This is a genomic window from Vibrio sp. 10N.286.51.E5 (assembly GCF_041469125.1).
Classification (GTDB): Bacteria; Pseudomonadota; Gammaproteobacteria; order Enterobacterales; family Vibrionaceae; genus Vibrio; species Vibrio crassostreae_C.
In genome coordinates this window covers 113,979-163,313 of sequence record NZ_JBFRJZ010000012.1, presented here as the reverse complement: position 1 = coordinate 163,313, position 49,335 = coordinate 113,979, and the positions used below count along the sequence as shown (strand labels likewise).

The 49,335-nt window shown below is 44.4% G+C and carries 48 protein-coding genes (1 of these 48 cut by a window edge); 27 read left to right on the top strand and 21 right to left on the bottom strand.

Annotation, left to right across the window (positions count from 1 at the left end):
- The first annotated feature begins 18 nt into the window (after positions 1-18).
- From AB4161_RS04635 to AB4161_RS04615, 5 genes are all read left to right on the top strand, one after another.
- Positions 19-294 carry a zinc ribbon domain-containing protein YjdM gene (locus tag AB4161_RS04635; RefSeq protein ID WP_372082886.1) on the top strand — a complete coding sequence of 92 codons (276 nt, stop codon included), beginning with the start codon at positions 19-21 and terminating at the stop codon, positions 292-294.
- A 99-nt stretch (positions 295-393) separates the two neighbouring features.
- Positions 394-816, top strand: coding sequence for an N-acetyltransferase (locus AB4161_RS04630; protein ID WP_017067098.1), 423 nt, complete (start codon positions 394-396; stop codon positions 814-816).
- Between the two features lie 46 nt (positions 817-862).
- Positions 863-1,315: a GNAT family N-acetyltransferase gene (locus AB4161_RS04625; RefSeq protein ID WP_372082883.1), complete on the top strand. Its 453-nt coding sequence runs from the start codon at positions 863-865 to the stop codon at positions 1,313-1,315.
- A 140-nt stretch (positions 1,316-1,455) separates the two neighbouring features.
- On the top strand, positions 1,456-2,817 hold the full coding sequence (locus AB4161_RS04620) for a DUF1800 family protein (RefSeq protein ID WP_372082882.1): 1,362 nt from the start codon (positions 1,456-1,458) through the stop codon (positions 2,815-2,817).
- A gap of 8 nt (positions 2,818-2,825) precedes the next feature.
- Positions 2,826-4,013, top strand: a complete 1,188-nt coding sequence (locus tag AB4161_RS04615; RefSeq protein WP_102333476.1) for a DUF1501 domain-containing protein — start codon at positions 2,826-2,828, stop codon at positions 4,011-4,013.
- A gap of 68 nt (positions 4,014-4,081) precedes the next feature.
- On the opposite strand, the gene AB4161_RS04610 is transcribed toward AB4161_RS04615, so the two are convergent.
- On the bottom strand, positions 4,082-4,693 hold the full coding sequence (locus AB4161_RS04610) for a LysE family translocator (protein ID WP_372082881.1): 612 nt from the start codon (positions 4,691-4,693) through the stop codon (positions 4,082-4,084).
- A gap of 102 nt (positions 4,694-4,795) precedes the next feature.
- Here AB4161_RS04610 and AB4161_RS04605 point away from each other — a divergent pair, with 102 nt between their 5' ends.
- Positions 4,796-5,677 (top strand): LysR substrate-binding domain-containing protein, encoded by an 882-nt coding sequence (locus AB4161_RS04605; RefSeq protein WP_017062668.1) that lies wholly within the window; start codon positions 4,796-4,798, stop codon positions 5,675-5,677.
- A gap of 63 nt (positions 5,678-5,740) precedes the next feature.
- Here the strand turns inward: AB4161_RS04605 and AB4161_RS04600 are convergent, their stop codons facing one another.
- The 6 genes from AB4161_RS04600 to AB4161_RS04575 all read right to left on the bottom strand — a co-directional run bounded on the left by AB4161_RS04600 (position 5,741) and on the right by AB4161_RS04575 (position 11,695).
- Complete coding sequence (locus AB4161_RS04600) at positions 5,741-6,685, bottom strand: ADP-ribosylglycohydrolase family protein (RefSeq protein WP_372082880.1); 945 nt, start codon at positions 6,683-6,685, stop codon at positions 5,741-5,743.
- Between the two features lie 218 nt (positions 6,686-6,903).
- Positions 6,904-7,827, bottom strand: a complete 924-nt coding sequence (locus AB4161_RS04595) for an amino acid ABC transporter permease (protein WP_372082879.1) — start codon at positions 7,825-7,827, stop codon at positions 6,904-6,906.
- 128 nt (positions 7,828-7,955) lie between these two features.
- A complete protein-coding gene (locus tag AB4161_RS04590) occupies positions 7,956-8,765 on the bottom strand; it encodes a transporter substrate-binding domain-containing protein (protein ID WP_017067595.1) in 810 nt (269 codons plus the stop codon).
- Positions 8,766-8,777: 12 nt separating this feature from the next.
- Positions 8,778-9,575 carry an amino acid ABC transporter permease gene (locus AB4161_RS04585; RefSeq protein ID WP_102320751.1) on the bottom strand — a complete coding sequence of 266 codons (798 nt, stop codon included), beginning with the start codon at positions 9,573-9,575 and terminating at the stop codon, positions 8,778-8,780.
- Positions 9,575-10,321 (bottom strand): amino acid ABC transporter ATP-binding protein, encoded by a 747-nt coding sequence (locus AB4161_RS04580; RefSeq protein WP_065583924.1) that lies wholly within the window; start codon positions 10,319-10,321, stop codon positions 9,575-9,577. Before AB4161_RS04580 ends, AB4161_RS04585 begins: the two co-directional genes overlap by 1 nt.
- A gap of 225 nt (positions 10,322-10,546) precedes the next feature.
- Positions 10,547-11,695 carry an iron-containing alcohol dehydrogenase gene (locus AB4161_RS04575; RefSeq protein ID WP_017062662.1) on the bottom strand — a complete coding sequence of 383 codons (1,149 nt, stop codon included), beginning with the start codon at positions 11,693-11,695 and terminating at the stop codon, positions 10,547-10,549.
- Positions 11,696-11,888: 193 nt separating this feature from the next.
- Here AB4161_RS04575 and AB4161_RS04570 point away from each other — a divergent pair, with 193 nt between their 5' ends.
- The 6 genes from AB4161_RS04570 to AB4161_RS04545 all read left to right on the top strand — a co-directional run bounded on the left by AB4161_RS04570 (position 11,889) and on the right by AB4161_RS04545 (position 16,599).
- On the top strand, positions 11,889-12,773 hold the full coding sequence (locus AB4161_RS04570; RefSeq protein ID WP_017067592.1) for an AraC family transcriptional regulator: 885 nt from the start codon (positions 11,889-11,891) through the stop codon (positions 12,771-12,773).
- 569 nt (positions 12,774-13,342) lie between these two features.
- Positions 13,343-14,590, top strand: a complete 1,248-nt coding sequence (locus AB4161_RS04565) for a RidA family protein (protein WP_136981896.1) — start codon at positions 13,343-13,345, stop codon at positions 14,588-14,590.
- Between the two features lie 237 nt (positions 14,591-14,827).
- Complete coding sequence (locus tag AB4161_RS04560; RefSeq protein ID WP_102534947.1) at positions 14,828-15,184, top strand: hypothetical protein; 357 nt, start codon at positions 14,828-14,830, stop codon at positions 15,182-15,184.
- Positions 15,185-15,278: 94 nt separating this feature from the next.
- A complete protein-coding gene (locus AB4161_RS04555) occupies positions 15,279-15,428 on the top strand; it encodes a hypothetical protein (protein ID WP_372082878.1) in 150 nt (49 codons plus the stop codon).
- A 118-nt stretch (positions 15,429-15,546) separates the two neighbouring features.
- Entirely contained in the window at positions 15,547-16,011 is a 465-nt protein-coding gene (locus AB4161_RS04550; protein WP_017062657.1) for an acyltransferase, read from the top strand.
- A gap of 69 nt (positions 16,012-16,080) precedes the next feature.
- Positions 16,081-16,599 (top strand): GNAT family N-acetyltransferase, encoded by a 519-nt coding sequence (locus AB4161_RS04545; protein WP_102333488.1) that lies wholly within the window; start codon positions 16,081-16,083, stop codon positions 16,597-16,599.
- A gap of 116 nt (positions 16,600-16,715) precedes the next feature.
- Here the strand turns inward: AB4161_RS04545 and AB4161_RS04540 are convergent, their stop codons facing one another.
- Complete coding sequence (locus AB4161_RS04540; protein ID WP_017108085.1) at positions 16,716-17,162, bottom strand: DUF417 family protein; 447 nt, start codon at positions 17,160-17,162, stop codon at positions 16,716-16,718.
- A gap of 287 nt (positions 17,163-17,449) precedes the next feature.
- Here AB4161_RS04540 and AB4161_RS04535 point away from each other — a divergent pair, with 287 nt between their 5' ends.
- Positions 17,450-17,806 carry a RidA family protein gene (locus AB4161_RS04535; RefSeq protein WP_372082885.1) on the top strand — a complete coding sequence of 119 codons (357 nt, stop codon included), beginning with the start codon at positions 17,450-17,452 and terminating at the stop codon, positions 17,804-17,806.
- A gap of 128 nt (positions 17,807-17,934) precedes the next feature.
- Here the strand turns inward: AB4161_RS04535 and AB4161_RS04530 are convergent, their stop codons facing one another.
- Complete coding sequence (locus AB4161_RS04530; protein ID WP_017072212.1) at positions 17,935-19,521, bottom strand: BCCT family transporter; 1,587 nt, start codon at positions 19,519-19,521, stop codon at positions 17,935-17,937.
- 476 nt (positions 19,522-19,997) lie between these two features.
- On the opposite strand from AB4161_RS04530, the gene AB4161_RS04525 reads away from it, so the two are divergent.
- Positions 19,998-23,165, top strand: a complete 3,168-nt coding sequence (locus AB4161_RS04525; RefSeq protein WP_372082877.1) for a chitinase C-terminal domain-containing protein — start codon at positions 19,998-20,000, stop codon at positions 23,163-23,165.
- A 273-nt stretch (positions 23,166-23,438) separates the two neighbouring features.
- Positions 23,439-24,902: a diguanylate cyclase domain-containing protein gene (locus AB4161_RS04520; RefSeq protein ID WP_372082876.1), complete on the top strand. Its 1,464-nt coding sequence runs from the start codon at positions 23,439-23,441 to the stop codon at positions 24,900-24,902.
- Positions 24,903-25,037: 135 nt separating this feature from the next.
- On the opposite strand, the gene AB4161_RS04515 is transcribed toward AB4161_RS04520, so the two are convergent.
- Positions 25,038-25,292, bottom strand: a complete 255-nt coding sequence (locus tag AB4161_RS04515; protein WP_017068159.1) for a YgjV family protein — start codon at positions 25,290-25,292, stop codon at positions 25,038-25,040.
- Between the two features lie 268 nt (positions 25,293-25,560).
- On the opposite strand from AB4161_RS04515, the gene AB4161_RS04510 reads away from it, so the two are divergent.
- From AB4161_RS04510 to AB4161_RS04500, 3 genes are all read left to right on the top strand, one after another.
- Positions 25,561-26,148: a DUF4136 domain-containing protein gene (locus AB4161_RS04510; protein ID WP_017064475.1), complete on the top strand. Its 588-nt coding sequence runs from the start codon at positions 25,561-25,563 to the stop codon at positions 26,146-26,148.
- A 178-nt stretch (positions 26,149-26,326) separates the two neighbouring features.
- On the top strand, positions 26,327-27,511 hold the full coding sequence (locus tag AB4161_RS04505) for a D-alanyl-D-alanine carboxypeptidase family protein (RefSeq protein WP_048606313.1): 1,185 nt from the start codon (positions 26,327-26,329) through the stop codon (positions 27,509-27,511).
- A gap of 175 nt (positions 27,512-27,686) precedes the next feature.
- Positions 27,687-27,980, top strand: a complete 294-nt coding sequence (locus AB4161_RS04500; protein WP_080967419.1) for a YkgJ family cysteine cluster protein — start codon at positions 27,687-27,689, stop codon at positions 27,978-27,980.
- A gap of 166 nt (positions 27,981-28,146) precedes the next feature.
- On the opposite strand, the gene AB4161_RS04495 is transcribed toward AB4161_RS04500, so the two are convergent.
- From AB4161_RS04495 to AB4161_RS04470, 6 genes are all read right to left on the bottom strand, one after another.
- Positions 28,147-29,823, bottom strand: coding sequence for a pseudouridine synthase (locus AB4161_RS04495; RefSeq protein WP_372082875.1), 1,677 nt, complete (start codon positions 29,821-29,823; stop codon positions 28,147-28,149).
- A gap of 150 nt (positions 29,824-29,973) precedes the next feature.
- Positions 29,974-30,594, bottom strand: a complete 621-nt coding sequence (locus tag AB4161_RS04490; RefSeq protein ID WP_372082874.1) for a glutathione S-transferase family protein — start codon at positions 30,592-30,594, stop codon at positions 29,974-29,976.
- Positions 30,595-30,629: 35 nt separating this feature from the next.
- Positions 30,630-31,661, bottom strand: a complete 1,032-nt coding sequence (locus AB4161_RS04485) for an NADP-dependent oxidoreductase (RefSeq protein ID WP_372082873.1) — start codon at positions 31,659-31,661, stop codon at positions 30,630-30,632.
- A 143-nt stretch (positions 31,662-31,804) separates the two neighbouring features.
- The gene (locus tag AB4161_RS04480; protein WP_017062643.1) at positions 31,805-32,395 is read right to left on the bottom strand and encodes a TetR/AcrR family transcriptional regulator; all 591 of its coding nucleotides are present in this window, start codon (positions 32,393-32,395) and stop codon (positions 31,805-31,807) included.
- A gap of 172 nt (positions 32,396-32,567) precedes the next feature.
- Positions 32,568-33,041 (bottom strand): FKBP-type peptidyl-prolyl cis-trans isomerase, encoded by a 474-nt coding sequence (locus AB4161_RS04475; protein WP_017062642.1) that lies wholly within the window; start codon positions 33,039-33,041, stop codon positions 32,568-32,570.
- Positions 33,042-33,117: 76 nt separating this feature from the next.
- Positions 33,118-33,744: a thioredoxin domain-containing protein gene (locus AB4161_RS04470; RefSeq protein ID WP_017062641.1), complete on the bottom strand. Its 627-nt coding sequence runs from the start codon at positions 33,742-33,744 to the stop codon at positions 33,118-33,120.
- A gap of 258 nt (positions 33,745-34,002) precedes the next feature.
- Between AB4161_RS04470 and AB4161_RS04465 the strand changes: the two genes are divergently transcribed.
- Entirely contained in the window at positions 34,003-34,638 is a 636-nt protein-coding gene (locus AB4161_RS04465) for an OmpA family protein (RefSeq protein WP_029235219.1), read from the top strand.
- A 109-nt stretch (positions 34,639-34,747) separates the two neighbouring features.
- On the opposite strand, the gene AB4161_RS04460 is transcribed toward AB4161_RS04465, so the two are convergent.
- Together AB4161_RS04460 and norR are read right to left on the bottom strand one after the other, a co-directional pair.
- Complete coding sequence (locus AB4161_RS04460) at positions 34,748-35,107, bottom strand: glutaredoxin (RefSeq protein ID WP_017062638.1); 360 nt, start codon at positions 35,105-35,107, stop codon at positions 34,748-34,750.
- An 89-nt stretch (positions 35,108-35,196) separates the two neighbouring features.
- Entirely contained in the window at positions 35,197-36,789 is a 1,593-nt protein-coding gene (gene norR, locus AB4161_RS04455; RefSeq protein ID WP_372082872.1) for a nitric oxide reductase transcriptional regulator NorR, read from the bottom strand.
- A gap of 368 nt (positions 36,790-37,157) precedes the next feature.
- On the opposite strand from norR, the gene hmpA reads away from it, so the two are divergent.
- Complete coding sequence (gene hmpA, locus AB4161_RS04450; RefSeq protein ID WP_017062636.1) at positions 37,158-38,354, top strand: NO-inducible flavohemoprotein; 1,197 nt, start codon at positions 37,158-37,160, stop codon at positions 38,352-38,354.
- Positions 38,355-38,512: 158 nt separating this feature from the next.
- On the opposite strand, the gene AB4161_RS04445 is transcribed toward hmpA, so the two are convergent.
- On the bottom strand, positions 38,513-39,460 hold the full coding sequence (locus tag AB4161_RS04445) for a TDT family transporter (RefSeq protein ID WP_017062635.1): 948 nt from the start codon (positions 39,458-39,460) through the stop codon (positions 38,513-38,515).
- A 239-nt stretch (positions 39,461-39,699) separates the two neighbouring features.
- Entirely contained in the window at positions 39,700-41,106 is a 1,407-nt protein-coding gene (gene clcA / locus AB4161_RS04440; RefSeq protein ID WP_102397989.1) for a H(+)/Cl(-) exchange transporter ClcA, read from the bottom strand.
- A gap of 552 nt (positions 41,107-41,658) precedes the next feature.
- Between clcA and AB4161_RS04435 the strand changes: the two genes are divergently transcribed.
- The 3 genes from AB4161_RS04435 to AB4161_RS04425 all read left to right on the top strand — a co-directional run bounded on the left by AB4161_RS04435 (position 41,659) and on the right by AB4161_RS04425 (position 44,896).
- The gene (locus AB4161_RS04435) at positions 41,659-42,642 is read left to right on the top strand and encodes a GTP-binding protein (RefSeq protein ID WP_372082870.1); all 984 of its coding nucleotides are present in this window, start codon (positions 41,659-41,661) and stop codon (positions 42,640-42,642) included.
- 182 nt (positions 42,643-42,824) lie between these two features.
- The gene (locus AB4161_RS04430; RefSeq protein WP_017062632.1) at positions 42,825-44,111 is read left to right on the top strand and encodes a DEAD/DEAH box helicase; all 1,287 of its coding nucleotides are present in this window, start codon (positions 42,825-42,827) and stop codon (positions 44,109-44,111) included.
- Between the two features lie 164 nt (positions 44,112-44,275).
- Positions 44,276-44,896, top strand: coding sequence for a LysE family translocator (locus AB4161_RS04425; RefSeq protein WP_017062631.1), 621 nt, complete (start codon positions 44,276-44,278; stop codon positions 44,894-44,896).
- 255 nt (positions 44,897-45,151) lie between these two features.
- On the opposite strand, the gene AB4161_RS04420 is transcribed toward AB4161_RS04425, so the two are convergent.
- Positions 45,152-47,179, bottom strand: coding sequence for a PhoX family phosphatase (locus tag AB4161_RS04420; RefSeq protein ID WP_372082869.1), 2,028 nt, complete (start codon positions 47,177-47,179; stop codon positions 45,152-45,154).
- Between the two features lie 254 nt (positions 47,180-47,433).
- Here AB4161_RS04420 and AB4161_RS04415 point away from each other — a divergent pair, with 254 nt between their 5' ends.
- The 4 genes from AB4161_RS04415 to AB4161_RS04400 form a co-directional block, all read left to right on the top strand.
- The gene (locus AB4161_RS04415) at positions 47,434-47,775 is read left to right on the top strand and encodes a YggL family protein (RefSeq protein ID WP_017062629.1); all 342 of its coding nucleotides are present in this window, start codon (positions 47,434-47,436) and stop codon (positions 47,773-47,775) included.
- Positions 47,776-48,041: 266 nt separating this feature from the next.
- Positions 48,042-48,182: a hypothetical protein gene (locus AB4161_RS04410; RefSeq protein ID WP_017067451.1), complete on the top strand. Its 141-nt coding sequence runs from the start codon at positions 48,042-48,044 to the stop codon at positions 48,180-48,182.
- Positions 48,175-48,864 carry a spondin domain-containing protein gene (locus AB4161_RS04405; RefSeq protein ID WP_229647843.1) on the top strand — a complete coding sequence of 230 codons (690 nt, stop codon included), beginning with the start codon at positions 48,175-48,177 and terminating at the stop codon, positions 48,862-48,864. Before AB4161_RS04410 ends, AB4161_RS04405 begins: the two co-directional genes overlap by 8 nt.
- A 9-nt stretch (positions 48,865-48,873) precedes the next feature.
- Positions 48,874-49,335: the 5' portion of a spondin domain-containing protein gene (locus tag AB4161_RS04400; protein WP_017072230.1), read on the top strand. It continues 219 nt past the right edge of the window; only the first 462 of its 681 coding nucleotides appear in the window; it begins with the start codon at positions 48,874-48,876; the stop codon falls past the right edge of the window.

The window sequence follows — 49,335 nt, the reverse complement described above, 5'->3', positions numbered from 1 at the left end:
TTAAGATCCTGTCTATGAATCTGCCCTGAGTGTGCCTATGAATGGAATCCAGAAGAAGAGCGTTTAGAAAGAGAAGCCGCGCGTGTTAAGGACGTGAATGGTGTTGTATTGGAAAGCGGCGATAAAGTTACCTTCATTAAAGATCTAAAAATTAAAGGCAGTTCTAGCGTATTGAAAATTGGTACTAAAGCTGTGATTCGACGCATCAATGAAGGCAAAGATCACCAACTAGATTGCAAGCTGGATGGTGGCGGTGAAATGCTGGTTACGGCGAAGTACGTTAAGAAGCAGTAACCATTGTTTCAAATAATTGTCGTAAATCTTCAATAAGTTTAAGTCGCTTCTCGACATACTTATTCGCATATTAAAACGCAATAATTTTAGAGAATTAAGATGATTAGAGAGTACAACCCAGCTGATATTGAGGTCGTTTTAGATATTTGGTTAACCGCCTCGATCAAGGCGCATGACTTTGTGGCTCCTGAGTTCTGGGAGTCTCAAGTAGGTAATATGCGCGACATATACATTCCTGCATCAATAACTTACGTGTATCAAGTAGACGGTGAGGTTTGTGGCTTTTATTCGCTTTATGAAGGTATCTTAGCGGCGATATTTGTGAGCCCACAGCATCAAGGCTGTGGTGTTGGTAAGCAACTTATCCAACACGCGAAGCTTGAATGCCCGAATCTGTCTTTGAATGTGTATAAAGAGAACCAAGCGACCATTGAGTTCTACTTGTCTCAAGGTTTCTCTATTGTGAGCGAACAAACTGATGAGCACACAGGACATCAAGAATACACCATGCACTTATCTTAAGCTTGATAACTAAACCCGGTAGAAAAGTAACAGGAATCAACATCATATGGACATGGTTAAAGCTGCTCTTTCGCATTCAACAAGAGCTGCTCAGTCATCAGATTATGAATTTCTGTTTGAGCTCAAGAAAGCCGCTGAGTTTGAACCGATCAAAGCCGTATTTGGCTGGGATGAGCAAATTCAACGAGATATACACGCCGAAGAGTGGGCAGAAGAACGACCTGAAATCATTGAATATCAAGGCAAGGCGATTGGCAGTGTGTTGTTGCAAGACAAAGGCGAACACTTCTATTTTTGCCGATTCTTCTTACTGCCTGATTATCATGGAAAGGGCATTGGTAGCCAAGTACTGAAAGATTGCTTAACTAAGGCTGACAGCCTCAATAAACCCGTCGAACTTTGTTACCTAAAAGGTAATCGAGTTGGGGAGTTGTACTTGAGGTTTGGCTTTGAAATCACCTCTCAGAACGAGCAGTTTGTCTATATGTGGCGTAAATAGACACTCATTCAAAATGATCACACCGTGTCGGTAACTTGATAGGCACCTGACACTTATCTAACGTAAAACCTTGTAAAGCTCCCTATGCTTGATGACTAAGCGATTACACTTAGAAAAGATCGAGCGTAAGGGAGTGTGCAATGAATTATTACCCGACTTCAAAAATCGTGGGTGAACAAAGGTTTGGCTTTGGGCCAAAACTAGGTCAAACAACCTATTATTCTCCTGTAGAACAGTTGGATAAAAAGCCATTCGTTCACCAAGCTATACAAGACTTACCGAGTACTGAATCTACTCTGATTAAAGTAGGAGAGAATCGTGTACAACGAATGAAGGCCAAGGGTGACGAACAACAGATGCAAGCCACGAAGAAAGAAGCGCAGTCTTTTCTTCGAACGCAGTATCGACAACAAGCTCAAGCTCGCCACCTACAAAGTGTTGAAACTCCTTATGGTTTTCAAGAGCGCATCATTCAGTTTTGGAGCAATCACTTCGCCATCTCGGTCGATAATCGAAAACTGATGCCCTTGGCCGCCAGCATTGAAAACGATGTGGTTCGCCAGCATTGGAATGGTAACTTTGGCGAGATGCTGATGGCTTCTTCTAAACATCCTGCGATGCTTCTGTATCTCGATAATCAACTCTCGATTGGTCCCAATTCAAAAGTCGGAAAGCGCCGTAATAAGGGGCTCAATGAGAACCTCGCTCGTGAGATCTTAGAACTCCACACTCTTGGCGTTGACGGTTCTTATACTCAGCAAGATGTTATTGCTTTAGCAAAAGGCATTTCAGGCTGGGGCATTAAATTCAAATCTCCTGATGCTGGTTTTCGATTCGCTAATAATCTGCATGAGCCAGGAAGTATCACACTGCTTGGAAAGTCCTATTCTCAATCCGGGTTCTCGCAAGGAGAGTCGTGTTTAAAAACCTTAGCGACCCACAAAGACACTGCTGCGCACTTGGTTGATAAGCTTTGCCAGCATTTCATTGGCGACATATCTAAAGAACTCTCAGAGCAAATGGTTGCTGAATATCTGAAAGGCGAGGGAGATTTACTGCCTATCTATCGCTTGTTATTGAACAGCGCTGAGGCGAGTAAACCTAACCCTAATCGTTTTAGACCGCCGAAGGAGTGGCTGTTTGCCGTTCTTCGTAGTGCCGATATTTCTTTAAACGAGAAACAGGCATTCAATGCACTCAACAATTTAGGGCAGCCTCCTTTTAAACCGGGTTCACCTGCAGGCTGGTCGGATCAAGACAGAGACTACAATAGCCCTTCGGCGTTGACTCAACGTATGCAAGTTGCGAATAGGCTTGCGTCTGCTGCAATAAAATCGGCTAAAGCGTCAGGAGTTAAGCCGAAAGCGGTAGTGGATAAAGTGATCGCGGGTTTATATGGCGATGCTATTGATGAACACACCCAAATTGTATTGAACAAAGCCGACAGCGCTGCAATGCAACTTTCCCTGTTGTGGCTAAGTCCGCAGTTTCAATATCGTTAGGAGTGGGTATGAAAAAGTCAGATTGTTCTCAGAATAAAGCGCCACATAGTATTAACCGCCGCCAGTTCATGGGTATTGCGGCGGCTGTTGGCGTCAGTGCGATGCTGCCATTTCCAAGCTTTGCCAAAACAGGTTCAGACAATATCTTCATTTGGGTATCACTGCGTGGCGCGATGGATGGTTTAAATGTTGTAGTGCCGCATGCCGATCCGGATTACTCTAATTTGAGACCCAACATCGGATTAAAACCTGAACAGCTAGTGAAGTTGGATGATTTCTTTGGGCTTCACCCATCCCTAAAGCAATGCCATCAATGGTATGAGAGTAACGAACTCAGCTTTGTACACGCTTGTTCAACCGCTTATCGCGAGCGCTCACATTTTGATGGACAGAAGATATTGGAGAATGGCACTTCCGACCCGTTTAACACCGTAGGGTGGATTAACCGTTTACTCACGTTGAGCTCAGAAAAATACGATGGAATAGCGATTGATTCGGGCTTACCACTCATCATGCAGGGCGAATCGACCGTTGCAAGTTGGTACCCAAACCGCTTAAAAACACGTGATAAACAAACGGAACTGCTGGAAGAGTTGTTTCAAAGTGACCAAATGCTGTCTTCAAACTTTGAAAGTGTCATGAAGATAGATCAACTGGTAGGCGACCAAGGTGTCGGCAAACAGTTTAAATCATTGATGGGTAAAACAGGCGACATATTGTCGGCTGATAACGGACCAAACATCGCAGCGTTAGAACTCGGTGGGTGGGACACTCACGCCAATCAAGGCAACGTAAATGGACGGTTGAGTAATCAGCTTAAAACTTTGGATGTTGGGTTAGCGGCTCTCAAAGCTTCACTAGGTGATCGTTGGCAGAAGACAGTGATCATCGCGGCCAGTGAATTTGGTCGAACAGCAAAAGAAAACGGCACCAAAGGCACCGACCATGGCACTGGCAACGTCATGTTTGTTGCGGGTGGTGCGCTGCCATCGTTGAAAGGAGCGGGTGGTAAGGTTATTACCAATTGGCCGGGCTTGAGCCAAAGCCAGCTATATGAAGGCCGAGACCTTAGTCCAACGACTGATATGCGTTCGGTTATCAAGGGTGTGCTCAACCGACATTTATCGATAGAAGTGAAACAACTCAACGCTATCTTCCCTGATAGTGCCGATATTAGACCGATGAATCTTGTTTAGAGTTTTACCAAGACCCAGTTAGATGCGATTCAGTCGTTTGAATCGCTCTCTATTTGTGACTCGCTTGTTTACGATTTAATCGCCAACAGTGCTCCGAACGTCACTAAGCCAAATCCACATGCTTGATTAAGCCTTTTCTTTGCTCTCAATAGACGCTTTTGCAATGTATTCGAAGTAAACAGCATAGCGACAACGCCAAACCATAAACCGTGAAGAACGATCATGTAAAGCCCATAGCCGAGCGCGACATGCTGGTTTTCTGCATCAGGTGAGATGACTTGGCTGAAGATGCTCAAAAAGAACAACATGGTTTTTGGGTTGATCACGTTACATAAGAAGCCTTGGGCTAAATAGCGCCAAACACTGGTGCTTTGCTTTGCATCTTCCATCGGTGCAAGCTTGTTGTCCGCACTCAAGATACCTTTTAGCCCTAGATAAATAAGGTAGGTTGCACCTGCGTATCTAATCATGTCAAACAGCTGCTCATTCTGTGAGATTAAGTAACTGATCCCAAGCATTGAATAACTGATGTGAGCACAAATCGCTAAACTCACACCGATTGCAGTCCAAATCCCTGCTTGTCTTCCTTGGTTGACACTGTTTTTCAAAACTAAAACGAAATCAGCGCCTGGGCTGATAACAATCAATAGTCCCAATACTGCTAGGATTAACCACTCCATAATGACTCCAACTCTTTATATTTGATGAGCCAGCATTGTATGGTTTTTTATTGCTGCCTATAATCGAAATGACTTCCACCTATCTGTGAGAAAAAATCACACATGAGACATTTGAAAGCATTTCATATTTTCCACGTAGCAGCGCATTCGAGTAGTTACAGTGAAGCGGCGGATAAACTCAATATCACACATGGCGCGGTGAGTAAGCAGATCAAGGTATTGGAAAATCACTTATCCCAAGTTTTGTTCTACAAACAGGGCAGGAATGTGTGTCTCACCAAAGAAGGGGAATTACTCAAAGGTTACACAGAGCAAGCGTTCCAAGCCTTGGAGACTGGAGTCCATAAGCTTAATCAGCTGAATCATCAAGCGTTGGAAGTTTCATGCGAACCCACATTGACCATGCGTTGGTTAATGCCTCGACTCGGTGATTTCTATAACGAATCCGGAATTGATGTTCGATTGTCGACTGCTGGTGGGCCTGTGAACTTGAATGCGACAGGGCTCGATATGGCGATTCGCCGAGATGACTTTAAATTAACCGAGCGTTACGAACAGATACCACTAGTTGAAGAGTGGGTAGGCCCTGTGTGTTCCCCGGGTTATTGGCAGCAGGTAAAAGATAACTTAGATGATGTGAAATTACTGCACAGCAGTACACGGCCAGGTGCTTGGAGTCATTGGGGTGCTATCACTATAGATAAAGTTAATGGTGGAGAGTGGTCAAAAGCTCGAGCGAACCAAACATTTGCACACTTCTACTTTTGCTTTCAGGCGGCTGTCGATGGGTTAGGCATAGCGCTTGGGTCTTATCCACTTGTCGCCGACGATCTTGAAAGAGGTAACTTGATCGCGCCGTTTGGCTTCGTACCTTCTGGTCACCAGTACATATTGCTCACGCAAGATAGCAACCATGAAGAGCCAGAAAGCCCGTTTGTTGTTTGGCTGAAGAATGAGTTATCGCAGTGTGTTCCAACTTTATAGGAACGACATCCGACCTAGAAGTGTGCTTGTCTTATGTCAGGCTCTAGTTCGTTGTTGTGGAAATCACTCAATAGGCAAAGACAGCACGCCACCATTGAGTTCGACTTGTTTTAGCCATTCGGTTGGAATTTCGCCATCTCCTTCGTAGAAACACGCCGCTAATACCGCGCCAATTACAATCGCACGACCGCAGCTGTCACCACCACATAAGATGTTGTCGCGAATGCCTTGTTGATAACTCTGAGCACCTGCAATAATGCGAATCAGCAAGGGGAACGCGGCACTCAGTTCACAATGCAATCCAAACTTCTTCGCGGCATCTGTTATTGAAAGCTCAGGCGCTGAGAGGGCTTCATCGATTTGATCGTGTATAAACTTGCTGCAGGTTTGTCGTACCATCTCTACTGATTGTAATGGTGAATTGCCTTGTATCGCGGCTTGAATCAGTAGGGTGATGGCTTGTGCCCACTCTACCGCTTTATCATTATTATTAGTGACTCGTACCGCACTCTCTACCATTGCCGGTAAGGTGTGAGAGGTGTAAGTACACGCCACTAAAGGAATTAGCTTTGAAACAGCAGGTAGCTGGGTGTCATCAGCGCCACAGGCTGTGATTGGAGCTTCTGTTAGCTCTAGTTTATGTATGTTCAGCAAGCTCATACGAGTCGCTTTATCAATGTAACCTTGCCAACTGCCACCAAAATCAAACCAGAAACGGAAGTGCTTAATGTAACTCGCTTCGTCGTAGTGTTGATTATCGGCTAGGCTATCGACCATCGCCAATAACTGAGCACCGTATTGTGATTGGTCGCCAGCGGTTTTACCTTGGTGGGCGAAGTAGCCTTTGTCTTGATAATCGAACTGGTTTGGTGAGCGAAATTCTGGTTCAAAACCCGCCACGTGCAAGATCCTCTCTTGGTCATACAACCAATGCAGCCCCATGGAAGCGGCGTCTCCAACCAATGCGCCAACAACGGCGTAAAAAGCTCTTTCTTTATGATTGTCCATGCTGAGTGAAGTCCTTGAGAAGATCCAATGGAATTTGATACTTCAAGTATAGTGACTAAATGATGGGTTTGCTGTGTTTCAGTAGAGAGTTTTCAAGCAATTAATCCTGATTGGTCAATGAGTTAAACCAATCAGGGTAAGTGGATGAATATTATGACTTAGGTGGCTATGTTGACATCTAACAGACGCTTGAATACACGTCTAAATAAACAATGACACTAGCGGTTAAGGTAAACACTCGAGCGTTGTTCAATGACTTTGAAAATACGTGAAAGGGTGAAACATAACGCGAAGTAAACCGCACCAACAATCAGCCAGATCTCGAAGATCAAACCGGAAGAGTTCGCCATTTCAGTGCCAACAAATGTCATCTCTTGAATCGAAATCAGGGATACAATCGAGGTATCTTTTACTAGAGAAATTGCCTGACCTGCTAAAGGCGGTGTGATGGCCGTTAATACTTGCGGGCCAACCACAAATCGATACTTAGACAACGCCGATAAGCCGAGTGAATCGGCCGCTTCCCATTGCCCTTTAGGAATACTTTCTAAGCCAGCTCGAATCACTTCTGCGATGTAAGCCGAAGAGAGCAAACCAATACAGATAACACCAGACGCCAAGTTTTCCCAAAGGTTAGCAGGACCAAACAGAAAGGCTTGAACAGCGTTAATATCGCCGTTGTGTTCACGCAAGATACTTTCTAAACCAAGTAATGGAATCAGTTGGTTTGAAACGAAAAAATAGAATATGAAGACAAACACCAGCGGCGGAATATTTCGAACCAACTGGATAAAAATCAGTGCAGGGGTACGAAAGAAAGTGATTTTAGAGTGCCTTGCAACGCCAAGTAATGTACCAAAAGAGAGTGCTAACACCATACTCCAAACACTCAAGCGCAGTGTCGCGATCAAGCCTTGGAAAAAGTAAGGAATATTGCCTTGAGAAGGCGGAATGAAAATCAGGGTAAACGCATCTTCCCAGCGCCACTGGTAGTTAATACCAACAGCGGAACGATAATAAAGCCAGCCTGCAAACACACAAATGACAGCTAGTAACACGCCATCTAAAAGGTTAAGGCGTTGATACCAAGGCTTCATATGAACGTTGGGCTTAGGTGTTGTTAATGCGCTAGTACTACTCACGTCATTCCTGTTTAAACGATAATAATTGATGTGTTGTGAGAGGTGGCTATGAGGTCATAGCTATCTCGTTGTTTTTAACAAGGCAGCGCAAACAATGCACTGCCTCGATTCACTAGCAAAAGTTCTGATTACTGACCTTGAGCAATCTGGTCTTGCCAATCTAGAGTAGAGAACCAGTACTCGTAACGCTCTTTCAACCAACCGTCTTCAGTACGTGCTTTGATCCACTCGTTGAAGAATTCTGTCTTGTCAGTTTCACCTAGGCGAACTGCAAATGCTTCATTACCTTTTGATAGGCGTTCTTCGAATGGAATAAATAGCGTGTCTGCGTTTTTAATCGCTTCGTGTTCTGGTTTCGGGCTAGACGCGATAACCGCGTGTGCGTTGCCGTTTAATACTTCTTGGAATGCTTGAGCATCGTCATCGAACTGTAGAACTTTCGCTTTAGGGAAGGTTTCACGAGCTACTTGCACTGTGAATGCACCACGACGCGCTGCAATTTTTACACGGCGAGAATCAAAATCAGAGATTTGTGTAAAACCTTCTGCTAGCTCTTTATTCGCTGCCAGTTGAACGCCAGAGTGCGAGTAAGGTTCAGTGAACAATACGCTTTTAGCGCGAGCTTCAGTGATAGACATACCGCCAATGATTACATCAAACTTGTTCGAAAGTAGAGAAGGAATAATGCCATCCCATGCCGTCGGTACGAATTCAACTTTCCAGCCAGAATCTTCAGCAAGACGTTTTGCTACATCGATTTCAAAGCCAACAAGATCGCCTTGTTTGTTACGCATCGCCCAAGGAACAAATGTCGACATACCAACGCGTAGAGAGCCACGTTCGTTTATTTTGTCTAGGTTAGGCGTTTCAGAAGCAAGTGCAGGCAAACTGACGGCAAGCGCAAGTAGGGCTGTAATTGCGGTTTTAAATAGCTTCATGCTGATAAATCCTTATTGTGTTCGCCAGTTAGCTCCGAGCTTATGCTCAAGCCAAGCTGCAACGGCAGAAAGTGAAAGTGTAAGTGCAAGGTAAATGATCGCCACAGAGAACCAAATCTCAAATGGCATCGCGGTTTCAGAAACTATGTTTCTGGCTTCGGTTGTTAGGTCAAAGATAGCCATGACACTCACAATTGAAGAGTTTTTAATAAGAGAGATCACTTCATTGGTCAAAGGTGGCAAGGTGCGTTGCACCACCTGAGGAAGAATCACATCCCAGTAAGTATAGGTCTTTGATAAGCCCAAGGATTGAGCTGCTTCAAATTGTCCTCTCGCAATACCATTTAAACCAGCACGAAATATCTCGGCGGTGTAAGCGCCTTGGAAAAGTGCCAAGGCTAAAACGGCAGTGCTAAAACGATCCAGCCCTAATACGGGGCCAAATACAAAATAGAGCAAATAAATTTGTACTAATAACGGCGTGTTACGAATCAACTCAACATAGCTGGTGGCTAAGGTGCGTCCAACCACCGAATTGGAGTTTCGCAATAGGGCTGTGGTTAAGCCAATCACCAGCGTTGCAACCAAAGAAATCAGAGAGATATTGATGGTAACCAGTAGCCCTTCAACTAACTCTGCAGGCCACCATTCGCCATCTTCATAGAAAGCAATATAGTCCGGCACGCGCTCCCATTGCCAGCTGTATCCCATGGTTTGTGCGCCAGAATCGAGAATCCAGACAACAGCGGCCACTAGTACAACAATTTGTATTAGAGCGGAAAGGGCTGGTTTAATAATTCGAATCAACATCAATAAGTCAGGATCTGATTTAGGAACGCTTGAGTACGTTCATGTTGAGGGTTTTCAAAGAGCGCTTGTGGGGTATTCGATTCCACAATTTGTCCTTCATCCATGAAGATAACGCGGTCGGCCACTTGTTTTGCAAAGCCCATTTCGTGGGTCACACACACCATAGTGATGCCTTCGCTCGCCAGTTCAACCATCACATCGAGCACTTCGTTGATCATCTCCGGATCAAGCGCTGAAGTGGGTTCGTCAAACAAGAGTAATTCCGGCTTCATACACAGGGAACGGGCGATAGCCACGCGTTGTTGCTGACCGCCAGAAAGTTGCACTGGGTATTTGTTGGCTTGTTCTGCAATGTGCACACGCTCGAGATAGTGCATTGCTATTTTTTCGGCTTCTTGTTTGCTTTTTTTAAGCGTACGAATTGGAGAAAGAGTAAGGTTCTCAAGCACGGTAAGATGGGGGAATAAATGAAAGTGCTGAAACACCATTCCGACTTGGCCCGGTGTGTTGAACTTACCCGGGAGTACTTTTTCTAGCACGGAAAGTTCGCCACTTTCGAAAGGTTCTAGCTGATTGATACAACGGATCAAGGTTGATTTACCCGAACCAGACGGCCCGCAAATCACCACTATCTCTCCTTGTTCAATATTTAAATCGATATCCTTTAGGGCATGAAAATCACCATACCACTTGTTAAGTGACTTAAACTTAACCATTTCCTTGAGATTGTTCAAATCGTTGTTCATACCTAGTAAAGAGACAGGTTTACCTTAACAATATAGAAATATGATTGCACATAAAATTAGGGACTTATGAGAATTTAATAGCATCTTGTAGGGCAAATTAAAAAGCAGCGCCCAAAATGAACGCTGCTTCTGTTGTACGAAAGAAAAAAGTAATGGGTTCAGTCAGATGTGAAAATTCATCGTTGTATGACCAATATCTTTACTTTCTCTCTATTTTCCCGATTCTTAGTGAATCGCAGACTCTAGAATCTCACGTGTTTTCTCTGGCGTGATTGCTTGGTTCTCACCAAGTTGTAGGTAGCCGTGTGATTCAAGTTGAGCAACAACATTGTCAATCGCCGTTGCTTTGTTTGTTTCGTAGCCGTCGAACATGGTTGCTACGTCTAGGCTGTGGTAGAACGCTTCGATTGCAGCGATTGTGCGTTCTGCTAAATCAGCACCCGCTTCTAAGCCAAATACGTTACGACCCATTTGCTCTAGCTTGCCACGTTTCGCTTCGATTTGGTTACGAAGTAGTGAAGGTTGAACAATCGCAAGCGAACGTGCGTGGTCTACGTGCCATAGTGCAGTGAATTCGTGGCCAATCATGTGAGTTGCCCAATCTTGAGGAACACCTGTACCAATCAGGCCGTTAAGCGCTTGGTTTGCTGTCCACATTAGGTTTGCACGCCATGCATCGTTGTCACGCTCGTCGTATTGCTTACCCAGTACAAGTAGGTTCTTAAGCAGTGTTTCTGCGTAACCGTCTTGAACCATTGCGTCTGTTGGCATCGTGATGTATTGCTCACATACGTGAACCCACGCATCAACTAATCCGTTGATCAGCTGGCGCTCAGGTAGAGACTTCATTACATCTGGGTCCATAACCGCAAACTTAGGCTGTACTGCAGGGTTCATGAATGCCAGTTTCTCTTGAGTCGCTTTACGCGTGATTACCGCACCCATGTTAGATTCAGAACCTGTCGCAGGAAGTGTCAGTACCGCACCGATTGGCGTCGCTTCAGTTACTTGGTGTTTGCCCGTTAGGATGTCCCAACCGTCGCCGTCATATTTAGCCGCTGCAGCAACGTACTTAGAGCCGTCGATTACTGAACCACCGCCAACAGCGATAATGAATTCTACGTTTTCTTCTTTAACAAGAGCGACTGCTTTGTCTAGCGTCTCTTTGGTAGGGTTTGCTTCAACGCCAGAGAACTCGATCCAAGAGTGATCTTTCAAAGATTCTACAACTTGGTCGTAAACACCGTTGCTCTTGATTGAACCGCCACCATAGATGACCAGTACTTTCTTCGAAGTATCAACCGCTTGGCTGATAGCGTTGATTTGGCCTTGGCCGAAATGGATAACAGTAGGGTTAACGTAAGTAAATTGCATCAGAGATTCCTTGTGTAAAGCGAAATTTGTTATTTTGGTTTATTGCTCAATTTCTATATTTGCATATTAGTACAGTAATCTAGGTCAATGAAGAGCTGTTCCTCCAAATAAATTGCCTATTTCTACAAACTTGATATTCTTCCTCTGCTTTAGCTTACTTACTCTTAGCACTTAGAATGGAAAGTCGCCACTTATGAAAACACTCGCTCAGTTATTACAGTCTTATGTAGAACACAAAGGTTGGGATGATCTCGAAGGGATCAGAGAAACTGAAATTAGCGGCGTGTGGTTGTATAGAAGTAGTGGCGGGAATCAGCGTCAGCCATTTACTTACCAGTCTGGCATTATCATGCTCGGACAGGGTAAAAAGAACATCTACATTGGCGAAAGGCCAGTGACTTACGCTGCAGGTGATTATCTTGTGGTGGGTGTGCCAATGCCGTTAGAGTGCGAAGCCTTGCCTGTTAATGGTGAACCATTGCTTGGCTTGTCGATTAGCATTGATTCTCAACGCTTGCATAGCTTAGTCAAAAAGCTCGAAGATCAAGGCTTCTTAGAGAGCTACTGCAACAAGCACAAACAGAACTCGAGTGGCTTAGAATCGACGCCAATGGAAGAGCAAATGCTAGAGAGCTTTACCCGATTGGTGAAAACGCTGCATTGCGACATTGAGGCCAACATATTGGGCGATGCCATGGTAACGGAGATTGTCTACCGCGCATTAACCGGTTCAGAAGGGCGTGTGCTGTTTGATTTAGCTCATCATGATGGCCATTACGCACGTGTTGCCAAAGCGCTGTCTAAAGTGCATGAAGAGTACGACCAAACCATCACCGTTCAATCGCTTGCTGACGAAGCCAACATGAGCGTGTCTGCCTTCCACAATGCATTCCGTAATGTCACCTTTGAATCACCTCTTCAATACTTGAAAAAGGTTAGACTCAACAAAGCGAAAGAGCTGATTCAACTAGAAGGCCTTCGTATTAGTGATGCTGCACGTCGAGTCGGTTACTCCAGCCCATCTCAATTTAGCCGCGAATTTAAGCGCCACTTCAATACTACTCCAAGAGCGGTTTAGTTCTTCTTTCAACGAAACTATGTGTTGAGAGCTATAATGCCAAAAGCTATGGTGACGATTGCTCATATTTGTTGAATTATATGAGTAAATGTATCTAATCATAGGCATTGTTAGATTGTAGGTATTTGATTCTCGAATATATTATTAACGTACTTATATAAAATAAGCTCTCGAAAATAATTAATTAAATAGCCTAAGAGTTTATGCACAGGTATAGGGGAGAAACTCACTAACTTAGCTATTAACGAAGTTTTAGTGTGAACAACCTATCAAATATTATCTAAAATTCTGGAATTACTCACCGTACTATCAGAGAGAGTATTCAGGATTATTGAATAGACTTAAAATTGAAGATAATTTAGCAGTTGATAAAGCCTAGTACGACGGATAATTAGTCGTCTGATGACTAATTATTCTGTAACTTGCTGATTTATAGTCAACTGAGAGTCTGATGGATATCACGTTTACCCTAAAATAATTCACTTAACATGGCGCTACTTTAATCATTCTTCCAAATACGATTGTTAAATATAAATACGTATACCTATTTTATTTAAAGGATAATACCGATGAGTAGCGATATCATTAAAATTTCAAGAAACACTGAAAACGCACCAATTAATTCTGTATCTACACAAACGGTCGCTTTTTCTCATTATAATAACTTTTCTGCTCAACTTCCGATTGACCCTAAAACGGGTGAAATAGTCATCGGTGATATTAAAGATCAAGCAGCACAATGTTTGAATAATATTAAAGCGATTGTTGAAAGCATCGACCATGTTATGGATGATGTCGTGAAGATTAATGTTTTCGTTAAGAATATTTCTGATATCGATGCTATTGATGAAGTTTACAAAAACTTCTTCCACAACAGCCTTCCAACACGCACTGTCGTGGGTGTCACTGCACTGCCAAGCAGCGATGCGCTGGTTCAAATGGATGCTCTCATTTCTAACGGTGAAGGCACTAAACCACAAGCACCTTGCGCACTAGTTAAGGTATCAAGGAATACGGATAATGCGCCTCAAAGTGCTGTGTCCACGCAGACTGCGGCTTTTTCTCACTACAACAATCTTTCAGCTCAGTTACCGATAGATGTAACCACAGGTGAGTTGGTTGATGGTGGTATCGAAGCGCAAACGGCCCAATGTCTATCAAACATTAAAGCTATTTTAGAAAGCATCGGACATGTCATGAATGATGTGGTTAAAACGACTATCTACGTAAAAAATATCGCAGATGCGGAAGTGGTAAATGAAATATGTGCTAAATTCTTCCCAAGCTACGTTCCTGCTCGTACCGTTGTTAACGCAGCTGAATTACCAATGGGCGCTTTAATTCAAATTGATACATCCGTTTCACATGGTGACGGTACACCGCCGCAATTACCAGAAGACACTCGCTTACTGGTTATTGAAACCAATAATACTGTTGCAGCACCATTCATGCCTTATTCGCATACTGTTGCTTTCTCTCACTACAATCATATTTCAGGACAATTGCCTTTAGACCCGAAAACAAATGAAATTGTTGCTGGTGGTGTAAAAGAGCAAGCGGAACAATGTTTAAAAAATATTAAGGCGATAATTGAAAGTGTTGACCATAGCATGGACGATACGGTGAAAATTAATATTCAACTTAAGGATATTTCAGATATTGATGCGGTAAACGAAATCTACACCGCATTCTTTAACACTGATTTACCGGCAAGAACGGTGGTTGGGGTTTCAGAGATCCCTATGAATGCTCTAATTCAAATTGATGCCGTCGTTTCTAACTGCGAAGGTACGCCACCACAAGACGTGGTTGCTTAAATTAATTGCACCCTTCTCGATAATAGCGATCAGATCCCAGCTTTAGCTCTTAAACATTGAGTCGAAACATAAGCCGGCGGTCTGATCTGCTAACTCGCCACAGATACTGCCAATCCCAAGCCTCGCTACACAACTTATTCGAAGCAATATAACCAAGCTTCGACCCGACATATGGTGATTATTAAGTCGAAGTGTTTTAATATGAAAAACAGACGCTTAACGAAAGAAAACCAGTTTATGCAATTTCGAATTATTTTACTGCTGTGCCTATCCCTTATGGGTTGTTCGTCTAATCAAAAGCTAATGCCTGATCCGACAACTATCACGCTTTTTTATGGTGATACATCCATCTCTGCAGGTGTTTTAGAGGATAAAACATTTAATTCGGTGCTAGCCAATAGAAAAGAGAGTGTTACTTTCTCGGGCTCAATATCAAAGCAAAACTCAGGCTACTTTGTCGATATGTTAGTGATTCGAGAAATGAAAGAGCCACGTTCAACACGACAGCTGAACGCCTCGCTTGTTATGAAGCCGGGAGAGTTAGTGGATGTTGGCGGTGTGAATAACGATGTGTTCAGAGTAGTCCTCGAGTAACAAAACTAAAGTGTTCAATTAATCTGAATTTTTGCTTTACCTCAACCTAACTTCAAGTCTTAAGCTTCTCTTACTGATTAAGAAGGAGCTTATTATGCAAAATAACTACGTAAAAGAACTCGCCGTTAAAACTTACCAAGAAGAGCTTGAGAAAGAGTACATTAAATCTCGGGCTCGGCCATTTCATGCCCCAAGTTCTATCGGTGGGGTGCTGTTGTCAGTTGTGCTGGTAGGACTGTTTTAATTTATGCAGAATTTCTGATCCATTGCCAACTCTCAACATATCTATTTGCTGCACTTTAATGGCTACGGCACAATCTCTTAGGTTGAATTGTGACGCTAATGTCGAGAGGAAGTGAAGTATGGCAAGTCCAAGAGTATTAAAGTCACAGATTACTGATATTACCTGTGGCGAGAATGTCACTATCATCGAGCCAAGTAACGTTTATGGCTGTGAGCTTAAAGATGATGTGTTCGTTGGCCCCTTTGTTGAGATTCAAAAGAACACCGTGATAGGTGCGAGAAGCAAGATTCAATCTCACACCTTTATCTGTGAGTATGTGACCATTGGAAGTGACTGCTTTGTTGGTCACGGAGTCATGTTTGCCAACGACTTATTCAAAGAGGGCAAGCCAGATCCTAATCCTGAAAGTTGGGGGCGTACCTTGATAGCTGACAACGTCACGATCGGTTCTAACGCTACGGTTCTGTCTGTCAGCATTTGCGAAGGTGCAGTAATCGGCGCGGGCAGTGTGGTAACGAAAGACATCACCGAAAAAGGTATCTACGCAGGTAACCCAGCCAAGAAATTGAGAGGTTTACCGTAACCGTATTAATAAGCCGTGGTTCATGAATCATAAGGTGCGGCTTTTTAGGGAAACATTAGAGTATTTGTCATGGATGTATTTTTACACTTACTTCAACCGAATGACGCGAGTGCGCTTTTGGATTTTGAGGTCGAAAATCGAGAGTGGTTTGAGCAATTTATTCCAGTTAGGGGTGATAGCTTCTATTCAAATGCAGGTGTGACCGAGCAAATCACCAGCTTTCTAACTGAATACGAGAATGGTGAGATGATTCCTATGTTGATCAAAGATGCCAATGGCACTGTCTGTGGAAGAATCAACATCCGCGATATCGACCAGATCGCCCATAGTGGAGAGCTAGGGTATCGAGTAGGTCGTTCCTTTGCTTCAAAAGGCATTGCGTCTAACGCAGTAAAGCAGTTTCTACTCTATTTGGAGGAACAGACCAACCTTAAATATGTTGATGCCTATGCGTTAGTGGGCAATATCGGTTCCAACAAAATCTTATCCAATACCGGTTTTGAATTGGTCGAGTATGTTGAGAGCTACGCGGTGTTTAAAGGAGAACATCAAGATGCTCATTATTATCGTAAGGTTTTAGCTGACTAGGTGACTATCAGTGCCTTATACATTAGAAGCTGGCAGCGTCCTTCTAGCCAGCTTCGAGACTTTATTTTCAAGGTTTAAGGTTACTTCTAGGGTCATGGCCACTTCTAGTTATACAGTTACTTCTGAGGTTTATTGCGTTCGATTACGCTAATTGCGATTGCCAAAAACAGGATGTCTTTCACTAGGAAGAAGTTAGTGACTAAGATGCCATCCGATACTTTCCAAGCGTTTGGCGTTGTAATCAGGAAGCTGAGTGTCACAACAAAGATAGCCGCTGCAGCAATGCCTGAGTAGAAGGCAACTGTCGGTTTCTTAAATCCAACGATCAGTCCAATCGCGACAATGATCTCCGCGCCACCCACCATGTTAGACACAGCTTGGACTGAGAACAGATTGTAAAGCCAGTTCATTGCAGGATGGTTTGCGATTAAAGGCTCGATAAGCATTGCTTCGGTTGGCGTAAACTTGTAAATACCAATCCAAGCTAACACCAACGCTACGCCAATCACGCCTAGGTTATATCCCACATTACTCTGTTTTAAATCATAGGTTTGAACATGCATAAAAGTACTCAATTTAATAAACTCCCTGAATATGACCGCAATAGCTCAGATTAAATTTCGCATTGAGAATAATAATTAATATATTTATCTAAAAACTTAATAGGTAGCGACTTATTGTCTCGATAGGAACTCAAAGGCTAGTGATGTTGAGAACCAAAGCAATGGGTAGGCGATAGTGCTGTTCAAAAGGTAACGCGAGCTTTCTAATTTTTGTTTTCAATATTCATGATTTGGATTAGATTACGCTGATGTTCACCCTAATTATAAGAAGAGTATAACCAGTTAAAATTCATAGAATTAACCCGACCAAACGTTGGTCTGATGTAACTGTTTTTAACGGTATTGCAAGCTTTGTGGAAGTGGCAGAGACGGATACAACAGCAGGAATTAAGAGTCAGGTTCAGCAAATCTTCGAACAAGCCGAAGAAATGATGAGTTTGGTAGACAGCGACAAATCTCGCGTATTGTCAGTGACTATTTATCTCACGGATTTCGCTAACTTTGATGCACTCAATGAAGTTTGGGAAGCGTGGTTCCCTGAAGGCTGCGCGCCAAGCCGTGCATGCGTGAAAGCAGAACTTGCTAATCCTGAGCTACTGGTTGAGATGTCGTTTATGGTTGCTGCGGGTGAAAAGTTTCAATAAGCCGAACTATCGATTGAAATAAGCTTCGTAGATAGAAGTAACGAACAGATAAAACAAAGCCACTCAGGTGAATCACTTGAGTGGCTTTTTAGTGTTCTACGCTACCCGAAACTAAATCGGGTCAGGTATTAAGCGATACCTTGATCTCTTGCCATCTGCTTCGCGATCTTCGGCGCGTGCCATAGACACGGGAGCAAGATAAACGATACCGGAACCGCTGTGATTACAATGAACGACTGTAGAGCGGAGATGCCGCCTGAACCCATTGAGATAAGTGCGATCGCTACCGCACCCATGATGATACCCCAGAAAGTACGTACCGCTGCGTTTGGCTCTGTCGTACCCGTCATTACCACACTGATGGTGTAAGTCATTGAGTCACCTGTTGTCACGATGAACGTGGTCGTCAGGATCAGGAACAGAATTGCAATCAGAGTTGGGAACGGCAGTTGCGCGGTAATTGCTAGAAGAACCGCCGGAAGGTTGAAGCCTTCGAACGCACTAGAAATCACACCTGGGTTCTCTAATTCAAACGCTAGACCACTACCACCAACGATGCTGAACCAGAAACACGTTACAAGCGGTGCAACGATGCTAATAGAAACGATCATTTGGCGAATAGTACGGCCACGTGAGATACGAGCAATGAAGATCGCCATCATTGGGCCATAACCTAAGAACCAACCCCAGAAGAACACAGTCCAGCCACCTAGCCATGCTGTATCTTGGCGGTATAGCGCCATTGGGATGAAGTTATCAACCATTTCGCCCATACCTTGCAGGTAGCCATCAACGATGAAGCTCGTTGGGCCAACAAGAAGGATGTAGCCGATTAGACACACAGACAAGATGATGTTGTAACGGCTTACCAGTTGGATACCTTTGTTCACGCCGCTCAAAGCAGAAAGCGTGTACATTGCGATAGCAAAGATAATAACAACACTTTGAGTTGCAAAGCTGTCTGAAATGCCAAACAGTTCGCTAAGTGCGTAGCTGATTTGTAGGCCAAGGAAGCCGATAGGGCCGATAGTACCTGCGGCTACAGCCACGATGCTGCATGCGTCGACAACGTTACCAACCCAACTGTTAATCGCTTTGTCGCCAAGTACTGGGTAAAGCAGAGTGCGAGGCTTAAGAGGAAGGCCTTTGTCGTAATGCAAGTGCATTAACACGATGGAAGACAAACCACCTAAGATTGCCCATGCAAGGAAACCCCAGTGCATGAAAGATTGTGATAGAGCATTGAACGCCATCGCTTGAGGATCTGCGTTGCCATACAGTGGCGGAGCTGAAACAAAGTGAGCGATAGGCTCTGCGGCTGCCCAGAACACACCACCGCCGGCTAGCAGCGTACATAGGACGATAGACATCCATTTAAAGGTGGTCATTTCAGGTAGGGCAAGCGTTCCTAAGCGAACGTGGCCGGTGCGACCTAGTGCAAGCACTAAACCGATAATGAAGTTGAGAAGTAGTAGGACTTGCCAGAAAGCACCGAACCACTTAGTTGAATAACTAAAGCCGATGTTTACAAGTTCGGACAACACGGAGGTGTTGGTGAAGGCTAGGATGACAAAGAGGGTTAAAAAACTGCCACTAAGCCAAAAGACTGGGTTTCCGAGTTCCAGTTTTTCACCCAAAGATTGAGCTTTATTGAAATCGATAGAAGTAGATTCTGCGTTGATGTTTTCGTTGGCGACTTGCGTCAAGTTGGACATTATTTCTTCGCTATATTTGGCTCTTTCGAGCCTATGTATTTCTCCCACACTTGCATTGGAAATGTGAGGTTCGTCAAAAAAATCCGCGATACTACCACAATTGTTAAGAAAAAGTGGGCAAATTTAGAAAAGAAATCAGTTCTACGGCGAAATCAATCCCTTTTGGTTAGTTTTAAAACGAAATTTCAGAACGAACAAATAAAGCAGATATGAATAGAGTTTTGTAATTAAGGATACGAATTAGGCGATATTTTTTAGCGTACCGAAATAAATTTAATATTAGTTGTTCGTGCAAAATAAGTGTCGACTCATTGCATGCTATAAACAAATTAATGCGAGTCATTTTATAAATATCGAATATTTTAGGTGTTAAATTGGCACTGTTACCTACAGTTGTTTTGCGAAGAGATTTAAGTGATGAGAAATATGACACTTAAATTAAGCATCTTGAAACAATAACTTAAGGGACAGCTAACATGCACCTAAACCAAGGAAGAGTGGCCAAGAAGGTTTTTACACTCAGTACTCTCACCGCGTCATGCTTAATGGCGTTCAACAGCTATGCGGCTGTGGATTGTTCAACGTTAGAAGCGTGGGATTCCGCCACGGTGTACACCGGTGGTGATCAGGTTTCACATGACGGCAGCGCGTACTCAGCGAATTACTGGAATCAAAATAACAACCCGAGCCAATTTGAGGGTGACTATGCACAATGGAAAAAGATTGATGTGTGTAGTGGTGGCGGAGGTGGCGGTACGCCAAATGAAGTACCAACGGCTTCATTAACGGCACCCTCTGCTTCTGACGTGATTACTGAAGGCGATAATGTTGTATTGAGTGCAACAGCACTAGATTCTGATGGCAGTGTGGCTTCGGTTGAGTTCTTTGTTGATGGCGCATCTGTTGCGGTAGTCACAGCGGCACCTTTCGAAGCGACTTGGGCTGCAACGTCGGGTAATCATCAGGTTTCTGTTGTTGCAACGGATAATGAAGGCGCAGCAAGTGTTGCAAGTGCGGTTTCTGTTTCTGTTGATTCAGCACAACCAGGGAATGAAGCACCGACAGTTTCAGTTGCACTTTCAGTGACATCTGTTGATGTTGGTGGTGTAGTCACACTGACAGCAACGGCAGCAGATAGCGATGGCACGGTTGATAAGGTTGATTTCTACGTAGCGGGTGCTCTTGTGGGCACTGCTGCAACGAGCCCTTACACGTTAGATTACACAACAACTCAAGCGGGTTCTTTAGCGGTTTACGCGAAAGCAACAGACGACCAAGGTGCGACTGCAGATTCTGCGTTGGCATCTTTGACCGTGAACGGCGCTCCAACAGTGAGCACATGTCGCCCTGATGGCTTATATCAAACTCAAGGTGTCGATGTTCCTTACTGTACAATTTACGATGATGAAGGCCGTGAGAAAATGGGTGCAGACCATCCCCGTCGTGTCATTGGTTACTTCACAAGTTGGCGTGCAGGGGATGACCCACAAGCTGCTTACCTAGTAAATGATATTCCTTGGGAACAACTCACACACATTAACTACGCTTTCGTGAGCATCGGTTCAGATGGCAAAGTAAACGTCGGTGATGTAAACGATCCAAATAACGCAGCGGTTGGTAAAGAGTGGCCGGGTGTGGAAGTTGATCCGGCATTAGGCTTCAAAGGTCACTTCGGTGCATTAGCGACAGCGAAGAAAAAACACGGCGTGAAAACGTTAATCTCAATCGGTGGTTGGGCTGAAACAGGTGGTCACTTCGCGACTGATGGCAGCCGCGTGGCTGATGGTGGTTTCTACACCATGACGACCAATGCTGATGGTTCTATCAACCATCAAGGTATCGAAACATTCGCGACTTCAGCGGTCGAAATGCTGCGTAAGTACCAGTTCGATGGTCTAGATATCGATTACGAATACCCAACCTCAATGGCGGGTGCCGGTAATCCATACGACAAAGACTTCATGGAACCACGTCGTCAATACCTGTGGGCTTCGTACCAAGTGTTGATGAAAGTGCTACGTGAGAAGCTCGATGCGGCGTCTGCGCAAGATGGCAATCACTACATGTTAACGATCGCAGCGCCTTCTTCTGGTTACCTATTACGCGGTATGGAAACATTCGATGTAACCAAGTACCTCGATTACGTAAACATCATGTCTTACGACCTTCACGGTGCGTGGAACGATCACGTAGGTCATAACGCAGCCTTGTTTGATACGGGTAAAGATTCAGAGCTAGCGCAGTGGAACGTATACGACACGGCGGCTTACGGTGGTATTGGTTATCTGAACACGGATTGGGCTTACCATTACTTCCGTGGTTCTATGCCAGCAGGCCGTATTAACATCGGTGTGCCTTACTACACTCGTGGTTGGCAAGGCGTAACGGGTGGTGAGAATGGTCTTTGGGGCCGAGCAGCACTGCCAAACCAATCTGAATGTTCAGCGGGTACGGGTGAAGGCGAGAAAAACAACTGTGGCCATGGCGCTATTGGTATCGACAACATGTGGCACGATACCGATCCAAAAGGTAACGAAATGGGCGCGGGTTCTAACCCTATGTGGCACGCGAAGAACCTAGAGAAGGGTATTTGGGGCTCTTACGCTGAAGCTTACAAGCTTGATCCTGTGAATGATCCTTCAGATGTTCTAACGGGCACTTACACGAGAAACTACGACAGTGTGGCGGTTGCCCCTTGGTTGTGGAACGCAGAGAAGGGCGTATTCCTTTCAACAGAAGATAAACAGTCTATCGACGTGAAAGCGGACTACGTTATCGACAAAGAGATCGGCGGCATTATGTTCTGGGAACTAGCAGGGGATTATAACTGTTATGTTCTCGATGCGAATGGCAACCGAACGTCTATCGATACGACCGAACAAGCGTGTAACAGCGGTAACGGTGAGTTCCACATGGGTAACACCATGACGAAAGCTATCTACGATAAGTTTAAGTCTGCAACACCATATGGAAACAAAGTAGCGACGGGTGCTATTCCAACAGAAGCGCTAGATATCGCGGTATCGGTTGGTGGCTTCAAAGTCGGTGACCAAAACTACCCAATCAACCCTAAGATCACGTTCACGAACAACACAGGGCAAGCTCTTCCGGGTGGAACTGAGTTCCAATTCGATATCCCAGTATCTGCACCTGATAACGCGAAAGATCAATCGGGTGGTGGTTTGACCGTGATTGCTTCAGGTCATACTCGCGCGGATAACATCGGTGGACTAGATGGAACCATGCACCGAGTGGCGTTTACGTTGCCGACATGGGAAGAGCTTCCTGCTGGCGGTGTGTATGAGTTAGACATGGTGTATTACTTGCCAATTTCTGGCCCTGCTAACTACGCGGTGAATGTCGGTGGCGTTGATTACGCGTTTAGCTTCGAGCAGCCAGATCTACCATTAGGTGATATCAGTTCAGGTGGCGGTAACCCTGGCGATGGTGGCACCAATCCAGGTACATGTGATACGGCAGGTTTAGCGGTTTACCCAGACTTACCTCAGAAAGATTGGGCAGGTAATCCAAGCCATGCAAACACAGGTGACCAAGTGGTTCACAACGGCAGTATTTACCAAGCAAACTGGTGGACAAGTTCTGAACCGGGCAGTGATGGTAGCTGGACTCAGGTTTGTTCTTAATCTAACGCTAGATTATGTATTCATAGATAACGAATGAGAATGATTTTAAGTTTATTTATCAATACCTTAGTTTGATTTAAATACATGACTGAAGCGTAAAATTAAAACGCCGAACTGAATCCAGTTCGGCGTTTTTGCTATAAGTCACAGATTGCGTATAGAAACCTCTCAGAATATCGACACTCGTTCAGTAAAAAAGATAAGTATGATATAAAACAGTCTGCCTATAACAAAAAATAGCGTTACCTAAAATTAGAAAGCTATGGGGTAATCTTGAAAGTCAGACGTAAATACATTCTTAGTTTCTCAATTGTGCTGGCCGTAGTTTCTCTGATCCTCTCTGCTGTTCAATTCAACCGGACGAAAGAATCATTATTAGATTCCAACCAATTCTTCTTTCGTACTATTGTGAACGCGAGTTACGACATCGTAGACACCACAGTCAACGAAGCGATCAAAACCTATCTAAAAGGTGTGACTGATACCGTCGCCTCTCACGCACTGCGTGTCTCTCCAGAACAAGAAGTTGAAGAAGTCATTCGAATTGCCAACGAATTGGTGATTGGAGAGTCTGGTTATATCTACCTGATGTCACCACAAGGTATTCATCTATATCACCCGTTTTTACAAGGGAAAAATCGCGCGCATTTAACCCATATTCAACAACAACTGAGCTTACAGTCTGGAATGACCCAATACTCGCACGCCAATCCACATGAAGTTGGCAAGCGTGCGAAGGTCGCATATTCAGTGAGGCTACCGAGTGGCAATACATTGGTGGCGACCACCTATAAAGATGAACTGATGTACCTGGTTGATCTCGAAGCACTTAAAGACAAATTGAGAAAGTACTCGTATGGCGATAGTGGCTATGTATATATCGTTGATTTACAAGGCACGTTAGTCCTTCAACCTAACTTTGAACACGAGCACTTAAAAACCTTGATTGATGACTCTTCAGAGTTGCTTATCGATAAAGTCGTCGATGAACCTGAAGGTCACTTTAGATACTCTATCTCTACGGCAGATGGCACGACGAGTAAAAACATCTTCTACAAGTTTTATCCGTATCTTAATTGGGTTATTTCTGCTGGTGTCTTAGAACAAGAGCTCAACAAGAACCACAGCTTATTGTTGGCAAGTTTGATGACGTTGGTTGTTAGTCTACTGAGTATCATTGTTGTTCTGGTGCTTTACCTGCGGCATCGTCATCTCAAAATATTGGATGTTGCGAGCCTCGATTACCTCACAGGCCTTCCTAGCCGACGGAGTTTTATCGAGCAGCTAAAACTGAAAATTACTCAAAGGTCGCCTTATCCGCTAACAAATGTCGGTGTCATTTTGCTGGATATTGACCATTTCAAGCGGGTGAACGATCAATATGGTCATGCTCAAGGCGATAGGGTTATCTGTGAGGTCGCAAAATCACTGAAGAGATTTATTAACCGTCGTCGTTTGATTGCACGCTATGGCGGTGAAGAGTTTATTTTGGTGACGTTTGATTGTGATGAACATGAGTTATTCGAATTATCAGAGGCGTTACGGTTATGTGTTGAGCAACTTCAAGGCTTAGTGTCGCCAGTAACAATCAGCGCTGGTTGTTGCCATGCTCAAGCACTGACTGACATTGAAACCGCTATCGATAAAGCCGACAAAGCGCTTTATCAAGCAAAAGAGAGTGGACGTAACAACACTCAAGCGTATCGAGAGAACGAATATCACGTTGCTTACATGTGATCGGTTGAAAGCCTCATTGAATTGAAAAGTTTTGTTCACACAAATCGAGCTCTTGAGAACGACAAACACAAAAAAGCCCAAATAGATCGCTCTATTTGGGCTTTTTCAGAATTATTTGAAAGGCTAATCGTTAATTTAAGCTTTCGCTGCTTTCATCGCTTCCGTTTTTTTTTCCTTTTGCATTTTTGCAAGGAAGTAGATGTTTACACAAGCGATAAAGCCGTTGGTGGCTGCAACTGGCCATGCGTCAATCATGATGCCGTATGCTGTGAAGAGTGCACAGCCAATAAAGTTAAGGACACGCAGACGAACGATATCTTTCATTGTTAATGAAATTGCGACCATAATAGACGCAGCGTAACCTAAAATTTCAACCATATTGAATTCCATTGTTTGACCCTCTTAAATTTGCCGATACTTTGTCGGTACCAATTCTTCTCTTCATGAGATGATTGAGGAAGCTCCGTGCCTCGAATGGTCTGGTTTTGTTTAACGGGGAGAACTATACCAACTCTGTTTTTGTGATTAAACCCCCAAAACAGACAGAGGTGAAGGTTAGCGATTACGCAAACGTTTAATGACCTTTCTATTAACATAATTACTATTTATGTTGGAGATTGAATTGATAGTTATTCTTATATAGGTAAGGAAGCCTCGAATGATAAAACGATCCATTTGTGCAACAAAAAGCATAAAAAAAGCAGCACTATTGGCTTTGATGGCTATTGGGCTGACCGCATGCTCTACGCAAGAAATACCACCCACACACAATTATGGTGTGGTCACTAGCGGTGACTTTGGTTTCATGAAACACGGCGTGATGACGTACTCCTGGCACCCTGAGTCAGAAAAGGTTTACCTTTCTCAAAAATACGATGAAACCGTGGTAACCGATTTAGTGCGTGATTCGATTCAAGAACAGCTCTCAAGTAAAGGTTATCAGTTAAAGCAGGATGGTGTCGGTGATGTTGTTGTAGGCTTTGGATTAGCGGAAGAATCGGAACTGAACGATGAGTCTATCTTCGATGCGATTAAGCTATCTACTGGTGTGCCATTTTACGATGGTGAAGGTAAAGTCGCGGAGAAAGGGTCGTTGTACATTGCGTTTTTCGTACCTAACTCAGAGGTCGTACAATGGCAAGCATTAGCACAGTCTGGCATCCAACCTGATTTAGAGCCAAGCGAGAGCAAACAGCGTATTACTGGCTTTGTTGAAATGTTATTTAGACGCATGCCTGAGCGATAGCATTAGGCGTTGAATGCATTCGTGGAGTAAATATTAGTTGTGGAAAATATGGTCAGATCGCAGATTATACTTTTTTATTTGTAACGAATGGTACAAATACGTAAAGCAACGTAAAGTTCGCGCTTCTTTTGCTAGCATTTGTCTATACTGCTCAAAACGTTAACTTAGGTTTGATTCAATGAAACTGTTTTCCAAATACTCTCTCCCTCTATTAAGTATATTCATTGTAAGTAACGCCGCGATGGTAAGTAATGCAGCTATCGCAGCACCTTCTATAGTACCAAGCCCACCTAGCCTAGGCGCAAAAGGGTATGTGTTAATTGATTTTAATTCTGGTGATGTGCTGGTAGAAAAAAACGCACATACGAAGTTAAACCCAGCAAGCTTGACCAAACTGATGACCAGCTATGTGGCAGGTCAAGAGATGAAGCGAGGCAACATCTCTGCTGATGATCAGGTACGAATCAGCGAAAATGCGTGGGCGAAGAACTTCCCAGACTCTTCAAAAATGTTCATCGAAGTAAATACCGATGTAGCAATGATGGATCTTTACCGTGGGTTGATTATTCAATCAGGTAACGATGCAAGTGTTGCGATAGCAGAACACGTTGCGGGCTCGCAAGATGCATTCGTCGACCTGATGAACTCTTGGGCGACCTCTCTGAAGCTAGAAAACACCCATTTTGCCAATGCACATGGTTTAGACGCTGACGATCTCTATTCGACTCCTTATGATATCGCGCTACTCGGTCGTGCCATTATTCGTGATTTACCGGATGTGTATGGCTTATACAGCGAACGCTCTTTCAGTTACAACGGTATCACTCAACACAACCGTAATGGCTTGTTGCGTGATAGAAGCTTAACCGTTGATGGCATGAAAACGGGCTACACCTCTGGTGCTGGCTACAGTTTGGCGAGTTCAGCGACACAAGGCGAGATGAGACTTATCGCGGTTGTGATGGGCGCATCAAGCGTTAAGAGCCGTGAGTCAGACAGCAAACAGCTGTTGAGCTATGGTTTCCGTTTCTTCGATACACTAAACCCGCACAAAGGCGGCGATCAAGTGGCTGAAGAGAAGGTATGGTTTGGTGAGCAAGACACATTGAAACTAGGTGTGGCAGAAGACACGTTCATTACGCTGCCTAAGTCGGACAGTAAAAAGCTGACTGCATCTATCGAGCTTAACTCTGAACTGAAAGCGCCGATTGCAGAAGGTCAAACTCTAGGTGTGGTTCATTACACTGTTGATGGTGAAGATGTTCAAACTCAGCCTTTGATCGCGCTTGAAGCGGTTGAGCAGGGCGGTTTGTTCAAACGTTTAATGGACTACGTTAAGCTGTTCTTCGCGAGCCTGTTCTAAGTAGAGCCTGTGGCGATAAGCCGCGCTGAAAAGTCGAAATATTATGGGTGCTGTGAGTGAATCACAGCGCCCTTTGTTATTTCTACATCAATGAAAACCCCGCGCCGCACTATCTTTATTAGCCGTAGCGGGCGGTTTCGATTACTATACGCAAAATTTAGCAGTGTAGTCACTTATGACGATAGAGATAAAGAACGTAACCGAACCCGAAGTAACCTGTGCAAATTGTCAGGCATGCTGTTGTCGTTTAGAGGTTATGATCATCACAGATACGGGCGTACCTGAAGAGCACATCGCTTATGATGAATGGGGCGGTGAAACCATGAAGCGCTTAGACGACGGCTGGTGTTCTGCGGTAGATAGAGAAACACTGATGTGTACTATCTACGAAAACCGACCATGGATCTGTCGCGAGTTCGAAATGGGCTCTTTCGAATGTGTTGACCAGCGCAAAGATGTGATGGGCTAGGCGTCTGCAGTATTGAACTCAGTAACTAAAGTACGTTAATGTACTGTGATAATCACATTAAAATTAAATATCAGGGTTCTATACCTTAAGCAGTTGTAGAACCTTGATGCGTTTTATGAGATCAAATATTGAGTGAGATAAGAGTCTTAGCTCGATAAGTTAGAGTTTAGAACTCGGAAGGCACTTCAAACTCCATCCATTCACCGGTTGTCGGGTGAATCAACTTTAAGTAGCCAGCGTGCAGGTGTAAGCGCTCGCGTTTGTATCCGTATAAGTCGTCACCACGAATAGGTACAGCAAGCCCTAATGGATGAGCACAGTGCACTCGCAGCTGGTGGGTTCGCCCTGTTTTAGGGTACAAGTGAACCTTGGTTTTGCCATTGTGAGTGCTAACCACTTGCCAATGGGTCTCTGCATTTCGGCCGTGTTGGTGACAAACCAGTTGTCTTGGTCTGTCCGTGATGTCGCCGCGCAAAGGAAGGCTGATATTGCCAGATTCGCCCGTTATCTCGCCATCTAACAAAGCGGTGTAGCGTTTCTCTACGGTTCTATTAATGAACTGCTTCTGAATATGCTTGTTTGATTCCGCCGTGAGCGCCAAGATCAACAAACCTGACGTCGACATATCCAACCTATGGATAATCAAAGGACCAGTCGCATCCGGGTAACGCGCTTTTATGCGGGTATAAACTGAATCTTCGATGAACTTACCGGGAACCGACAAGAACTCTTCAGGCTTATTGACGACCACGATCTCGTCGTCTTCATAAACAATATCAAAAGACTTACCTACAGCAGGGTTCACGATAAGCGGGTTATCTTCTAGCTCTATGCCACTTAGCTGGTGTTCGAGGATCTCAAAGCTTTTACTCTGACAAACAGGGTAGAGGTTTGCGTGTTGTCGAATGATATCTGTAGGCGGTAATCCCCACCAAAATTCAGACAAAGCTAACGGCTTGAACCCGTGTTCAAACGCAAAGTTAAGCAACTTAGGTAGGCAGCATTCACCAGAGCCTTCAAGAGCGTCTTTGCCATCGAGCAACTCGAGTAAATTCTTAGATTGCTTGGCTTGATCGATAAAGCGATAGTGAGAGAGACGTTGAGTTTCCAACTGCTGTGAAACTGCTTGGTGATCTTGCTTACGGTTTTTCAGTTCGCTTTCAATCAAATCAACTTGTGATTGGCGCTCTGCGATCTTCTGTTTCCACTCAATACGAAGTGCTTTTAGGTCACGTTTCTCTTGGCTACTTTGATTACCCAGTTGTTTGAGCAAGTTTGCCGCTGACTCTAGATTCCCTAATGCTTTTTCTTGATTGGCTTGCTCTCTGAGTTCGCAACGTTGGGCTTTGTTCGCGGCCATTGCTAACTGAAAGGCTTCGATGGCTTGTGCTGATTTGATTTTTAACTCTTCAAGTTCAGCCAATAATGCGTCTAGGTTGTGCGATTGTTGTAGCTTTTCTATGTCGTCCACAAGTTGCAACTGGCGAGCAAGGTTCGCACTGTTTTGAGATTGAAACTGTTCTGAGTCAAAGGCTGGTGGAACAAAGTGAATGTTGTTTAACTGAGAGGCCAAAGCCGGATCTAACTGCAAGCCCGAAAACGCAGAAAGGTAGCCTAACTCTTGTGTTGTTGGATTCTGAACAAGAAGCACAGCATAGAGATTACCTTGCGAGTTTTCATTCACACCATAGTCGACAAGTGATTGCTGAAGCTGCAGCATAGCGAATTCACACACAGGGTGCGGCGTATAGTAATACGGAAACGTAAAGCGATTCGATAGCGCTAAATCTACATTCGTGTTTGCTAGGTGCAGAGGTGTGTATTGAGCGAGGTTTGCTGGCATTAAGATCAAACTCTATGGCTGTTCAGTTAGAGTTCGGTATTGTTGTCGAAATGAAGACAAATGAGAAGCCAAAGCAGAAGATAAATCGGCTTTGGCTTCATTTAGTTTCTTGTGTTTACCCTAGCAAGCACGAGTTTGAGTGAAACTCGATCAGTTCGAGTGTTCTAGCTCTACTTGCTCAGCCTTTTGGTAAGCAGGGTGGCTTGTTAAAAGTTCACCGTATTTAGCAATGTTTGGGTAGAGCGCAGTTGCGCCAAAGTTCCCAACGATTTCTACGATGAACGACATCATAAAATCTGCACCTGTTAGTGTGTCTGCAACCAAGTAGGTTTTGCCTTCAAGTGCATTATTCACGTAAGTGAGGATCTTTTGGTTTTCGTCGTCTGCATAACCGCCTAGGAAGTTAGTTTCACAGCCGTCCTTCATTACAAAGATCTTAAGCAGCATTGGCAAAATACCTGAACTCTCAGCGAAGTGAAGCCATTGCGAATACTCAACGTAGTCTGCGGTGCCGCGTGTAGGTGCGAACTTACCCTGACCGTATTTGTCGATTAGGTATTCCGTGATAGCACCAGATTCAGTGATCACGACGCCATCGTCTTCAATGACAGGAGATTTACCCAATGGGTGAATGGATTTGAGTTCTGGTGGTGCAAGAAAAGTGACACTGTCTCGTTGGTAGGGTTTGATTTGGTAATCTACCCCAAGCTCTTCCAATAGCCAGATGATGCGCTTTGAGCGCGATTTATTTAGGTGATGCAAAGTAATCATGATTCTACCTAGTTAACGGGTTCAGTTTATTGAATTTATTTAGCTTCGTTCGTTTTGATAACAAGCTTACCGAAGTTCTGACCTTCCAAAAGGCCCATGAATGCTTGTGGCGCATTCTCTAGACCTTCAACCAGGTGCTCACGATAGTGCATCTTGCCTTGAGATAGCCATTCTGTCATTTGAACAGCAAACTCGTTGTAACGGTGCGCGTAGTCATCAAAGATGATGAAACCTTGCATCTTAATTCTTTTAACAAGCAGCATACCCATTAGGCTAGACATGCGATCTGGGCCTTCAGGAAGTGATGTCGCGTTGTATTGCGAGATAAGACCGCAAACAGGGATACGAGCGCCTGTGTTTAGAAGAGGCATTACTGCATCGAATACCTTGCCGCCAACGTTTTCAAAGTAAACATCGATGCCTTTGTCACACGCTTTAGCCAGTTGCTCTGCGAAGTCGTCAGCTTTGTGGTCAATACATTCATCAAAGCCAAGAACCTCTTTCGCGTATTGGCACTTCTCTTGACCGCCTGCAACGCCGATAACACGACAACCTTTTAGTTTGCCGATTTGTCCAACGGTTGCGCCTACAGCACCTGTTGCTGCTGCAACGACTAGCGTGTCGCCTTCTTTAGGTTGGCCGATATCAAGCAAGCCCATGTAAGCAGTAAAACCAGGCATACCCATGATGCCAAGCGCGTAAGAAGGGTGCGTTGGTTCTTTACCTAGTTTGATAAGGCCTTCACCGTTAGACACACCAAGATCTTGCCAACCTGTGTAAGCCAGTACCCACTCGCCAATTTCGTAATCAGCGTGGTTTGATTCTTCAACCTGACATACGGTTGCGCCAACCATCACCTCATCAATCTCGACAGGGTCTGCGTAAGATTTAGCATCGCTCATACGACCACGCATGTAGGGGTCTAGAGAAAGGTAAACTGAGCGAAGTAACATCTCGCCGTCTTTGATGCTTGGCGCAGCTATTGTCTCTAAACGGAAGTTGTCTTGAGTCGGTGCGCCAACTGGGCGAGAAGCCAATACGATTCGGCGATTGTCTTGTTGAGTCATTGGATGTCCTTAATTGTGTATTTTATACATTTAGAATTAGACCAGTCGTCTAGTCTTGTTGTCTAAAAATCCCGCCGTCATCAAATTGATAAGAGGGCGGGTGATTTTTTTAAGTTAAAGCCAATAAAGCGCGCTGCGCGTTATTAGCTTTCACCTTTTAAAATTCGTTCGGTAAGGCTCAAAGCTGACTGTAAGCTATGTGAGCTTTGGCTCAGCTTGCTCAATAAGCTGGCACCTAACCACATTGAGTATAGGTTCTGAGCTGCTTCTTGGCTCTCTTCAACCTTTATGGAGCCATCTTCAATACCGCCGACAATGCACTGTTCGATGGTATTCGTCACTTTTTCTGCACCCTTTAATAGCGCTTGGCGCATAGGATCAGAAAGATCAGAAACTTCCGCGCTGAGTTTAACGACCAAGCATTTATGAGCATTGCAGGTGCCGTTTTCAATCTGTGACCATCGAGTGAAATAACTGACAATTCTCTGGTAATGGTTGCCTTCACCATGAACCAAAATAGTTTCAACTCTGCTGATGTAGGTCTCAAAATAGTGCTGGATCAGAGCCTCGCCAAATTGCTCTTTCGATTTAAAGTAGTGGTAAAACGACCCTTTCGGCACGTCCGCTTCTTTAAGCAATTGCGATAAGCCAACGCCGTTAAAGCCGTTGTTCACTATTAATTGGTAGCCAACATCTAAAACATGCAGGCGTGTGTCATTCGTTTTTTCGTTCATGGGCGGTACTATAAGTTAAATTAGACCAGTCGTCTAGTGGTCGGTTTTCGAGGGTATATTTGGTCGTTGTTACAGTAGCTAAATAGCTCAATATCTAAAGAGGCTTCAAATGTTCAGATATAAAAAAGCCCCGACATAGCGCGTATGTTGGGGCTTAAATCAGTAACTTCGATTATTTGATAGAGATGAGTTCTACATCAAAAATCAGAGTCGATGATGGTGGGATAGGGCCTGAACCGCCTTTACCGTAAGCTAGAGTGCTTGGAATAAATAGACGAACTTTTTGGCCTTCAACCATGTAAGTCAAACCTTCTTGCCAGCCTTTAATTACTTGCTTAAGAGCAAATGAGATTGGCTCGCCGCGCTCAACAGAGCTGTCGAAAACAGTGCCGTCGATTAGCGTACCGTGGTAGTGAACCGTTACTTTGCTGTTCTTAGTTGGGTGCTCTGTGCCTGTACCTTCTTCAAGAACAAGGTATTGAAGACCGCTTTCAGTCGTAATCACGCCTTCTTTAGTGCCGTTTTCAATTAGAAATTGTTGGCCTTGTTCGAAGTTTTCTCCGCCAGACTTATGATTCGTCCAAGTACGGTAAATCATGAAACCCGCCAAAAGAAAGACAATGACCGGGATGACAAATTTAGACATAGTAAAACCTATTTATATTGAGTGCTGAATTTCGTAGTTAATACAAAATGTGTTAATCAGTTGACTAAAGCCGTGATTATGGTTGAGTCAAAAGGTAGTTGATCGTTTTTGCAATGCCAGCAACGTCTTGGTGACCTGCTGTTAGTACTTGGTATTTACCGTTGATGATAAAGGTTGGTACTGAGTTGATCTGACCTTTTACTGAGATCTCTTCTGCTTGCTTAACGTAGTCGAAAAGAGCGACTTGCTGTTCTTTATTCAGCTGGTATGGGCTAACCAAACCACGAGAAGTAAACGCTGTCTCTAGTGCTTGTTGACGCTGCTCAGGTGTTGCATCTGCACCCATTTGAACGGCACCAAATAGGTCGTCCATGAATGCGTGGTCAGGCGTCGCATCAAGCTGCATCACTGCTGTGTAGTAGATCATTGCGCTGATTTGAGCGCTTTCGTTGAACGTCACGTGCATCTTGCCAATAGTTTGGTCTGTTAGAGATTCAATCTCTGGAATGGCACTTTCCATTTGACGGCAGTGACCACAGTTAAGAGAGAAGATTTCAGTGATCGGAGACAAGTTAAATTCTGTTAGAGCAGTAGGAAGCGCTTCGTATTGAACGCCTTTTTGTGGCTCGTCTGTTTCACTACAACCCGCGATAATGAGTACGGCAGCGAGTGCTGTGATGAATTTAGTAAATGGTTTAAACATAATGTTTGCTCTAGCGTTGAGAAGTCGTGAGATTCTAACTATTTAGTACGAATTGGAAAACAATTATAAGGTAAATAAATGCAAACAGTTCGAACTAGCGGCTGAAGACAAGCTAGTAGACGGTTAACTGTGATCAACAGCACTTTTTTGGGTTCTGCTTTCTTTTCGTCTAAAGTTTTTCCCTCGGTGCCGATATAGACATTAGTGAATGGTTTATCTGCATGAGTGGTTGGTGAAGTAATGAGATATTTAGCGATAATGTTAAGCATAGCTTTGGCTGGGTGTGAAGCCACGTCACCAACTGACTTACTTGGCGGTGACATGCTAGAGACTGCACCACAAACCGATTACGACTTGATGCATCCTGAATGGGGTGTGGTTCAAACGACTCATGTAGCAAGCAATCGTGGGTACTCTATCCAGAGTAGCACTCATCAACACAGAACCATCACGACCAACTACGGACGTGGCGTTTCGACTAACGACCCACTGGAAGTCTTTTTAAGACAAAACCGCATCGATTTTGAAGTGTTGCCGGGTAACCATGTGATGGTAAAGCTTGAGCAGCACGTGAACTTTAAAACAGGTTCAGCATTCCCTGAGCCAGCGTATAATCAATGGCTAGATACGCTAGGCAGCTACCTTGCTCAACGCCAAGATATTGATGTGGTGATTGAAGGGCACACCGATAACACGGGCACAGATCGAATCAATGATCCGCTTTCAGAGCAGCGAGCAAAAGAAGTGAAGGCTCGATTAGAGAGTAACTACGTATCAAGTCGTTCCATCTATACTCGTGGCTTCGGTGAGTATGTTCCAGCTTGTACGAACGCTTCTGCGCAAGGCAAGGCGTGTAACCGCCGTGTTGAATTGATGCTGATTGTCACGAAGTAGTCGTTTGAACTTTCGCGCCCAATTTGAAGCGATTAACGCCAAATAACAGACATAAAAAATCCCTCACATTCGAGGGATTTTTTGTATCTGACTTTTGTTGCTTTATTGCTTATGCAAACTGCTTTTCTAAGTAAGTCACGATATCTGAAGATTCGTACATCCACTCAGTTTTACCGTCTTTTTCGATACGTAGACAAGGCACTTTCACACGACCGCCGCCAGCTTCAAGCTCAGCACGGTGTTGCTCGTTGTTTTTTGCATCACGAAGTTCAAATTGAACCGACTGACGTTTCATCGCGCGGCGCACTTTCACACAAAATGGGCACGCTTCGAATTGGTATAACGTGTGCGTTTTTGCTTGCTCATTTACTTTGCTTTGTTCTTCTTGAGAACGCTTCACACCACGTGGGCTGAAAACAAAATTCAATAACAAGATGACACGACCTAAGAACCAACGGATAAACTTCATAACTCTCTCTACATATTTAAAATTAGCGTTACAATTTGCAGCATTATATACACAAGTTTTGTCAGATGCTCGCAACAAACCGCTAATATCTATTTTGTCCGTTCGATCGTATGAGACTTAGCCACATTTAGCCCTAAACGCTTAGACAGTCGAGTCAGATTTGCTCGGTCTGTTTTCAGAACTCGCCCTGCTTGTGCCCAGTTAAAGTTGGTATCTTCCAACACCTCAGTAATGATACTGCGTTGAAAATCGTCCGTTGCACCACGTAGCCCTGCAGAAAGGTCGATCGTTGGTGTCGATAATGGTGTGTTTTTCACCTGAGTCGTCGCAATTGGCTGATCTTGGTCTAGAGGACCACAATCTTCCTTGGTGATTGTCACCAGGTTTTTATTGGTGCTGCGCGCTAACGCTTTCAATGCGGAACGACTGATCACATGCTCAAGTTCACGCACGTTACCCGGCCAACCATAACGGTTTAGGAAAGAAAGAACGTCGGAGCGGAACTTAACTTGGTTGATACCAAGCTTACGACGCGCTTGTTCTAAGAAGAAACCCGCTAATAGGCTGATGTCGTCACCACGATCTTTCAGTGCTGGCACCGCGATAGGATACACACTCAATCGGTGGTACAAATCGGCTCTGAATCGACCGTCTTCAACTTCTTGTTTTAGATCTCGGTTTGTCGCTGCCAATACTCGCACATCAATGGTTTGAATGTTGTCTTGGCCAACCGGTTGGATTTCGTTGTTTTGCAGCGCACGTAGGAGCTTACTTTGAGCGGCCAAAGGCAATTCACCAATCTCATCAAGGAACAGTGTGCCACCATCGGCTAAAGCAAATTTACCTAAGCGGTTTTTGTCTGCGCCAGTGAACGCGCCACGAACGTGACCAAACAGTTCACTCTCTACTAAGTTTTCAGAAATTGCAGCACAGTTTACGTAGACGAGTGGGTTACGTTTACGTTGAGATTGGTGGTGCAGGGTGCGAGCCACAAGCTCTTTACCAACCCCGGTGTCACCATGAATCAAGATATTAAACTCAGATGGAGCTACAACAGCGATGTCGTTCTTAAGCGCGACCATGGTGTCACTGTTACCAATCAACTCACCGCCGTCACGTTCCCACGCTTCTACGTTCAATTCTTCGAGTAATTGCTTTGACTGTTTTGCTTGATGCTCAAGTTGCGAGAAGGTCAGTGCCATCTGCATGGTTGAGGCTGCAATAGCTGCCAGTACTTCAAGGTTACGCGCCGGAATATTCGCGAAGACATCAGGTTTCAAGCTGTCTAGAGTCAGAATACCTAAGAGCTTTTCGCCAAATAGCAAAGGCAAGCCCATACAAGCATGCATTGGTAAATCGCCATCATGGTCAATAAGCAAACCATCGAAAGGATCGGGTAAGGAGCTGTCAGCATCGAAACGAACAGGAGAGCGAGACGCGCAGATCTCTTCAAACCGTGGGTGTTCTGAAATGATAAAGCGACGACCGAACGTATCTCGGCTGAGCCCTTGCATTGCGATAGGTACTAGCGTGTCGCCTTGAAGGCTTAAAAGCGCGACACAATCACACGTTATGGTTTTGCGAATGGCATCGATCAGGCGATTGAAACGATCTTGATCGTTGACACCACTTGCGAGGCCAATGGTCATTTCCATGAGGGTAGATGCGGAGATATCTTGCATAAAAAACTCTAACTGTGTGTGTTTATCTACATAATAGAGTCTTATTGACTTAAAAAAAAGGTCTTTTTGACATTTTTATAAGATGAGTTTTGAGAAGAAAACCAGTAATGACGGGGATTGATAAAGTTGGCACTGATTGTGCAGAAGATACAGAGAAGCCCAATTATAGCGCTGATTAAACAGACTATTCTTGATCTCAATCAATCAGGTTGCATTAATCAGGTTTCGCGATTTTTTGAAATGAAAACGAGTCAAAATAACTCAGTTTCTAAAAATAACTAAGGTTTCAGAAAATCGATAAGTCATTCTTAATTTTTAGTAGTCAAAATGACATATAGGTCATAAGGCTCAGTGTTCGGAGTAAATTCATGCTTAACAATGCACATATCGAAATCATCAAATCTACTATTCCTCTACTTGAGAGCGCAGGCCCAGCTTTAACTCAGCATTTTTATCAACGTATGTTCACGCATAACCCTGAGTTGAAAGATATCTTCAATATGACTCACCAAAGAACAGGTCGCCAAGGCGTAGCACTGTTTGAAGCTATCGCGGCATATGCAAAGAACATTGAAAATCTAGCAGCGTTAACAACTGCCGTTGAACGTATTGCTCAGAAACACACAAGCTTTAACATTCAACCAGAGCACTACCAAATTGTTGGTTTGCACCTGATTGAGACATTACGTGAACTAGCTGCTGACGCCTTTACTCCAGAAGTGGAAGAAGCATGGACAGCCGCTTACCTATTCTTGGCGCAAGTATTCATCGATCGTGAAGCTGAACTTTACCTACAGCGTAAGCAAGCTGTTGGTGGTTGGGAAGCAGCGCGTGCGTTTGTGATTGCAGACAAAATCGAAGAGTCAGCGCTAGTAACAAGCTTTATCCTTCAGCCAAAAGACGGCGGTGAAGTTCTGGATTACACACCAGGTCAATACATCGGTATCGAAGTGAAACCAGAAGGCTCTCAATACAGCGAGATTCGTCAATACTCACTGTCTGATAAGCCAAACGGCAAGCAATACCGTATTTCTGTTAAACGTGAAGGACAAGGCCAAGAGACACAAGGCGTTGTATCTAACCACCTACACGATACGGTTGCTGTTGGTGATGAGGTTAGCCTATACGCACCAGCGGGTGACTTCATGTATCAAGAGCGCAGCAAGCCAGTAACACTTATCTCTGCAGGTGTTGGTGTAACGCCAATGCAGTCTATGCTTGAGTTCCTAAACACGGAAGATAAAAACGAGCCAGTACTTTACCTTCACGCTTGTGAGAACGTAGGCCAACACTCTTTCACGACTCGTGTTAAAGATATTGTTGCCGACAAAGGTTGGGAAGCGAAAACGTGGTACATGAACAAAGATGAATCTGCATGTGAAAACACGCATCAAGGTCAAATGGATCTAGCGTCTATCTCTGATACTAAAGGCTTTGAAGAGAGCGATTTCTACATCTGTGGTCCTGTTGGTTTCATGAAGAATATCGTAGAGCAGCTAGATGCAATGAAAGTTGACCGTTCACGCGTTCACTACGAAGTATTCGGCCCTCACGCTAACTTCTAATAGGTCTCGGCATTTCTAGTAACACTCGCCTGAACTATTAATACCTTGCCTATTCAAAGGCCTCACAGTGTGAGGCATTTTTGGGTTTGGTTGGTTTTGTCTGACATCATCGACTACTGCAGAACACGATGGTTCAGCTAAGATCTTTTCGCTTCTATCTAAGAACGTTTCATCTTCTTGGACATGTAGTCGGAATCGAAAAACTCAGGCCAGTACATTTTTACGTAACCACCGGCAACCCAAATCACTAGAATGGTGGCGATGGTTAGCTCAAAGAAACCAAACTTGTGTAGCCAATACCATTGTGGGTATTCCGCGCCGAAAAATGTAGTTAGACGATGCATGGCAATAGCGCTGATCACAGATGGGAAGGTGACGGCAGCAATCGAAGGTTGGAACTTCAAACGCATCAGGCGGATGTAACACAAGTAAATCAACAAAGTCATGGTGATGGCAATGCCCGCCAATGCACCTGTTAGAATCGGGTCTGGGTTGTCGAAGTTAACCAAGTAAGCGGCTAAAGATAAGTTAACCGGAGCTGCCATGATAGCGAGTGTTGGTCTTGCTCGGCGAGGAAGATTGCCTTCGAACACCAAGCGGTACAACACCACTGGCAACATAAGGAAATAGATACCAATACAAGTGACCGCAAGTGTTTCTGAAAATACGGTGTGCCCGAACTGTGTGCCAGCTAAGGAACTGCTGATCAAACCGACCGGATACAGAAACCAACTCGGTACAATGTTCGACATTTTGAAGTTGATGATCTGAAAACTGAAGAACAACACCATCATGGTAAAGTGCAGCAATAGCGCGCAGAACCAAACTGGGTAGGCGATAGCTGGCGATATCTCGGCTAAATAGTCGCACAGAATCAGTAAAGCCATGCTCATTGGTGCCATCAAGCTTCCGCTTAACGGGTGGCGAATATCATTAAGGAAGGTATTAAAGCTCGTTAAATAGCGCAGTAAAACAGGCAGCAATAATAGCGCGCCGAATGCAGCGAGGTAGGGACGAATTATCTCACCAATGCCCGGGATATATAACGCCCAAGCTTGTCCTAACCCAATAACGCCAAGTGCTAAAGACGCCTGAGATGGCGGCACATTTTTTACTTGGGTTAATCTTCTCCAGTTCAACGACTTGCTCCGACTTAGTTAATTACAGAATATTGGACTATTTGCCTTAGTTAGAGTGTGTAGGTCTTCCATCAATAGATTTTGAGGGCACTCAACTAATTTTGAGTGGATGATACCAAGTTTAACGTTTGCTTTTTTGATTTTGATACGGAATCGGGAGATTAAGCACGTTGAATGTGTGCTTTTGTTTCATGAGTCATTTGTAATTAACGTACTTCCTCTTGTTGAGGGAGATCTTGTTGTCTTAGTTTTTCGTTTTTCAGCGTACGGTTAAGCAGTTGACTGTAAATTGGCTGCCCACCTAACATTTGAGCAATGATTACCGCACCTAAGCAGGTGATGATCAACGGCAGGATCAGGTAGTAGTTATTGGTCATTTCGATAACCAACAGTATGCCAGTGATAGGCGCTCGCACGGTGGCGGCAAATAATGCTCCCATGCCAGCAATTGCAAACATACCCGGTTCAATATTCAGTTCGGGAAAGAATGCCGCTGCGATAAGCCCGAACGCATAACCAAAGAGTGTTCCTAGCGCAAGCATTGGTGCAAAGATACCGCCTGGCGCACCAGAGCCGAAACAAAGCAGGGTAGTGAGGACTCGGCCTAAGAAAATCAACAACAACACATTGGCGCTGTAGCTGCCATTCGTGATGTTCGGGATGATACCAATACCACCACCAGTTAATTCAGGTATATAAAGGAGCAACAAGCCAAAGCAACCGCCAAGTAGGGTGCCTGTCATCAAGTAGCGTTTACGGTCATTCTTGTGGATCGCCACAAACAGGTCTTGGGAAAGCGTAATCAGTTTATTGAAAATCACACCAAACAGGCCGAACAACACACCTAATAATAAGAATAACCAAAGTGCGTCGAGTTCAGGCGGCTGGTACTGAGGCATTGTGATAACGGCAGATTGGCCATTGATAGAACGAAATACAATGTTGGCTGAAACTGCTGAGATGATGACAGCTTTGATTGATATGAGTGAGTAGCGAAACTGTGGTCTCATCTCCTCAACCACAAACATGATTCCTGCCAGTGGTGCGTTAAATGCGGCGGCTAAGCCACCAGCGGCACCTGAAGCCAACAGTGAGTGGCGAGTGTCATCGTCTTTGACTCGAAAGATATCAGTGACCATACGACCGATACTGCCGCCCATTTGAACGGTTGGCCCTTCACGGCCTAAAACCATACCAGAGCCTAATGCGCCCATACCGCCAAAGAATTTTACTGGCAATACTCTCCACCATCGAACAGGGCGCATACCGTCCATCGCACCTTCAATTTCGGGGATGCCTGAGCCTGCAGCCTCTGGAGCAAAGCGGTGAACGAGGAAGTAACCAATAAAGGCAAATGCAGCACTAATAAGGAAAGCGGCCAACCAAAGGGGTAAATAGCTACCGATTTCATCTTTAAGCCAATCGGTACGAGTTTCTGTGATGAAATGAACCGCGACTTCGAAATAGGTACCCACTACGCCAGCAAGTACACCTACAATACAAGAAAGAAAGAGAACGGAAGCGGGTGTCTTATCTCTTGAGAGAAATTGATTAATAGCATCCCTTGGCATTTTGGCTAATAAGGATTGCTTAATTTTCTCTCTTCTGGTCATTGAGATAAGGCTCCTGAATGGGTTAAGGCGGGGTTGTCATAAATTATACGCGTCCTCTGCATATCCTATAGCAGCAAAGATGAAAAGTTGAATTTCATTTATGGAATGTACGTGTTACATAAATGGAATCTATGGGCAATTGTGGAATCGCCGTCACAATTTTGATCGATTCTCTGGTGGTGGCTTGAATATCCCCAAAAATGAACCATAGTTAAATTGTAAAGCAACATAACGAACCGCAAGGAGAAGTGAGGTTTTACACACAATTTGGATGGATTCAGAAACAAAGTTTTAGTTCCTCGTTAAATGTTCAGGTCGATATTTAAGGCTTCCTGATTCGCGAACTCACGATTGAGTAACGAGGGTGAGGCGTACTGAGTAAGTACGCCTTTAGTTCGTCTGGAGCATCCCATTTCCTCATTCCGCTTCTACTGCTTTATCTCTTCTGATTATTTTCGCGCCAACCTCTATTAACGAATCTCAGTGTAAACAATCGATTGGGGTCAACTTTTTGGTGATTGAGTATATACTCCCTTAAAAAGGAGAACTGATATGACTAAAAAAGTTCCTACAAACATCATTACGGGTTTCTTGGGTGTTGGTAAAACGACAGCCATCTTGAACCTGCTAAAAAATAAACCTGAGAATGAAAACTGGGCTGTTCTGGTTAATGAATTCGGGGAAATCGGCATTGACGGTGCATTGATGACAGATCAAGGCGCTTTGATTAAAGAAGTGCCGGGTGGATGCATGTGCTGTACTGCGGGCGTGCCTATGTCAGTGGGTATTAATGCCTTACTTCGCCAAAAGCCAGACCGTTTATTGATTGAGCCGACAGGGCTTGGTCACCCTAAACAGGTTATAGCGACACTGACTTCCGATCAGTACACACCATATGTCGATTTAAAAGCGACGCTTGGTTTGGTTGACCCACGAAATCTGTCTAATGAAAAGTACACCTCGAATCAGAATTTTAATGATCAACTAAATAGTGCAGATGTGATTCTTGGTACTAAGGTTGACCTTGTTCATTCTGAAGACATCGATGTGTTCAATGATTGGGTGACGGATCAAACGCCAGCAAAAGTCTTCCATAAGCTAATTCACGATGGTGAAGTGCCATTGGAAGTGTTAGGCATTGAAAGAGTATACGGCAGTGCTTCCTCTCATATTGAAGCGCATCATCACGATCACGCTGAACAAGAGCCTCAATTCCAACTTCCTCCTGGTGAAGCTTTCATCCGTAAAGAGAATAAAGGACAGGGCTATTTCAGTTGTGGTTGGTTGTTTGGCGCAGAGCATAAGTTCGACTTCGATGCGCTATTCTCTATGTTGTCAGATCTAACGGCCGAGCGTGTAAAAGCTGTCGTGAACACCGACCAAGGTTGCTACGCATTCAATGTGGCGAATCAAGTCGTGTCTGTGAACGAAATTACGCTTGATGGCTTTGAATCTCGACTGGAAGTGATCGACTCGCAGCTCATGCCATGGGGCGATCTCGAGCAGATTCTACTCAAGCTGTGTGGCATCAAATAGCCCTGTTTTTGCTGTTTGAACCAAGGATCTTGGTGTTTACCTCGTTGAAGGCGGGATAAACACCAGATTAAATGAGAAAGTTTGCGTTATATCACGATAAATGTGAGATAAATCACTCTAATTACTTTATAGTGCTCGGCTGAAATAAGAATGTAGGCTGTCTGCTTAAGGAACCCGTAACAATGTCATTTTCCTCTCAAGGTTTTGCTCCTGAATTAGTCAAAGCGTTGACTGAGTGTGGTTATGAAAAACTCACTCCAATTCAACAAAAAGCGATTCCAATGGCTCGTAAAGGCCATGATATTTTTGCTACTGCTCAAACCGGTACGGGTAAAACAGCGGCATTTTCATTGCCTGTTATCCAACACCTTTTGAACAGCGGTAAAAAAGCGTCTAGAGGAACGGCTCGCGGCCTTATTCTTGCTCCAACTCGTGAGCTTGCTGCGCAGATCGCTCAAAACATTAAAGACTACGTTAAATACACAGATCTAAGTGTTTCTGCGGTTTACGGTGGTAACAAGATGTCTTCACAAGTTCGTCAACTAGAACTGGGTGTGGATATTTTGGTTGCAACACCTGGCCGTTTAGAAGAGCACTTAGAAGCGGGTAACGTGTCTATTGCTAACCTAGAATTTCTAGTATTTGATGAAGCTGACCGTATCCTTGATATGGGCTTTATCAATGCCGTTCGTAAGATCATGTTGGATGTAGAAACATCACCGCAAATCATGATGTTCTCTGCAACGACTTCTACTCAGTTAAACCAACTGTCTGTTGATATTCTGCGTAAACCAAAACGTATTAGTGTTGAGCGCGAAAACTCAACGGCTGCTACTGTCGGCCACGTGGTTTACCCAGTGGATCAAGAGCGTAAAACAGAACTGCTTTCTGAGCTGATTGGTCGTAAAAACTGGCGCCAAGTGCTTGTTTTTGTTAACTACAAAGAAACAGCGAACGATGTAGTTAAAGAGCTTAAGCTAGACGGCATTAAAGCAGTACTGTGTCACGGTGATAAAGCGCAAAGTGCTCGTCGTCGTGCTCTAGACGATTTTAAAGAAGGTAAAGCGCGTGTAATGGTAGCAACCGACGTTGCGGCTCGTGGTCTTGATATCGAAGACTTACCACACGTAATTAACTACGACATGCCTTTCCTAGCAGAAGACTATGTTCACCGTATTGGCCGTACAGGTCGTGCAGGTAAGCAAGGTCACGCTGTCTCTTTCGTTAACCGCGAAGAAGAGCTGACTGTCGTTCAAGTTGAAAAACTGATTCAACAGCGCATTCGTCGTGTTGAACAACCGGGTTATGAACCGAAGAAACGTGATGCTTACATCGAGAAGCTGAACACTAAATCGGCTTACAAAAACCGTCAGGGTCGTAAGAACAACGCGAACGAAGAGCCACAAGATCAAGCAAGCGCTGAACGTCGTTTGACTATGATGAAGCGAATTAAAAACCGTCGTAAGTAATTACGGTTGGTGATTGAAAAGAGCCACTGTTATGTGGCTCTTTTTGTTTGTATTGATCGCAATATTGTTTATTGTCATTACTGCTTCGTTTCAACCTCGCTTCATTTCAAGCCCGATCAAGAAACAAGAACTAATAAATAAAAACAAGTCGATAAGGTAATAATATGGATAGCGCACTACTTTGGGCTTTTATTCCCACGTTTTTCTTCGTGTCAATCACGCCCGGTATGTGTATGACTTTGGCGTTGACACTTGGAATGAGTGTTGGATACAAGCGTACATTATGGATGATGATCGGTGAACTGGCTGGTGTCGCTGTGGTTTCTATTGCCGCGGTATTGGGTATCGCTTCGATCATGTTGAATTACCCATGGCTATTTACGGGCTTTAAATTTGTTGGTGCGGGTTACCTGTTTTATTTAGGCGTTCAGATGTGGCGTTCGAGAGGCAAACTGGCGATCAGTACTGACAACCAAACAACAAAAGTCAGCAATGATTGGGACTTGGTGGTTCAAGGTTTTGTCACTGCAATTGCGAACCCAAAAGGCTGGGCGTTTATGATTTCTTTGCTGCCTCCTTTTATTAACAGCAATAAAGACTTAGCACCGCAGTTACTCATTCTCGTGTCGATCATTCTGGTTTCTGAGTTTGTTTGCATGACTTTATACGCGACCGGCGGTAAGAGCTTAAAACATATGCTCGGCAAGGCGGATAACGTTAAGTTGATGAACCGTATTGCTGGTACGTTGATGATGGGTGTTGGTGTGTGGCTGTTCGTGAGTTAATTCTGAAAAGCGATAACGGTTAGAGATCTCCGACTCAGTCGTCCCTCCTTCTCGAGGATGACTAGAGCTTGGTATGACGAGCTCTTTGGATGATGATAAGTTTTTAAGGCTTGGTTCCTTACTTAAACCGAAGAATGCATAGAATATAAAAAGAGCAATAGGGCATTTGGCCTTATCGCTCTTTTTGATTTTACTTAGCTAGCGAACAGAGACTAGATAACCGAAATGTTTCTGATCTTAGCCTGCGTTGTATATTTAAACCGCGATTTCACCGCCGTCTTCACGACGAATCACTACGGTAGATGCTCTTGGGCGAACATTGCCTTGAGTCTGTGCAGTCGCATCTTCTGACGATGGCCAGTTTGCAGGGTGTTGAATGTTCACAAACAGTGATTTGTAATCAGGGCTAATGGTAAAGCCAGTTACTTCACAACCGTTTGGACCAACAAAGAAGCGTTTAAGTTGTGCTTGGTTGTTTGCATCAATCACCGCGCTGTTGCCGTTGTCATCCGTTAGCTGAGATGGAACCACTGCCAGCATTTGGTCATTGGTGTAGCCCGTTACTTCATCTGCGCCGTTATCAGTCTGAATCCACAAGATGCCACGAGCATCAAACGCTAAACCATCAGGGCTGGCGAACTGGTTCATGTCTGTTAGGCCTGAACGGTTAATAGACTTGCCTTCCACTGCTGGAGAGCCAAATACGAAGATATCCCAATCGAACTCGCCTGCTGTTTTGCCTTCATCCCAACGAATAACATGACCGAACTTGTTGTCTACGCGAGGGTTCGCAGAGTTCGCTTCTTTACGCTTGTTGTTATTAGTTAGCGTTAGGTAAGCCGTCCCCGTCATTGGGTCAACAGAGCACCATTCAGGGCGATCCATTGGCGTTGCGCCTACAAGGTCGGCTGCGCCTGCGGTATTAATGATAAGTGCTGCTTGAGAATCAAATGAATCACCTAGCTTGCCGTCGTTTGTCGTCTTGCTGCTCAGAGTTAGTGGTAGCCAAGTACCTGAACCATCATCATTGAACTTAGCCACATACAGCGTGCCTTGGTCCATATACTTGTCACCCGCACTTAGGCGATTGCTCGGCTCTGCATCACGCGGGTCCCATTTCTCTTCAGAAACAAATTTGTATAGGTATTCAAAGCGAGAATCGTGACCAGAGTAGAATACGATTGGCTCGCCTTCGGTCAACTTACCAAACGTACAGCCTTCGTGACGGAAACAACCCAGTGCAGAACGTTTCTTAGCGCGAGAGTTTGCTGTGTATGGGTCTATTTCAACAATGTAGCCGTGACCGTGTGCTTCGTTACGGTAATCGTCCATTGCTGACTCACCTGTTGGTGTTACGTCAAAGCGAGCAAATTCGTCTAGGCGTTCTTGTTTGTTACCTGAAAGCGTGTCCCAACCGTAACGTGTTTTGTCAGTAGCGATACCAATACGTTCTTGCGCTGGTGTTGTCTCGCCTTTGTTAACGAAATAACCCGGCCAGTTTTCTTCACACGTTAGGTAAGTGCCCCATGGTGTGTAGCCATTACCACAGTTGTTCAACGTGCCACGAGCTTGGCTGCCGTCTTGTGAGAACTTGGTTTTGGTAAATTCACTGTGAGCAACAGGACCAGACAGATCCATTACGGTCGCGCCTGTGTAGCGGCGGTTAAGTGGATCGTTATCGACCATCACCCATTGGTTGCCTTCAAGTTTTACACGAACCACACTCACGCCGTGTGCGTTGATCTCTTTACGTACTTCATCAAGGCTAGGGCGGTTGCCTTCATCGTATGTAGGACCATTAGCGTGCAGTGCTTTTTGGTCGATGTATTCGTGATTAATCACCAACAAACCGTCGTTGCTGTTGCCATTAAGCGGGAAGAAGTGCATGCCGTCGTGGTGCATGCCCAGTGAGTTTGCTTGATCTTGTGCGTTGTTGGTTCCATCTTTTAACCAAGCATTGCCTTGCTTGTTAAGTGGAGTACCCCAAGGAACCAATACTTGTGCTGTATAGCCTTTTGGCACAACGACACTGTCTGTCAGTGAGCCTTTAACCGATTCGAATGCAAGTGTAGCAGTGCTTTTTTGCGGTGCGCTAGATGATGCTGTCGCCGCGTGCGCTGTGCTGTGGCCTGCTAAACCAAAAGCACCAAACGCCGTCATTGCACTGATGCCTAAACCGCCTTTGAGAACATTTCTTCTTGAAAGGTTCGCATCTAAAACTTCTTCGAAGGGTTTGTTTTTGCTCTTATTAAAACGAGTGCTATCAAATGTTTCCTTGCTCATCTTTACTGCTTCCTATTGGCTGATTTTATTATTCGTTATTCATGACTTACCCACCTACTAACTAATTGGTTAATAAGTTGGGTCAATGTGTGACTAATCGTGAAGCAGTTAAGTGACAGATTTTTATAGATTTGATTAAGGTTTTGTTTCTGTAGCACGATTTTTGCCATTAACACCCTTGTGTAATACAAAACTCTTGGGGATTGATGTGGAACTGTGTATAAATGCTTTATCAAACGAAAAGAGAGGCAGTTATGAAATTAGATAAAATCGAAAACAAAAATCGTCGCCTACGCAAAAAGCTATACCTAGGTGAATTCGCGATTCTGGGTTTTGAAGTAAGCTGCAAGACATCGATTACTGATTTTGATCAATACGATGTGTTCATTGATGAGTTCATTGATTTCATCGACAGCATCGGTCTGTGCTTTGGTGGCGGCGGCCTTGAGCTGTTTGAAGGTTTCTTATGCTCAATTGAGCGCTACCGTTCAGTAACAGAAGCAGAACAACTGCAAGTTGCTCAATGGCTTGAAGCTCGTGCTGAAGTAAGCAAAGTGGAAGTTAGCGAACTGATTGACGCAAACTACGCGTTCTAATTTGATGTTGTGTTGTTAGCTCGATTGAAAGGCCAAATACGGCTTAGGAAAGAGTAACAACAGTACGCTAGAATAAAGGCCGAATCGTTAAATCGATTCGGCCTTTTTGCGTTTTATTCGTTCCATTTCTATTCTTTATCTTCTTTTCTATCCCTTCTGACGTAAATGATAAATTGATATTTTTCGATTAAATATTAGTACTTTATCGCTATTTTTATTTGCAGTAATAAGTTTGGATAAACTTGTGAGAGTTTTATGAGAATTCAATGAAGTTGCTGATAGATTTGATCGTTATTCTTAGAGTCAACAACACCACAGTTCGTTCTGGCAAAGGTAACGGTATATCGCTGTTATTCGTTTTGTTGGCAACGATAGGACTCGATAAAGGATGGAATCAAAATGAATAAACGTACTCAAATCAGCTTAGTGATCAGCTCGGCTATGTTGGCCTTCGGAGCGGCTCAAGTTCAGGCTGCTGAGCTTGAAGTCACTGTCACTAATGCAACGAAAGGGATCTACTTTACGCCTATCTTAGCGGCGGCTCATGACTCAAGCTTGTTCATGTTTAGAACGGGTGAAACGGCTTCTTCGGAACTAGAGTCCATGGCCGAAGGTGGCGATATTTCAGGTTTATCTGGTGTCATTGCCAACGCGGGAGGCGTGGTGGTTGAGAACCCAGCGGCCGGCATCCTCAATCCAGGCGTCGCAACTACGTTTGATATCAGTACTGGTGATTTAGAGTACCTATCATTGGGTGCAATGTTGCTGCCGACAAACGACGGCTTTGTTGGTCTAGATAGCTGGAAGATCCCAACTCAAGCGGGCACCTACAAAGCGACTCTAAATGGTTATGACGCAGGCACAGAAGCCAATGATGAGCTGGCGGGCAGTATGCCGAACCCTCCATTCATTACCTTTGGCGCTGGTGGCACAGGTGTAGAAACGGCAGTATCAAACGCTAAGGTTCATATTCATCCAGGTAACATTGGTGATGGTGATGGTGATGCGGCGGGCGGCATCAGTGACCTCGATAGCAGTAGCCATCGATGGTTAAACCCTGTTGCAACTATCACCATTGTTGTGAAGTAAGGGGGATGTATGAAAGCTAGAATTCTATTTATCGCTGCATCAGTAGCTGTGTTAGCGGGTTGTCCGGACGATGACGACGATTACTATCGCTATGATGTGAGTGTTACTAACCTCACCCCCAATCAACCAATGTCACCACTCGCGGTGTTGACTCACAATACGAATTTTGATCTGTTTGAAGTTGGGCAAAGTGCCTCTGTCGATCTGGAATACTTGGCGGAAGGGGGTAGTAATGCACAATTGCTTGCGCTCAGTGACAGTGACGCCAATGTTTATCAAGGCATCTCAGGCAATGGACTGATTCTTTCAGGTGAGCAAGACACGGTGTCGATTCGTGTCGACCCAAATCAAGAAGGGTATATCTCAGTTGCTTCCATGTTGGTGAACACCAATGATGCGTTTGTCGGCGAATCCGGATTATCGCTCAAGTCATTAGCGGTGGGTGATACCTTTACCATGAACATGAATGTT

Excerpts from the sequence above, each read along its gene's own strand:
- AB4161_RS04630 (WP_017067098.1), top strand. The coding sequence starts at position 394 with ATGATTAGAGAGTACAACCCAGCTGATATTGAGGTCGTTTTAGATATT.
- AB4161_RS04625 (WP_372082883.1), top strand. The coding sequence starts at position 863 with ATGGACATGGTTAAAGCTGCTCTTTCGCATTCAACAAGAGCTGCTCAG.
- AB4161_RS04620 (WP_372082882.1), top strand. The coding sequence starts at position 1,456 with ATGAATTATTACCCGACTTCAAAAATCGTGGGTGAACAAAGGTTTGGC.
- AB4161_RS04615 (WP_102333476.1), top strand. The coding sequence starts at position 2,826 with ATGAAAAAGTCAGATTGTTCTCAGAATAAAGCGCCACATAGTATTAAC.
- AB4161_RS04610 (WP_372082881.1), bottom strand. The coding sequence starts at position 4,693 with ATGGAGTGGTTAATCCTAGCAGTATTGGGACTATTGATTGTTATCAGC.
- AB4161_RS04605 (WP_017062668.1), top strand. The coding sequence starts at position 4,796 with ATGAGACATTTGAAAGCATTTCATATTTTCCACGTAGCAGCGCATTCG.
- AB4161_RS04600 (WP_372082880.1), bottom strand. The coding sequence starts at position 6,685 with ATGGACAATCATAAAGAAAGAGCTTTTTACGCCGTTGTTGGCGCATTG.
- AB4161_RS04590 (WP_017067595.1), bottom strand. The coding sequence starts at position 8,765 with ATGAAGCTATTTAAAACCGCAATTACAGCCCTACTTGCGCTTGCCGTC.
- AB4161_RS04585 (WP_102320751.1), bottom strand. The coding sequence starts at position 9,575 with ATGTTGATTCGAATTATTAAACCAGCCCTTTCCGCTCTAATACAAATT.
- AB4161_RS04580 (WP_065583924.1), bottom strand. The coding sequence starts at position 10,321 with ATGAACAACGATTTGAACAATCTCAAGGAAATGGTTAAGTTTAAGTCA.
- AB4161_RS04575 (WP_017062662.1), bottom strand. The coding sequence starts at position 11,695 with ATGCAATTTACTTACGTTAACCCTACTGTTATCCATTTCGGCCAAGGC.
- AB4161_RS04570 (WP_017067592.1), top strand. The coding sequence starts at position 11,889 with ATGAAAACACTCGCTCAGTTATTACAGTCTTATGTAGAACACAAAGGT.
- AB4161_RS04565 (WP_136981896.1), top strand. The coding sequence starts at position 13,343 with ATGAGTAGCGATATCATTAAAATTTCAAGAAACACTGAAAACGCACCA.
- AB4161_RS04560 (WP_102534947.1), top strand. The coding sequence starts at position 14,828 with ATGCAATTTCGAATTATTTTACTGCTGTGCCTATCCCTTATGGGTTGT.
- AB4161_RS04555 (WP_372082878.1), top strand. The coding sequence starts at position 15,279 with ATGCAAAATAACTACGTAAAAGAACTCGCCGTTAAAACTTACCAAGAA.
- AB4161_RS04550 (WP_017062657.1), top strand. The coding sequence starts at position 15,547 with ATGGCAAGTCCAAGAGTATTAAAGTCACAGATTACTGATATTACCTGT.
- AB4161_RS04545 (WP_102333488.1), top strand. The coding sequence starts at position 16,081 with ATGGATGTATTTTTACACTTACTTCAACCGAATGACGCGAGTGCGCTT.
- AB4161_RS04540 (WP_017108085.1), bottom strand. The coding sequence starts at position 17,162 with ATGCATGTTCAAACCTATGATTTAAAACAGAGTAATGTGGGATATAAC.
- AB4161_RS04530 (WP_017072212.1), bottom strand. The coding sequence starts at position 19,521 with ATGTCCAACTTGACGCAAGTCGCCAACGAAAACATCAACGCAGAATCT.
- AB4161_RS04525 (WP_372082877.1), top strand. The coding sequence starts at position 19,998 with ATGCACCTAAACCAAGGAAGAGTGGCCAAGAAGGTTTTTACACTCAGT.
- AB4161_RS04515 (WP_017068159.1), bottom strand. The coding sequence starts at position 25,292 with ATGGAATTCAATATGGTTGAAATTTTAGGTTACGCTGCGTCTATTATG.
- AB4161_RS04510 (WP_017064475.1), top strand. The coding sequence starts at position 25,561 with ATGATAAAACGATCCATTTGTGCAACAAAAAGCATAAAAAAAGCAGCA.
- AB4161_RS04505 (WP_048606313.1), top strand. The coding sequence starts at position 26,327 with ATGAAACTGTTTTCCAAATACTCTCTCCCTCTATTAAGTATATTCATT.
- AB4161_RS04500 (WP_080967419.1), top strand. The coding sequence starts at position 27,687 with ATGACGATAGAGATAAAGAACGTAACCGAACCCGAAGTAACCTGTGCA.
- AB4161_RS04495 (WP_372082875.1), bottom strand. The coding sequence starts at position 29,823 with ATGCCAGCAAACCTCGCTCAATACACACCTCTGCACCTAGCAAACACG.
- AB4161_RS04490 (WP_372082874.1), bottom strand. The coding sequence starts at position 30,594 with ATGATTACTTTGCATCACCTAAATAAATCGCGCTCAAAGCGCATCATC.
- AB4161_RS04485 (WP_372082873.1), bottom strand. The coding sequence starts at position 31,661 with ATGACTCAACAAGACAATCGCCGAATCGTATTGGCTTCTCGCCCAGTT.
- AB4161_RS04480 (WP_017062643.1), bottom strand. The coding sequence starts at position 32,395 with ATGAACGAAAAAACGAATGACACACGCCTGCATGTTTTAGATGTTGGC.
- AB4161_RS04475 (WP_017062642.1), bottom strand. The coding sequence starts at position 33,041 with ATGTCTAAATTTGTCATCCCGGTCATTGTCTTTCTTTTGGCGGGTTTC.
- AB4161_RS04470 (WP_017062641.1), bottom strand. The coding sequence starts at position 33,744 with ATGTTTAAACCATTTACTAAATTCATCACAGCACTCGCTGCCGTACTC.
- AB4161_RS04465 (WP_029235219.1), top strand. The coding sequence starts at position 34,003 with ATGTTAAGCATAGCTTTGGCTGGGTGTGAAGCCACGTCACCAACTGAC.
- AB4161_RS04460 (WP_017062638.1), bottom strand. The coding sequence starts at position 35,107 with ATGAAGTTTATCCGTTGGTTCTTAGGTCGTGTCATCTTGTTATTGAAT.
- norR (WP_372082872.1), bottom strand. The coding sequence starts at position 36,789 with ATGCAAGATATCTCCGCATCTACCCTCATGGAAATGACCATTGGCCTC.
- hmpA (WP_017062636.1), top strand. The coding sequence starts at position 37,158 with ATGCTTAACAATGCACATATCGAAATCATCAAATCTACTATTCCTCTA.
- clcA (WP_102397989.1), bottom strand. The coding sequence starts at position 41,106 with ATGACCAGAAGAGAGAAAATTAAGCAATCCTTATTAGCCAAAATGCCA.
- AB4161_RS04435 (WP_372082870.1), top strand. The coding sequence starts at position 41,659 with ATGACTAAAAAAGTTCCTACAAACATCATTACGGGTTTCTTGGGTGTT.
- AB4161_RS04430 (WP_017062632.1), top strand. The coding sequence starts at position 42,825 with ATGTCATTTTCCTCTCAAGGTTTTGCTCCTGAATTAGTCAAAGCGTTG.
- AB4161_RS04425 (WP_017062631.1), top strand. The coding sequence starts at position 44,276 with ATGGATAGCGCACTACTTTGGGCTTTTATTCCCACGTTTTTCTTCGTG.
- AB4161_RS04420 (WP_372082869.1), bottom strand. The coding sequence starts at position 47,179 with ATGAGCAAGGAAACATTTGATAGCACTCGTTTTAATAAGAGCAAAAAC.
- AB4161_RS04415 (WP_017062629.1), top strand. The coding sequence starts at position 47,434 with ATGAAATTAGATAAAATCGAAAACAAAAATCGTCGCCTACGCAAAAAG.
- AB4161_RS04410 (WP_017067451.1), top strand. The coding sequence starts at position 48,042 with ATGAAGTTGCTGATAGATTTGATCGTTATTCTTAGAGTCAACAACACC.
- AB4161_RS04405 (WP_229647843.1), top strand. The coding sequence starts at position 48,175 with ATGAATAAACGTACTCAAATCAGCTTAGTGATCAGCTCGGCTATGTTG.